We start from the raw sequence: 57,671 nt of genomic DNA on the forward strand, positions 1-57,671 counted from the left end.
ATTCGGCCGACGACGGCTGAAGCGCCGCGATGTGTCCGTTCGCGATTGCCGCCGCATTGTCCGCGTTGAACAGCGCGACATAGGCATTAAACGCCTCGACCAGCTCCTCGTTCGAAATGCTCTCGGGGGGCGTGTAAAGGCCGGTCGCGGCGATGACGGCAGAGCGCAAAGGCGGGCTCCTGTGAGATTGGGGCGCTGGAGCGGCCTTGCCGCCCGTCGACTCCCGGCTGGTCCAGTCTCCACCGTTACAGCGAGCGTGCCTCTGTCGTCCAGAGCGCCTTCCGATCTATGCCGCCGCGCGAAAGGTCGCGGCGGGGTGCGTACCCCCGTTGAGTCTGGCCTAAAATCTGAATAAAAAACAAATGTGGTTGCCAGCGGCTGCTCGGACCCCCTAAAACCGCTCCATGCGATGGCCGACCTCCTTCCTCACCAGGAACCTTCCGATCATCGGCGGGGATAATTCCCTCTCCCGCTTTCCCTCAGGGCGCAATCCGACGGTACGGATGTTTGCGCGGTATGCCGGGTCGGCGCTGGTTGCTACCGTTCTCATCGTGCTTGCGCTCGCTCCCTACGCCAGCTCGCTCGTCGAGCAATGGTCGCGCCACGATGTGGAACTTCGCTCGCGCCTTATCTTCAACTCGGTCCGCCATAGCCTCACGGAGCTGCTCGCAGCGAACGACAAGGCGGGTATCGAAGATCTGTTCGCTCGCGTCGAGAACGACGACCGCGTGCTGGGCCTCGGCTTCTGCGTGGATCCGGGCGTGCTGCGCTTTCAGACCAAACTCCTGCCGTCGACCTTCTCGTGCAAAAAGGCTGCAAGATCGGAAACAGCGAGCTTCTCGTCGCTCACGGACGAAGGAGCCCATCTGATCGCGGCGACCTTTCCTATCGCGGTGAGAAACACAAAAGGCCATCTCGTCATCCTGCACGACCTGAGCTTCGCAACGAAGCGCAGTGCCGAAGCACGCACTTTCCTGACCGCCGCGCTTGTCGGCATCGTCCTCGTGGCCACGCTGCTTGCGACCCTTGGCGCGCTCGCTGTTGTGCGGCGCTGGATGATTGGCCTGCGAGAGTCGCTTTCCAGCGCCGCGCTGGGCCATAACCTCGAAGAAATGACAAGCAGGCTGGGACCGATCGGCGAGGAACTGCGCCTCGCGCTTCGCAAGATGGATCTCAATCGCGTCGCGCCGGTCGATACCGAGCGCACCGACTGGACTGCCGAAACGATCCGCGAGGTGATGAACGGCGAACTCGCCAACGCGCAGGTCATCGTCGTTTCGAACCGCGAGCCCTACATCCATAATCGCGAAGCCGACGGCATCAAGCTGCAAATCCCCGCTTCGGGCCTCGTCTCGGCACTTGAACCGGTAACGCGCGCTTGCGGCGGGACGTGGATCGCACACGGCAGCGGCAGCGCCGATCACGAAACCGCCGACGCCCGAGGCCGCATCCGCGTGCCGCCGGATAATCCGGGTTACACGCTTCGGCGCGTCTGGATCAGCGAGCAAGAGCAGGAAGGCTACTATTACAGCCTCGCGAATGAAGGGCTTTGGCCGCTCTGCCATATCGCCTTTGTTCGCCCGACATTCCGCGCGGCCGATTGGGACACCTACCGCGCCATCAACGAGCGCTTCGCGAAGGCCGTTGTCGACGAAGCGACGACGGACTCACCCATCGTGCTCGTGCAGGACTATCATTTTGCGCTCCTTCCACGGATGGTCAGGGAGCGGCTGCCGAAAGCCACGATCATCACCTTCTGGCATATCCCGTGGCCGAATTCGGAGACCTTCAGCATCTTTCCGTGGAAGGAAGAAATCGTTCAGGGGCTCCTGGGAAGTTCCATCGTCGGGTTCCATACGCAGTTTCACTGCAACAATTTCATCGAAACGGCGGACCGGTTCATCGAAAGCCGCATCGACCGCGAGCACGCGTCGATTACGTTGTCCGGGCGGGAAACCTTCATCAGACCCTACCCCATTTCGATCGAATGGCCGCCGGCTGCGCTCGGTGGGCAGAAGCCGGTGGCGGAATGCCGGTCGGCGGTCAGGGAACGGCTCGGCATCCCGGCCGAGACTCATCTCGCCGTTGGCATCGAGCGTTTCGATTACACGAAAGGCATTCTCGACCGGATGCTGGCCATCGACGCCCTTCTGACGGCCCATCCTGAATGGAAAGGGCGGTTCGTCTTCGTGCAGGCCGCCGCTCCGACGCGGAGCAAGCTGCCCGCATATGCCGCGCTTCAGGCTGAGGCGCAGCGGCTCGCCGCGGAGATCAACGACCGCCACGGCGTCAATGGTGTCGCCCCGGTGCGCCTCGTCATTCGCCACCACGATCCCACGGAGGTGTTCGAGCTTTTCCGCGCGGCCGATGTCTGCATCGTTTCAAGCCTCCATGACGGCATGAATCTCGTTGCCAAGGAATTCGTCGCGTCGCGTGACGACGAGCAGGGCGTGCTTGCGCTTTCGACCTTTGCGGGGGCTTCGCGAGAGCTGTCAGAAGCGCTCATGGTCAATCCCTACGATCCGCACTCCATGGCTGTTGCCATCGAACGGGCGCTCACGATGCCCCGCGCCGAGCAGCGCGAGCGCATGCGGCTTATGCGGGATCTCATCCGCAGTCGGAACGTTTATCGCTGGGCCGGACAGATGCTTCTCGATGCGAGCCGACTGCGCAAGAAACAGTACGTTCTCGAAATCGCGGCCCTGCATCAGAAGGGCGGCAAGGGCAGGTCTTAGCAGCGGAGCTTTTATCTCGCCTGCCAGCCGCTTTACCGACGCAAATGGGAAAAGCTGGAGCGGGTAGCGGGAATCGAACCCGCGCTAGAAGCTTGGGAAGCTCCTGTGATACCATTTCACCATACCCGCGACGGGGAACCGCAGCGTTCGGCTCTCCGGTGGCCGATATCCGGCCAGCCGACAGATTAGCATCGGCGGCGCGCTTTGCAACAGCTTCGGCGGCTTATCCCGCCTTGCCTGCGTCGAAAATGCCCCGTCAGGCGACGCCGACGCGCAACAGGTCGTGGATGTGAACGATGCCGACCGGCACGCCGTCCTCCACAACGAAAAGCGCGGTGATCTTCTTCTCGTTCACGATCTGAAGCGCGGCGCTGGCAAGCATCGTCGGCGTGATCGTCTTCGGGTTGCGCGTCATGATGTCGGCGGCGCGGCGGCCCAGGAGATCGCCCGCCATGTGGCGGCGCAAATCGCCATCGGTGACGATGCCCGCGAGCTTCCCCTCCGCGTCCACCACGCCGAGGCAGCCGAACGCCTTCTCGGTCATGGTGACGAGCGCGGCGCTCATCGGCGCGTCGGCACCGGCAAGCGGCATCCGCTCGCCCTTGTGCATGATGTCGGCCACGTGCTTGAGGTTCGCGCCGAGCTGCCCGCCGGGGTGAAACACCTTGAAATCGGATGCCGTGAAGCCCCGCCCTTCCAGCAGCGCGATGGCGAGGCAATCGCCGAGCGCGAGTTGCGTCAGCGTCGAAGTGGTCGGCGCGAGACCGTGCGGACAAGCCTCCTTCACGGGCGGAAGCTGAAGCACGATATCGGCAGCCTTGCCGAGCGCGCTCTCGCGCCGCGAGGTCAGCGCGATGAGCGGCACGCCGAAGCGGCGCGAGTAAGTGAGGATGCTCGCCAGCTCCACTGTTTCGCCCGACCACGACAGCGCGAGGATGATATCGGCCGCCGTGATCATGCCCAGATCGCCGTGGCTTGCCTCCGCAGGATGAACGAACTGGGCGGGCGTGCCGGTTGAGGCGAGCGTGGCCGCGATCTTCTGGCCGACATGGCCGCTCTTGCCCATCCCGGTGACGATCACGCGTCCCCGGCAGGCGTGGATCAGCGCGACGGCGCTCTCGAAATCGGAGGCCAGGCCGTTGGCGAGCGAGGCCCGAAGCGCGAGAAGACCGTCGAGGCCGCATTCGAGCGAGCGACGCGCCACCGCGGCAGCCGAGCCCGGCTCCGGCAACGCCTCGTCCGCGTTCATATTTCTGTCGGCGCCAATGCCGATCCGTGCCGCCGATTGAACCATCGCCGCCCCCTTTTTCCTGTCGCCGTTCAGGCTTTGTTAAGCAGCAAATGCGGTCGCATCAAGAAAAGCCGAGCCTCGCGACATTGTTTGAACCCGGCACGTCGGCGGGAGACCGCATAAAAAGTCAGGATGCAGCCGAACGCCGGAACAGGACGCCTTCATTGACGAGGTTCTAGAGAAGGGCGAATACCGGAACGCCAGCGAAGCGATGCGTGATGCCATTCGCGCGTGCAGCAGCGCCGCACGCTGGAATCTCTCAGGCTCGACAAGCTTCGACTAAGCATTCAAGCAGCGTCGCGGCCCGCGAACGCGGCGAGTATGATGAGGTCGACGACGCAGACCTCGACACCTATCTCGATGACCTTGCCGCGCCGGCGTCTCGTTGATCCCGCATGGCGCGCTATCGGCTTTCCGAACCCGCTAAGGCCGACATCGCTTCGATCCTTAGGACCAGCGAGGAGCGCCACGGTCGACAGACCCGCATCCGTTATAGCGCGCTGCTCACCGCCGCGATGCGGCGCGTCGCCACCGAACCCGACGGCGTTTCGACAGCCAATCGAGACGAGTTGCCCGCGAGGGAGTTTACTGCGGCCTTTCTACGCTGGGCTTTCTTCCGCATCATGTTGCGAAAGCTTTGCAGGAAACATGATGATTCCGGATGGATTCTTACAAGGAGGACCAATCCGGCTTTTCCGCAATAACGAGCCTGCCTCTCGGAAGCGTAGGCATAACCCTCTCGAAGCTGCAATCGGATTATGGCCAGGACTCTAAAACCCAGTTGCTGAATTTCGCCGCAGCAAACCGCACAGTCGCGAGTTATTCTTCCCCGGCTTTTGGCTCACCGCTCAGTGCGACATCCACTTTCGAGACACGAGAACGTGAACGCGGGGGTGCGAACAATCAGCGACGTGTTGAACTTGCGCACTCGGTGCCGCTCATGCGCTGGCACGGAAATGAAACTTGGAGGCCGAAATCTCCATGGGCATCGTTCGCTTCGCGCTCCGCTTTCCCCATACTTTCTATGTCCTCGCAATTCTTATCGTCTTCCTCGGCGCAAACGCCATCCTGACGACACCCAAAGACATCTTCCCACAGGTCAACATTCCGGTGGTGTCCGTCATCTGGCAATATACCGGTCTAAGCCCGGAAGAGATGGAAGCGCGTGTCGCGACCTATAGCGAGTTTTCGATAAGCTCGAACGTGACGGGTATCAAGAACATCGAGTCGCAGACGCTCGAAGGCATCGTGGTCGAGCGCATTTACTTCCAGCCGAACGTCAACATAGAGCTGGCAATCGCGCAGATCGTATCCGCCTCAAACTCGATCCGCGCCCTGATGCCACCCGGAATCCAGCCGCCGATCGTCGTCCAATACAATGCTTCGAGCGTGCCGGTGCTTCAGCTCGTCCTGTCATCCGACACGCTCAACGAGCAACAGCTCTACGATTACGCCCTCTACCGCGTTCGTCAGGCGCTTGCCCCCATTCCGGGACTTACATTGCCCACTCCGTACGGCGGCAAGTTTCGTCAAATCATGGTGGACATTGATCCGGTTGCCCTGCTTGCGCACGGCCTGCGTCCGACAGACATTGTAAATGCCGTCAATGCCCAGAACCTCACTGTTCCGGCCGGCGACGCCAAGATCGGCGACCGGCAGTATATCGTCAGCGTCAATTCCCAGCCGCCCAACATGGAGGCGCTGAACAACATTCCGATCCGGCAGGTGAACGGCGCGACCATCTATCTGCGCGATGTCGGCAATGTCCGAGACGCATGGGCCGTGCAGCAGAACATCGTGCGCGCCGAAGGCAAGCGCAGTGTACTCCTGACCGTCATCAAGAATGGCGATGCTTCCACGCTTGACGTTGTGAACGGCGTCAAGGCGGCGCTTCCCGCGATCCGGGCAGCCGCGCCACCCGGAATGGAAATCAAGGAACTGTTCGATCAGTCGGTTTTCGTCTCGAACTCCATCGACGGAGTCTTGCGCGAGGCAGCGATCGCGGCGGGGCTCACGGCGCTGATGATCCTTGTTTTTCTTGGAAGCTGGCGGTCGACGCTGATCGTGCTGATCTCGATCCCGCTGTCCATTCTGACATCCATTGCGATCCTCTCCGCGCTCGGCGAAACGATCAACACCATGACGCTCGGCGGACTGGCGCTCGCTGTCGGCATCCTCGTGGACGACTCGACCGTTACCATCGAAAACACGCATCGCGTGCTCGAAGAAGGCATGGAATACGACAGGGGGATCGAGGAAGGCGCGGCGGGCATAGCGCTGCCGACGCTTGTCTCGACGCTGGCGATCTCCTGCGTGTTTGTGTCGGTGGTCTTCCTGCAGGGCGCGCCGCGCTACCTGTTTTCGCCGCAGGGCTTCGCGGTCGTTTTCGCCATGCTTGCATCATACGGCATCTCGCGAACGCTTGTGCCGATCGTCAACCGCTTCCTTCTGCGAAAGGAATACGAGCCGGGCTATCGTGAGAGCCTCGGCGTCTTCGGCCGGTTTTCGGATTTGTTCAATCGCGGTTTCGAAAATTTCCGCAATTTTTACGCCTGGCTGCTCGAAGGCATTATTCGGGCCCGTTTCGTGATACCCGTGATCGCACTGGCGGCCCTGACGGGGGCCGGTTATCTCGCGACCTTTGTCGGGCGCGACTTTTTCCCGACCGTCGATGCGGGGCTGATCCAGCTACACGTGCGCGCCCCGGCGCGCATGCGCATCGAGGATACGGAGAAGTATTTCCAGCGCATCGAGGATCGCATCCGGGATTTGATCCCGGAATCCGAGCGCGATCTCATCCTCGACAACATCGGCCTCCCCGCGCGTGCCTATAATCTTGCCTTCACCGACGGCAGCACCATCGGGGTGAACGACGGCCTCATCCAGATCTCGTTGAAGGAAGGCCACCGGCCGACCAGCGAACACATCGCCCGGCTGCGGCGCGAATTGCCCGAAGCTTTTCCGGACGTATTGTTTTACTTCCAGGCCGCCGACATGGTGACGCAGATCCTGAATTTCGGCGTGGCGACGCAGATCGATTTGCAAATCCAGGGCCGCGATCCGCAAAACGTCGAGCTTATCAAGGAAGCGCTCAAGCGGATGTCCAGCATTCCCGGCGTCGTGGACTCGCACATTCATCAGGAGCTTGACGCGCCCAACCTCTACTTCGACATCGACAGGAGCCGCGCACAGGGGCTGACACTTCAGGCGTCCCAGATCGTCAGCGACATGACCATCAGCCTCAGTTCATCGCAGCAGGTCTCTCCAAACTTCTGGACCGACCCGGCCCAACAGAACCCTTACTACCTCGCGGTGCAGACTCCGGAGCGCCTCGTCTCCACCGTGAACGATTTGCAGAACACGTCAATCGCCGCTGCGGGAGGGAGCGCGCAATCTCCCATTCCGAACACGCTCGGCAACGTGGCGACGATGTCCCGGCGCTATATCCCGTCGGTCATCAACCACAACAACGTGAACCCGGTGTTCGACGTTTATGCGAGTGTCGCAAGCCGCGATCTCGGCAGCGTCTCGTCCGCAATTAACAAGATCATCGAGGACATCAAACCGCAGCTGAAGCCTGGCAACACGATTTCGTTGCAGGGGCAGGCGGCGAGCATGGATTCGGCGTTCAGCCGCTTCACCATCGGGCTCCTCTTTGCCGCCGTGTTTGTTTACCTCCTCATGGTGGTAAACTTTCAGGACTTCCTCGATCCCCTTGCTGTCATCCTCGGCCTTCCGGGCGTGGCTTGCGGAATTGTGCTGATGCTGTTCGTCACGGGAACCACGCTCAGCGTTCCCTCGCTCATGGGGGCGATCATGGCGATTGGCGTCGCATCGGCGAATTCGATCCTGCTCGTCACTTTCGCGCGCGAGCGCCTTCTGGAAGGCATGCACCCGATGGAGGCAGCCGTGGCGGCTGGCCGAACACGCCTTCGACCGGTGCTGATGACGGCGAGCGCGATGATCGTCGGCATGCTGCCGATGGCCCTCGGCGGACCGGGCGAGGAGCAGAATGCCGTGCTGGCTCGAGCCGTCATCGGCGGTCTTCTCGTGGGGACGGTTACAACGCTTCTCGTCGTCCCCTACATCTACACCACCATCCACGCCTTGAAGGAGCGCGTCCAAGGCCCGCAACAAGGCGGCAAACGCCTGAGCCGAGACGACACCCCGATGGCGCAGCACGGAGGTACCGCATGAACGAATACCGAAGCGGCGAATTTGGCACGGCGAACCGCGATGGCGAGCGCCATGACGAGAACCGCGAGGTGGGTAGCCCCGACGAAGCAAACTCCGTGCGCCTCGAAGCGGACGGAGCAAAACAAACAGGCCAAGGCGCCCCCAAAAGATATTGGGGGCGCCGCATCGTCCTGGCGATTGTCGTTCTTGTCGTGGCTGGAGCCCTCGGCGTCGTTGTGAACGCCGGGTTCGACCGTCACGCGGCGAGCGAAGCAGCCGCACGGCAGGAACTCGTCGGGCGGCAAAATCGAGTACCCGCGCTTCGCATCGAAAAAGTGAAGGCGGTTGACACACCGAAGGAGGTGCGCCTCCCAGCGACCACGCAAGCTTTCGAATCCGCGACGCTTTTCGCGCGCCAGAGCGGCTATATCGAGAAGCGTTTCGTGGATATCGGCTCAAGGGTGAAGGCGGGCGAGTTGCTTGCCCTGATTTCAGCGCCCGAGGTCGACGACCAGCTCAATCAGGCGCGCGCTCAGCTGAAGCAGATGGTGGCCACGCTCGAACAGGTGACAGCGCAGCGCGACCTCGCGAACGTTACCAATCAGCGTAATGCGCCGCTCGTCCGCGAAGGCTGGCAGACAAAGCAGAGCGGCGACCAGACGCGCCTCACCCTTGCGGCGCAGAACGCGGCCGTGAACGTCGCCAACGCGAACATTGAAGCGCAGAAAGCGCAGATTTCGCGGCTCGAACGCATGCAATCCTATGAGCGCGTGACTGCTCCGTTCGACGGCGTGATAACCCAGCGCAGCATCGATACCGGGAGCCTTGTCACGGCTGACACCTCTTCCGGCTCGCCGCTTTTCTCCATCGCGCGCGACAACGTGTTGCGCGTGCAGGTGCACGTCCCGCAGGACGTCGCCTTGCAATTGAAGCCGGGAATGGAGGCGGCGCTGGACGTGCCCGAATTGCCGGGCCGGAGGTTCGTGGGCGAAGTGGCGCGAACGGCGACCGCGCTTGACGCAAACAGCCGCACGCTGCTGGTCGAGGTGGACATCAAGAATGCTGACTACAAGCTATCGCCCGGGCTTTACGGAACAGTCCGGTTCGATGTGCCGAGACCCGTGCCCATCATGATGATTCCGTCTTCCGCGCTCATCTTCGATCAGCACGGCACAAGGGTGGCCACGAACGTGGACGGGGTGGCGCGCCTCCATAAGGTTACCCTCGGTGACGATGAAGGCGCGAAGGTCCAAATCATTGGCGGTCTTGCGCCGGGGCAAAATCTGATCGTGAACCCGCCAGCCGGCATCGAGAATGGAGCGAAGATAGCGGTTGCCGCGCCGGCTCATCCGGTACCGGAAGCAGCGGCTTCCGCTTCCCATGTCACGCAGGCGGCACAACCTTCAGAGAGAAGCGATAATGCTTCGCTGCGCGATACTGGTCTGGTGCCCCTGCCTGCGCCGAAAGGCGCGGAAGCGAATAATGTCGGCGCTGAATCTGCCGCTAGGACCGAAGTTGAGCGAGTGAAGCCGGGTGTGGCGGCCAGCACGCCCAGTTTTCGGCGAGGCGGCGACGAAGCCCACCAGTCACGTTGAGACGCGGATCCCAGCACCAAGCCCGATCGTGCACAGAAGTGCCATGGCAAAGACCGCCATCAGCCAGCTCGCCGGGGCCGACGGCAAGAAGGGTCTGAGCCGCAGCGCAAGCGGCGCGTAGAGGAGCAGCCCATCCTCAAGCTTGACAAGGGGTATATAATCGTATTCTTGTACCATAATACCATTTATAGGAGATCCGCCCATGTCCGTCGGCAAGAACGCTTTTCACTGGGATGATCCGCTCTTGCTCGAAGACGCCCTGACGGAAGAGGAAACGATGGTTCGCGATTCCGCGCGATCCTACTGTCAGGAACAGTTGCTCCCGCGCATCCGCGAGGCGAACCGGCATGAAGTCTTCGATTGCGCGGTCATGGCGGAGATGGGCAGTCTCGGCTTTCTCGGTTCGACGCTGCCCGAGACTTACGGCGGCGCAGCCGTGAACTACGTCTGTTACGGTCTCATTGCACGAGAGGTCGAGCGCGTGGACTCCGGCTACCGCTCGGCTATGAGCGTGCAGTCGTCGCTCGTGATGTACCCCATCTACGCCTATGGCTCCGAGGACCAGCGCCGCAAATACCTGCCAAAACTCGCTCGTGGTGAGTGGATCGGGTGTTTCGGCCTGACAGAGCCGGATGCTGGCTCGGACCCCGGCAGCATGAAAACCCGCGCGCGCAAGACGGATGGCGGGTGGATCCTCTCAGGCTCCAAGATCTGGATCACCAATTCGCCCGTTGCCGATGTGTTCATCGTGTGGGCAAAGGATGACGGCGGTATCATCAGAGGCTTCATTCTCGAAAAAGGGATGAAGGGGCTTTCCGCTCCCAAGATCGAAGGCAAGTTCTCGCTGCGTGCCTCCGTCACCGGCGAAATTGTCATGGAGAGCGTTTTCGTTCCCGACGAGAACAGACTTCCGAATGTGGAAGGACTGAAAGGCCCGTTCGGCTGCCTCAACCGTGCGCGCTACGGCATCGCCTGGGGCGTGCTGGGCGCGGCCGAGTTCTGCTTCCATGCGTCGCGGCAATACACGCTCGACCGCAAGCAGTTCGGGCGGCCGCTGGCCAACACCCAGCTCGTTCAACTGAAACTCGCCAACATGGAAACCGAGATTGCGCTCGGGCTTCATGCGTGTCTCAGGCTCGGACGCCTCTTCGATGAACAGAAGATGGCGCCTGAGATGATCTCCATGCTGAAGCGCAACAATTGCGGCAAGGCGCTCGACATCGCGCGCGTCGCGCGGGATATGCACGGCGGCAACGGCATTTCCGACGAGTTTCACGTCATTCGCCATGCGATGAACCTTGAGGCCGTCAACACCTATGAAGGAACGCACGACGTTCACGCGCTGATCCTCGGGCGTGCGATCACCGGCCTCAGCGCGTTCGGCGGTTGATCCATGGAAACATGCTCGACATCCCCGCTCGAAGCGCGCCCGCGCCTCGAGACGACTGGTGAGACGTCGCCGCGCGCGCCAGCGAGCACTCAGCTTCAGAAGCCTCCCGAGGGTTCGCTCGTCGAGGTAGCGGACGGCGTTTTCTGGGCACGGATGCCTCTGCCCTTTACGCTCGATCACGTGAATGTCTGGCTGCTGCGCGACGGCGAGGGCTTCACCCTGATCGATACGGGGATGGCCGATGCAAGAACGCGAGGCCTGTGGCAGCGGATCTTCAAAGATCAGCTTGGCGAGATGCCCATCACCCGGCTGATCTGCACCCATCACCACCCGGACCACATGGGCCTTTCGACCTGGCTTCATGCGCGGTTCGGCGTGAGAATGACTGCCACCGTCGGGGAATGGACCTATGGGCGCCTTGGCTGGCTTGAAAGCGGCGAAGACTTCCTTTCACTGGCAAGCGATCACTACATCCGTTTCGGACTTCGTGACGAGCCGCTTCGTCTGGCGATAGCCGAAGGCAACAATTACCGCAGATATGTGGATCCGATCCCGCTCGATTTCTTGAGGATCGAGGATGGCGACCGCCTTTCGGTCGGGGGCCGCGAATGGCACGTAATGACCTTCAGCGGACACTCTCCGGAGCACGCCTGCCTGTGGTGTCCGGAAGCCGACGTGCTGATTTCCGGCGATCAGGTTCTTCCGAAGATCAGCCCGACGATCGGGGTCTGGAGCAACGAACCCGAGGCCAATCCGCTCGCGGGATTCTTCGCCTCGCTGGACCACCTGATGACGCTATCGGACAGCGCGCTGGTCTTGCCGTCGCACGGGCTTCCGTTCACCGGGTTGCGGCAGCGTTGCAGGGCGTTGAAGGCGCATCACGACGAACGGCTGAAGCATACACTGGACAGCTGCAGCGATCCGTCATCGGGCGCGGATGTCATGGAGGAGCTTTTCCCGCGCATGCTTAGCGGCCACGATCTCCTTTTTGCCGTCGCGGAGACGCTGTCGCATCTCAATTATCTCGTCGCGGAGGGATACATAGAATGTAGCGTTGAGAAACAAAATATCAAATATAAAACGAAATAATTGCATTTATTACCCTGAATGATATCAGGGACGATGCAAACCGGCTCGATCGGCTGTCGAACCGGTAAATAAAGGGCACTTAGGGGTGGGGAAATGACGAAGAGAAATGCGCGCCTTCGCGGCGCGAGCGGGCTGTTTGCGTGCGCAGCGACGGCGTTGGTGATGCTGTCGCCGGCCAGTGCGGCGGATTACTGGATCGATACGATCAAGGATCCGCTGCCCGAGAAACTCAGTTGGAAGGGTATCACCGTGTACGGCGTCATCGACGTCAACTACACGTGGCAGTCCAAGGGCCAGCCATTCGACGACGATCTCTATCCCGGCACCATTTACGGTCTGCTTGGAGCACCCGGCGCTCACAAGGCCTATTGGGGTTTTGCCCAAAGCGGGCTTTCCCAATCCTCCGTCGGCGTCAAGATCGAAGAGCCGCTGGCCGAGGGGTGGTCTGTCGTCGGAAAATTCGACACCGGTTTCAATCCGCTTTCGCTTGAGCTTTCCGATGCCTGCGCGAGCGTCTCGAACAATTCCGGGAAATCGCTGCGCCAGCAAAGCGCGAACGTGGACGGCTCACGCTGCGGGCAAGCCCTCAACGGCTCTGCCTTTGCCGGTATCAGCAACGCGAATTACGGCACGCTGACTTTCGGCCGGCAGAACGCGTTCAATCTCGACTCCGTCATCGCGTACGATCCGATGGGAGCCTCGTACGCGTTCTCCTTCATCGGCATGGTTGGCATCACGGCGGGCATGGGGTCTACCGAAGCCGCACGCTGGGACAACTCCATCCGCTACACCTACAATTTCGGCCCCTTCCACGCAGGCGCGATGTACGCCTTCGGTGCTGAAGACAGCGCCATCCACGCCGATGCCTACGGCCTCAATATCGGCGGCAAATGGCAGGGGCTTTCCGTCGACGCCGTGTTTGCGCAGGAGAACAGCGTCGTCAATGCAGGCAGACTTCCCAACTTCGAGAAGAATGCGCTGGCCGCGACCATCACCGACAATACGTCGGCCTCCATCATGGGCAAGTATACCTTCAATCTTGGTGGCGGTTTGAAGGATGCTCCCGGCGACAAGCTGACCGTATATGGCGGATATCAGTACACGGTGCTTTCAAACCCCGACAATCCGTTGACCGGTTATCACACGACCATTGGCGGCTACAGGCTGGCGACGATCAACAATCAGGCTTACCAGACCGACCGCATCCTCAATCTCGTCTTCGCCGGCGCGAAATACGAGATGCCTTCCGGCTGGAGTTTCGCCGCCGGTTGGTATCACTTCAGCCAGGACTCGTGGGTGGCGCGGTCGCTCACGAATGTTGACAGCGCCAAATGTTCGACCAGCGTTCGGGCAAACTGTAGCGGCGATTACGATCAGGTGTCGTTCATGGTGGACTACGCCATCAACAAGCATCTCGATGTCTATTCGGGCATTGGCTACACGGCAGGAAGCGACGGCCTCGTGTCCGGCTACCTCGCGGATAGCGACACCTATGTCGTGACGGGCATGCGCCTGAAGTTCTGACGGCGGGTACCGAACGAGCCAAACCGGCTCGTTCGGTTGGATGCTGGCTCACATAAGGTGAGCTGATCCGTTCAGCTATGAAGTTCGAAAGCCGTTCGGCGATCCAGCGATCACCGAGCAGAGCTGGCCTGCGCCTTGTCGCAGGGACGATCACGCCGAAGAGGCGCGCCCCTATAGGCAAATTGTTCGGGGGCTTCTTCGGTCCGCACCAGAAGAGGTGAGCACCAAAGCATTAGCGCAAAGGCCCGCAGAGGTCCTGCCTGACGAACGAAAAAACGAAGCGAAAGCTCAAAAGGGGAGAGGAACATGATCAACAGACGCCGCCTACTGATACTCGCAGGGGCCGCTGGCGCATCCACCATCGCAGCACCGTTCGTTCGGCCTTCCTGGGCACAGTCGAACACCCTGAAGATCGGGCTGCTTCTCCCATCCTCGGGTACGTATGCTCCGCTCGGCGAAGCGATCACCCGCGCGGTGGAGCTTTACGCCAAGCAACAAGAGGGCAAGCTTGCGGGCCGCGACATCGTATTCGTCAAGGTTGACGACGCGTCAGAACCGGCCAAGGCGACCGAGAATACGACGAAGCTGATTTCCGGCGAGAAAGTCGACGTGCTCGTGGGCACGGTCCACTCGGGCGTTGCCATGGCAATGGCCAAGATTGCGCGCGAAGACGGGCTGCCGACCCTCGTTCCGAATGCCGGAGTGGATGCGCTGACGCGAGGCGCCTGCGCTCCAAACATTTTCCGGACTTCGTTCGGTAACGGACAGATCGGCGATGCGACCGGGCAAGCTATGCTGAAAGCTGGCATAAAGAGGGCCGTCACCGTCACCTGGAAATATGCGGCAGGAGAGGAAATGGTGGGTGGCTTCAAGAAAGCGTTCATCGCTGGCGGCGGCGAAATCATCAAGGACATCACCCTGCCCTTCCCGGACGTAGAGTTTCAGTCGATCCTCGCAGAGGTCGGCTCGCTGAAGCCGGACGCGGTCTATTCGTTCTTCGCTGGCGGCGGTGCCTTGAAGTTCATCAAGGACTATGCGGGCGCCAGGCTCAACGAGCGGATTCCGCTCTGGGGTCCGGGGTTCCTTACGGACGGCATCGAGAAGGCGGCCGGATCTGCGGGCGACGGCGTCAAGACCGCGCTTCACTACGTCGAGAGCCTCGACAATCCGGAAAACAAGAAGTTTTCCGAGGAATTCATGGCGGCATACAAGGTGACGCCGGACGTCTATGCCGTACAGGGCTGGGACGCCATGCAGTTGCTTCGCATCGGCCTGGAAGCGGTCGGCGGCGATACGAAGAAGCGGCCTGAGATGTTGGTCGCGATGCGCAACGCCTCGTTCGACAGCCCGCGTGGACCTTTCAAACTCGGTCCGTCGCACAACCCCATTCAGAATTTCTACCTGCGCGAATTGCGCGGCGGCGAAAACAAGCTGATCGGGATCGCGGCGGAGAAGCTCGCTGGCGACACGACCGGCTGCAAGATGACCTGAACGACGGTCTCGAATTTCTCATTCATCGCGGGGGCGTGTCGATATCGACCGCTCCCGAAGCCCCCGGATTGTGTTCATGAGCCTCGTCCTCGTCCAGATATTGAACGGGCTGCAATACGGCCTGTTGCTATTCCTCGCGGCCAGCGGCCTGACGTTGGTCTTCGGCATTCTCGGCGTCATCAATCTCGCTCACGGCTCGTTCTACATGCTCGGAGCCTATCTGGCGGTGACGCTGACGGCGCAGTTCGGTGACATTTTCGTCGCGCTTGCGGTGGGCATCCCGCTGGCCTTCCTGTTCGGCGCGGCGATCGAATGGCTGTTCATCCGCCACCTCTACAAGCGCGATCACCTCCAGCAGGTTCTGTTGACATTCGCGCTCATTCTCGTGTTCAGGGAGGTGCAGCAGACGCTGTGGGGCAATCACCCGCTGTCCATTCCGACGCCGTCCTACCTCTCGTCGAGCATCGCCCTCACACCCGATCTCGGCTACCCGGTTTATCGCTTTGCGCTGATGGCGATCTGCGTCGCTCTGGCGCTCGCGATGATGTTCGTTATCCAGCGAACCCGCGTCGGCCGTCTGATCCGTGCAGCCGAATCCAATCCTGAAATGGTCGAGGCCCTCGGCTACGATTCGCGCATCCTGTACCGGATGGTCTTTGCGGCGGGCGTGACGCTGGCGGCGGCTGCGGGCATCCTCGCCGCGCCAATCGAGAGCGCCTATCCGGGGATAGGCGATCGCGTCTTGATCATCTCCTTCGTCATCGTCGTTGTCGGCGGCATTGGTTCCATCCGAGGCGCGTTTCTCGGCTCGCTGCTGATCGGCCTCGCCGACGCTTTCGGCAAGGTGTTCGTACCGGAATTTTCCAGCGTGCTGATCTATGCGGTGATGGCGCTGATCCTGGTCGTGCGGCCGTCTGGCCTGTTCGGGAGGGCGTGAAATGTTGAAAACACCGTCTGCGCGTGCGTTGGTTCTGCTCGCCTGTCTCGCGCTGCTGTTCGTCGCGCTGCCGTTTTTCGTCGGGCCGTATGGCATCAAGTTCGCGACGCGGCTTGTCATCCTGTCGATTTTCGTCGTCAGCCTTGATTTCGCGCTCGGCCTCGCCGGGCTCATCTCCTTCGGACACGCGGCTTTTTTCGGCGTGGGCGCCTATGCCGTCTATTTCGTGTCATCGGATGAGGGCGCGGCCAATGTTTTCGTCGCGCTCGGCGCTGGCGTCGCGGTGGCGGCGGCCTGCGCCTTGGTCATCGGCACCTTCGCCTGTCTGACGCGCGGCTTCTATTTCATCATGGTCACACTGGCGGCGGGCCAGATGATGTTCTCGCTGTTTCACGACACGGGGATCGCCAAGGGCGCCGATGGTGCATACATCAACATCAAGCCGGACCTGACGATATTGGGTCATACGCTGATCGATTTCGACGACCGCCGGGCGTTCTTCTATGTGTGCCTGGGGCTGCTCGCGGTCACGGTCGTTGCCCTGTACATGCTCGCCAGAACACCATTCGGGCGCGTCGTTCAGGGATTGAAATCGAACGAAACGCGGCTGTCGGCGCTCGGCTTCGACGTCTACCGCTTCAAGCTCGCGGCCTTTGTCGTCTCCGGAGCGTTTGCCGGTCTCGCCGGAGCGCTGTTCGCCTGCATCGACGGCTTCGTAACGCCCGATCTCTTCTCGTGGCATCAGTCCGGTCTCGCGATCATGATGGTCGTTCTGGGCGGCGCGGGGACTTTGTTCGGGCCGATCCTTGGCGCCTTGTTCTATGTCTCGCTCGAAGAGGCGCTGAAGACCGCCAGCCTCGTCGGCGATGTCGTTTCTTCTCACTGGCTTCTGGGCACCGGCGCTGTGCTCGTCGTCGCCGTTCTGTTGTCGCCCGATGGGCTCGCCGGGTTCTTGCAGAGCGCCCCTCGCACCGTGAAGAGGCGAGCGCTGAGGCCCTCCGGCGATGGGCCCGCCGAGCCGCGCAGGGCGTCGGTCCTGGCGACAAGGGATCTTGCAAGAACCTTCGGCGGCCTGCGCGCGGTCGACGGTGTCACCATCTCCTTCGAGCCCGATCTCGTGCACGCGATAATCGGGCCCAATGGAGCCGGGAAAACGACCTTCACGAATCTCCTGTCCGGCGCGCTGAAGCCTTCGGCGGGTGAAGTGACCGTCGACGGCGTCGATGTGGCGGGGGCGCCGTCATACAAGATTGCGCGACGTGGCGTCGGCCGCTCGTTCCAGCGGACGAATATCTTCGCAACCTTCACGGTCGAGGAAAATTGCCGCCTCGCGGCACAGGCGCGCCATCCATCGGTGTTGCGTCTGACCGAGCGCCTGAGCGAGGCCGAACAGGCCAAAGTCGATCACGCGCTCGTCGTCGCGGGACTTGCCGACAAGGCGGACACCATTGCCGGTGCGATGTCCAACGGCGAGCAGCGCCAGCTCGAAATCGCCATGCTGATCGCAAGCGGCGGGAGCATCCTCATTCTCGACGAACCGCTCGCCGGGATGGGACCGGAGGAGACGCGGCGCGTGATCGACCTGCTGCGCGACCTCAAGAAGAACCACACGATCGTGCTGATCGAGCATGACATGGACGCCGTCTTCGCTGTGGCTGACACGCTGACCGTGCTGGCGCTGGGTCGTCTTATTGCACACGGCACCCCCGACGAAGTTCGACGCAACGAAGAAGTGATTACCGCCTATCTCGGCGGTCACGCGCCGGAGCATCAGACCGAGGGAGCGAAGTCATGAGCGCAACACCGCTGCTAGAGGCGCGCGGCCTCAACACCTACTACGGCGCAAGCCACGTGCTTCGGGGCGTCGATTTCCATGTCGGGCGCGGTGAGACGGTCAGTCTGCTCGGCCGCAACGGGATGGGGAAAACGACGCTGATGCGGTCGCTCATGGGCCTCGTCGTGCCGAAGAGCGGCGAGATTTGCTTCGCCGGTGCCGAGGTGAGGGGCTGGCGTCCGAGCGCAATCGCACGCGCCGGAGTCGGTTTCGTGCCGGAGGGGCGCGGCATCTTCCCGAACCTGACGGTCGAGGAAAACCTCCTTTTCGCCGAGCGCGCAGGCGCGGACGGGCAGCGCGACTGGACACGCGAGGCGATCTACGAGTTGTTTCCGAGGCTCGCGGAGCGACGCACCAACTGGGGCAATCAATTGTCCGGCGGCGAACAGCAGATGCTTACAATCGGCCGCGCGCTGATGAGCAATCCTTCGCTGCTGCTGGTCGATGAAGCGACGGAAGGGCTTGCGCCGCTCGTGCGCGGCGATATCTGGCGCACGTTGAGACTTATTGCGGACCGGGGCGTTGCCATAGTCGTGGTCGACAAGAACCTCGACGACATCATGAAGCTTTGCCGCCGCCATGTCATTCTGGTGAAGGGCCAGGTCGTTTTCGAAGGCGATACGCATGCCTTGGCGGCAAACGACGACTTCGTGCGGAGCCAGTTGGGCCTTTGAGCAAGGCTTTCTCAAGCGGGGCGCGGGATCGCCGCGTCTTAGATCGTTCTTCCTTTCCCGGATCGTCCTGAAATCCTATATCTAAACCCGCAGAGATATTCGACATTTGATGCCCGGTTGCAGAGTCCGAAAGGCGACTGCATGTCCATTCAGAATTTGCAGTATTTCTTCGCTCCGAAATCGATAGCGGTGATCGGTGCGAGCGAGCGTCCGCGTTCGGTCGGCAATATTGTCATGCGCAACCTTCTGGATGGGCGTTTCGCCGGGCCGATACTTCCAGTCAATCCGCGAAGAGAGGCGGTGGCCGGCGTTCTCACCTACAAAAGCGTTGCCGATCTGCCGCTTTGCCCGGAATTGGCGGTGATTTGTACGCCCGGCCCGGCAGTCCCCGGCGTCATCGACGATCTCGGCAAAAGGGGAACTCGCGCCGCCATCGTTGCGGCCGACATGAGCGACCCCGATGCTCTGCTCGACGCCGCCCGTCGATACGACCTGCGTCTTCTCGGCGGCGCGAGCCTCGGCGTTTGCGTGCCGAAAGCTAACCTCTACGCGAACTTCGCCCACATGCAGGCGCACCCGGGTCGTGTGGCTTTTGTCTCCCAGTCTGGCGCCTTGTGCGCGGCCGCTCTCGATTGGGCGAAGCCCCGCGGTATCGGCTTTTCCTGCGTCGTGTCGCTCGGTGACGCGGTCGAGATCGATTTCGCCGACTTGATGGACTATCTGTCCAAGGACGAAGAGACGAAAGCGATCCTGCTCCACATCGAGACAATTCGCGAACGGCGCGGGTTTGTTTCCGCCGCGAGAGCCGCCGCGCGAAACAAGCCGGTTCTTATCCTCAAGGGCGGCAATCGCGCCTCCAGCCATTCCATCGGTCACTTTCTGTCCGAGACGCTTGCTTCGCCGGATGGCGCTTTCGATGCGACCGTCAGGCGCGCTGGAGCACTGAGAGTGTACTCCATCGATGAGTTGTTTGCGGCGGTGGAAACCTTGTCTCGGACGAAGCAGGTACGCGGCGAGCGTCTCGCGATCCTGTCGAACGCCGGCGGTGCGGCCCTCATGGCAATCGACGAGATCAACACGGCGGAGCGCGGCTCTATTGCCGACCTTTCGGAGAAGACGCTTTCGCAGCTGGCGAAGGTGCTCCCGCGTGGCCGACTCATTGCAAATCCCGTCGATCTTGGCGCAGGCGCGTCGGCGGACGACTACGCGGCCGCGCTGAAGGTACTGTCCGAGGCGCTTGAGGTTGACGGCATCCTCATCATTCACGCACCGAACGCGATGACGGACAGTTCCGAAATCGCGCGCTCTGTCATCGAGGCGCAGAAGCGCTACCGAAGCGGCGTGCTGGCCTGCTGGCTCGGCGGCGAAACGGCGAGCGCCGCGCTCGCCCTTTTCGCTGAAGCGGGCCTTTGCAGCTATAATTCCATCGGCGCGGCGGTTGGCGGTTTCGGCCATATCGTACAGCACCGCCGCAATCTTGCGATGCTGATGGAAACGCCTCCGGCGGATCTCGCGAACTTCGCGCCCGACCGTGCGACGGCGCGATCCATCGTGGAGAGCGGGCTTTCGCGTCCCGATGGCGTGCTGAGCGAGCCAGATAGCCGCCGCCTGCTTGCTTCCTACGGCATTCCGACGCTCGAAAGCATTCTCGTCGAGACCGCCGACGAAGCAGCGGTGGTGGCCGAGCGCATCGGCTATCCCGTGGCCGTGACGCTCTCCTCTCCCGATCTGCCTCGCAAATGGGATGCAGGCGCGGTCGCGCTGAACCTCGAAAACGCCGAGGCCGTGCGCTCCGCCGCCGACGGCATCATGCGGCGCGTCCGGAATATCGCCCCCGAAGTCCGGATCGAGGGCTTTGCGCTCCAGCGCATGGTGGTGTGGCCGCATTCGCGCCAGTTGATGATGGGCATTTCCTGCGATCCGCTGTTCGGACCGGTTCTCGTCTTCGGGGAGGGGGGGCGCGCCGTAGAGCTCGTGCGGGATCACACGGTTGCGCTGCCGCCGCTGAACCTTCCGCTTGCACGCCAGATGATCGACCGCACGCGCATTTCAAAGCGGCTTGAAGCGCACGGCCTGCGACCGAAAGCTAATCGGGACGCCATCGCTCAAGCGCTCGTGCGTCTTTCGGCCTTGCTCGTCGACAACCCGGAGATAACGGCCTGCGATATTAACCCGTTATTCGCGAACCATCAGGGTGTCGTCGCGGTCGACGCTCGCATTCAGCTCGCGGCTTCTGACGACACGGACTCGCGCCGTTTCTCGATCCTGCCATATCCCTCCGGGATGGAAGAAGCAGCAACGCTTCATGACGGCTCCCCGATCGTTCTGCGACCAATCCGACCGGAGGACGAGCCCGCTCACGCCGATCTCATCGGCCGAACGAGCCCGCAAGATCTGCGCTATCGCTTTTTTGGCTCCACGCAGAAATTGCAGCATCACCAACTCGCCCGCATGACGCAGATCGACTACGACCGGGAAATGGCGTTCATCGCCACCGCCACGGGAACGGATGGTCACGCGTCCACGCTTGGCGTGGTGCGCACGGTTACCGATCCCGACAACAAGCGGGCGGAACTTGCCATCCTCGTACGGTCGGATCTCAAGGGAACCGGCCTCGGCAGCATCCTGATGGACAGGATCATTCGCTATCATCGCACGAGGAAGACTGACGAGATCGGAGCGCAGGTGATTTCCGGCAACGAGCCGATGCTGAGGCTTGCCGCCAAATTCGGCTTCGCGGCCGTGACCGGAGACGATCCGGAACTTGTGGAATGCACGCTGCGCCTTATCGACTGAAGGAGTCGTAGGCGGGCGCTTCGCTGTCGCCGCGCCGAGCGTCAGGCCCGTTCGAGGACGGCGGCGATGCCTTGTCCGACTCCAATGCACATCGTAACGAGCGCATAGCGGCCGCCGGAACGCTGCAACTGCCGGGCCGCCGTCAGCACGAGCCGAGCGCCGGATGCGCCGAGCGGGTGGCCAAGCGCGATTGCTCCGCCGTTCGGGTTGAGGCGACTGTCGGACGGATCGATCCCCATCAGGCGGCAGCAGCCGATGACCTGTGTGGCGAAGGCCTCGTTGATTTCGATCAGGTCCATATCGCCAAGCTTGAGCCCCGCGCGTTCGAGGACCTTTGCGGAAGCTGGCACCGGGCCGACACCCATGATGCGGGGTGCAACGCCAGCGACCGCCGCCGCGCGCAGGACCGCGAGAGGTGCCGCGCCCGCCCTTTCGCCCGCGCTGCGGCTTCCGAGGATAACCGCCGCCGCGCCGTCATTGATGCCCGAAGAATTTCCCGCCGTGACGAGGCCGCCTTCAGCAAGCGGCTTCAGCCGGGCGAGAGTTTCGCGGGTGGTTTCGGGGCGCGGATGCTCGTCAGCTGAGACCCTGATAGCCTCTCCGCGCCTGCCGGGGATCTCCACGGCGACGATCTCGCCCTCGTAAAAGCCTTCCTTGATGGCGCGCGCGGTCTTCTCCTGCGAGGCGAGCGCGAAAGCGTCAGCTTCTGTGCGCGAAATACCGAGGTCGTGCGCGATGTTGTCCGCTGTCTCGGGCATCGTGTCATTGCCGTAAGTCCCGACGAGCCGGGGATTGACGAACCGCGCACCGATGGTCGTGTCGTAAATCGCGGTATCGCGCCCGTATGCGGCCTGCGGCTTTGCGATGACGAAAGGCGCGCGCGTCATCGACTCGACGCCACCCGCCACAATCAGGTCCGCCTCTGCGAGCGTAACCGCACGCGCAGCGTCGATTACCGCGTTCATGCCGCTGCCGCAGAGCCGGTTCACCGTCGCGCCGCCAACCTCTTGCGGTAGCCCCGCGAGAAGCGCCGCATGTCGACCGACGTTGCGCGCATCTTCGCCAGCCTGGCAGGCACAGCCAAGGATGACGTCTTCCACGTCCGCCGGGTCAAAAGGAGAGGCTGCGAGCGCGGCGCGGATGACGTGCGCCGCCATATCGTCGGGCCGGACGGCGGCAAGCGCCCCCGCGTGTCGGCCTATAGGCGTGCGCAACCCGCCATAGATGCATGCTTCGCGCATCCGCTATTCCTCCGCGCGCAAACGGTAGCGCTGGATCTTCCCGGTCGCGGTCTTGGGCAGGCTGTCCACGAAATGGAAACGGCGGGGAAATTTGTAGGGCGCGAGTTTCGTCTTGCAGAAGGTGCGCAATTCGTCTTCGAGCGCTTCGGTCGGTCGTGCCTCGTCGTGCAGCACGATCCAGGCTTCGGGCTTCACGAGCCCTTCCGTGTCCGCGCGACCGACCACGGCCACCTCGAAAACGGTCGGGTGTTCGATGAGGGTCGATTCGATCTCGAAGGGCGAACACCAGATGCCACCGACCTTCAGCATGTCGTCCGAGCGGCCGCAGTAGAAGAAATAGCCGTCTTCGTCGCGATAATAGGTGTCGCCGGTATTGATCCATTCGCCGAGCATCGTCTCGGCGGTCTTCTCGGGGTTTCGCCAATAGTATTTGGCCATCGAAAGCCCCTTGATGAAGAGGCGCCCCGTTTCGCCGGTCGGCACGGTGCGGCCCGCCTCGTCGACGACCTTGGCGTCGTAGCCTTCCACGACGAGGCCGCTCGATCCGGGTTTGAACTGGCCGACGCGGTTCGAGATGAAGATGTGAAGCGCTTCCGTCGAGCCGACCCCGTCGAGGATGAGGGTGCCCGTGTGCTCGCGCCACCGGCGGAAGATATCGGCGGGAAGCGCCTCGCCCGCAGAGACGCACATGCGTAGCGACGACAAATCAGGCGTCACATTTTCAAGCGCCTGCAGCTGGGCTGCATAAAGCGTGGGAACGCCGAAAAACAGGGTCGGGCGGTAGGTCTCGATCATGGCAAACGTGTTCGACGGCGTCGGCTTCTCGTCGAGCAGCACCGCAGTGCCGCCGACCCAGAGCGGAAATGTCATCCCGTTGCCGAGGCCATAGGCGAAGAACAGCTTTGCAGCTGAAAAGAACACATCGTCTTCGACCGCGCCGAGCGTTCGGACGCCGTAGAATTCGCTCGAAACGACCATGTCGCGTTGAAGATGAACAGCGCCCTTCGGATTGCCCGTCGAGCCCGACGAATAAAGCCAGAAGCATTCATCGGTGGGCGAAGCCTCGACGGCGGTGAACTCGGCGGAATAGGGCGCGATCCGGCTCGCAAGCGTATCGCCATCGTCGGCAATCTTCAGGACGAGCCCCGGCTGGTGCGGAATACTTGCGAGCGCCGCCTCGACTTCGCCCGCATATTCCGGCGAATAGATGAGCCCGGCACACGCCGAATTTTCGATGATGAAGGCGTAATCCTTCGCGCGCAGAAGCGTATTGACCGGCACGGGAACGACGCCCGCCTTGATCGCTCCCCAGAACACGAAGAAGAACTCGACGCTGTCCTTCACGATCATCAGGACGCGCTCGCCACGGCCGACTGGCGCGGCGTCAAGGAAGTTGGCCGTGCGGTTCACGCCTTCGTAAAGCTCGCGGTAGGTGGTGTCTCCTTTTCGGGTTCGCACGGCGACCTTCGCCGCCCTACCCTCGCGAAGGTGGCGGTCGATGAACTCCGAGGCGACATTAAAAACCTGCGGGAAACGAATTTCCGCCCCAGCCCCGACCAGCAGTCCCATCCACCCACCTCTTGCTAAGGCGCGCTCTGCGCGTTTCGTCCCTTGGTCTTTTCTTGCCGGTTTCTTCGTTTGCGGTAAACCGGTACTGTTTTACCATTTTAAGTAACGCCATTATCAACTTCTTGTCAAGGCTTCGTTTAAGGCGCAAATCGGTACGAGAATGATGGATTGTGCGATTCGGTGAAGGTGGCGAGGAGACCGAACTATCGATGACGAAAGAACAGGCCTTCATTATCCGCCCTGCCAGCGCCGCCGATATCGAGCATATCGTTCGCCTCGATGCCGCCGTTACGTCGATGCCGAAGTCGACATACTGGGAGGCGCTCTTCAAGGATTGCCAGTCGCGGCGGAACCAGCATTTCCTGCTCGTCGCCGTCAAAGGCGATGTCCTTGTCGGGTTCATCGCTGGAGAAATCCGTGCGTGGGAATTCGGCTCGCCGCCGTGTGGCTGGGTTTTCGCAATCGCGGTCGATCCGAATACCCGGCTGTCGGGCATGGGCGCCGACCTTTTCCAGGCAATCTGCGACGCCTTTCGCCGCGCCGGTATAACAAAGGTTCGCACCATGGTCGCTCGCGATGCGCAACTCGTCATGTCTTTCTTCCGCGCCCAGGGAATGATGGCCGGGCCGTTTGTAGAACTAGAGAAGGATCTCGACGAATGAGGCTTCAGGTCGCGACACGGCACGCCATTTTTTCGGTTCTGGAACTGGCCTCTCAGCCTGACCGGCAGATGTCGGCAGTCGATATCGCGGAGAAATACTCTATCTCGCCGAACCATTTGGCCAAGGTTTTGCGCACGCTTGGCCGGGAGGGGATCGTCGATGCCGCGCGCGGCGTTGGCGGCGGCTATCGCTTTGTCGGCAATCCAAAGCGCCTGACCTTGTTCGATATCATCGCTATCTTCGAGCCCATCGGACCGACAACGGGCGGCATCGAGGCGGGCGACGACACGAGCGAGGGGCAAGCCCTGCGCCTTGTGATGAACGAGATCGAGGATACGGCCCGCGCGACGCTGTCCTCGATCACCATCGATACCATGCTCAAGATCGCCCGACGCAGCAGCGCGCCAAAGCCGTCAGAGCGTCGAAGCGTCAGCCGATAAGCGCTCAGATATACTGGCCCGCGTCGACCTTCAGCACCTGTCCGGTGATGAAGCTGGCGCGATCGGACAGGAGGAACAGCACCGCATCCGCGATATCGCCGACGCCCGGCAGCTTTTTCAACGCGCTTTCATCGAGCGCCTTGCGACGGACGTCTTCGGCGAGGGCGAGCGTCATTTCGGTCAGCACCATGCCGGGCGCGACGGCGTTCACGGTCACGCCCTTTGGCCCAAGCTCGCGGGCGGCGGTTTTCGTCAGCCCGACGAGCCCCGCCTTGGATGCGGCATAGTTCGCCTGCCCGAACTTTCCGCGCAGGCCATTGATCGATACGATGTTCACGATGCGCCCGAAACCTTGCGCGCACATCGCCGGAGCAACCGCGCGAAGCATCATGAACGCGCCCGTGAGGTTCACGTCCAGCACCCCTTGCCATTCCTCGTCGCTCATCTTCGTCAGCGAGCGGTCACGGGTGATGCCGGCATTGTTGACGAGGAGGTCAGCCGGGCGATCGAGCGCGCCGACCGCCGCCGCAACCGCAGCGCTGTTTGCGATGTCGACCGCGCGGAACTCCATTCCCGTCGCGTCACCTTCGGTGCGGTCGAAGATGACGACGCGCGCGCCGCCCGCCTTCAACCCTTCGGCAATGGCGCGCCCGATGCCGCGCGATCCGCCCGTCACGATGGCGGTGCGCTCCGCGAAGGCGTCGTTTTCTCTCTGCGTCATGAGCAATCAGGCCGCGACCGCTTCGAGGCGCGACAGCTTCTGATGCCGGAATGCTCCCCAGAGCGCACCGCCGACAGCCCCGGCATAGATCGAGTCCGGGTGGCTCTCCGCCACGAGTGCGACCTTCTCCTTGACGAGCGCCTCATTCAGCGCCGCGACGAGCCCCGTGTCGAGCGCGAGACCGCCCGTCATCTGCACCACGCCGTCGGTCGCACCGATGGATTTCAAGAGCTTGGCGAGCCTCACCGCCATCGACAGATGGATACCCTTGAGAATATTCGCCGCTGAAATTCCCCTCGACACCATGTTGATGACGTCCGTTTCCGCAAGCACCGCGCAAATCGAGGACACGCGCTCGGGGTTGTCGGCCTTCTGGGAAAGCATGCCGATTTCGTCGTGGGCGATGCCGAGATAGCGCGCGATGTTCTCCAGAAACTGGCCCGAGCCCGACGCACACTGGCTCGTCATCTTGTAGGTCAGCACCTTGCCGCCGCCGTCGATGCGGATCGCGCGGCCGTTGAGAGCGCCGATATCGAGCACCGCGCGGGCGTCCGGATTGAGGTAAACTGCCCCGCGCCCATGCGTCGTCATCGAATAGAAATGACCCGTCGCAAAGCGCAGGTTTTCCGCATCGCCGGTGGAGGCGACATACGCGACGTCGCCTCGGGAAACGCCAGCCTTGGAGAGCATCGCGTCGTAGATTTCATCGGCGAGCAGAAACGGATCGCGACTGCGGATTCGCGACAGCTCTTTTCCGAGCCAGCGCGTCTTGTCACCATCGATCTCAAACAGAACCGTCTTGACGCAGCCAGAACCGATGTCCACGCCCGCTGTAATGATAGCACTCATGATTTCGTCCTCTCCGCAGGCTCAGTTCAGGACCGCGCGCACGGCAAACGCCGCGCCGCCAAGCGCCCCGGTGTAGATGGAGTCCGGATTGATGTTGATCTGCACGTCGCCGTAGTTTTCCTTGATGAGCTTCCGCAGTTCGCGCACCGCAGCCTCATTCTTCGCGACGCCGCCGGTAAACGTGAACTGGTCCTTCACGCCACCGGCGCGCGACAGGATCGACATGGCGCGCAGGATGATCGCCCGATGCAGCCCCGCCAGGATGTCCTCGCGCTTCTCGCCGAGCGCGAGGCGGTCGCGAAGTTCGGCGCCCGCGAACACGGTGCAGGTGGAGTTGATGCGCACCTGCTTCGTCGACTGCATGGCGAGCGGCCCAAGCTCCTGAAGGCCCATGTTCATCTCGTCCGCGATGTAGCCGAGATAGCGCCCGCAACCCGCCGCGCAGCGGTCGTTCATCTGAAAGTTTTCGACGATGCCCGCCGGATCGACCTGAATACCCTTCGTGTCCTGTCCGCCGATGTCGAGCACGGTGCGGGTTCCCGGATACATGATGTGCGCGCCGAGCCCGTGGCAAAGGATTTCCGAGCGGATGTGCTCCTTCGGGAAGGGAAGTCGCACGCGGCCGTAGCCCGTGCCGACGACGTAGGTTTCTTCGAGCGGGATAGAGAGAGCGCTTTTCACCGGCGCGGCGATCAGCGACTGATCAAGCGATTCCATTTCCAGCGCGCGAACGAACTTGCCTTCGATGTCCCCCGCAGGCGGACGGTTCTCAACCTTGATGATCGACTTGTCGTAGATGTTGAGAATGAGGTCGAAGGCGAGCCCCGCCTCGCGGCAGACGGCCTCGCCATTGTGCATGAAGTCGCCGCCCGCGAGGTCGCGGAAAAAGTCGGACTTGCGGCGAAAACCGGGGGCGAACTGGGTCGCCGAGTGCTCGCGAAGCCGCCGGAACGTCTCCGCCAGCGCTTCGATGACCGGCTTTTCGCGCCCCGCGAAGCGCGGGCCTTTCACGTTGCCGATGCAGGTGCGCTCCAGATCTTCAAGTTGTTCGACGAACTGGATGTGTCGGAAATTCCGTTCAAGGTCGGCCAGAACCGCTTCTGCGACGTCTGCTGTTCCGGGAACGGCTTCGAGCGAGCGGCGAAATAACGTGAGCCGCGTATCGACGAGCGCTTCCTGCTTCGAGACCGCTGCGGCGGTGTCGTAATTGGAGCGCGAGTTGGTGATGCCGCGACCGAGCACAGTCTGGTTTTCGTCCATCACCACGGCTTTCGTGGTCGTGGAACCGAGGTCGATGCCGATGAAGCAACGCATGATGGTGTCCTTTCTTACGCTGCCTTGGCCGTGCCGAGACGCTTCTGTTCGATCATCTGGAAGTAGCTTTCCAGACGGTTCTTCACGTTCGCCGCCGAGAAATAGCGGGGGTCGACAAGATCGGTTTCGATGAACGCTCCGGGTTTGCCGGTTCGCCGCTCGACCTCGTTCATGATCATGAGCTGGCCGGCTGAGAAGCTGTTGCAGCTCTTGATCGAGTTGATGAGCAGTCCATCCGCCTCGTATTCTTCGATATACTTCGCGAGGATGTCGACGCGTGTCGGGAGATTGCGGTTCGTGTAGCAGCCGAGGCAGTAATCCGCGAGTGTTTCGAGCGGGTTATCGGCGTCGTGGCGGAAGCCCAAGTCGTACATGCCGCCGACCTTGGTATAGCTCGACGCGACGACGACCGCGCCTTCGTCCGAAAACATCTTCCAGAATTCGCGGAAGTTGGTCCAGTTCGGCGGCCCTTCGACAATGAGCCGATAGCGCTGATCGTTGAAGTTCGACCCGTCGGGTGTGATCGGCCCCTGACGCGTCTCGATGCGGGCCTGCACTTCCTTGCGTAGCGCGTCGTAATAGGCGATGGCGTCGCGCGTGCCGCGAAAGGCGGTGAAGATCGGGCCGATATAGTAGACGCCGCCGAAATAGGCGTCTATTGGCGACGGCTTGTGCTTGCCGGATTCGAGCACCCAGACGAGGTTGTCTTCGGCCTTCGCCGAGTTGCGCAGCGCTTCGCGCAGGCGGTCGATGTCGAACTTGATGCCCGACACCTCTTCAAGCCCCGGAATGATGACTTCCTTCAACTGCTTGACGATGTAGTCGCGCATGTTTTTCGTCGAGTGCCCGTCGCCCTCATACGGCACATGCAGCATCAGCGTGGGGCACTTGTATTCCTCACGCAGAAGCTCGAACCACTTCATGAAGGTGTAGCAGCCCGTATAGGAGAGCAGCAGCACGTCCGGTTTCGGAAAAGGCTTGCCGTTCGGTGCAATGTTGCCCGCACCCATCATCCCGATGTCCGCCTTCACGTATGTGCAGACGTCTTCGGAATGGCCCGCCTTCTCGGCATCCATGATGTAGTTGCCCGACAGCTTCCTCATGCCGTTCTGGATCGCATTGATCTCGGGTAGATTGTTCACGATGTCGAAGCAGAGCAGCAACTCGTTGAGGTTGCCGGGTACGAAGGTGGATGACACCTTGCGGCCCGTCTCATGCTTCGAGGTAATGGCCTCGTAGTTGCGCGCGATCATCTCCTTCTGGAGGAGCATCGACGGTTCCTTGACGATTTCGCTCATGTCTCAGCTCCAAAGCTTGATGGAATCGGCGAATGTGCCGGCTTGCTCGCGAACCGGCTGCATCTGGCCTGAGTTCTCGGCGTATTTGAACGAGATGTGCGGGATGCCCTCCTCGGTGAGCTTCTTGCAGATCATCGGGCGGTCGAGCAGGGCGGGGTCGCAGAAGCTCGGCGTCGCGTAGATCACGCCCTCCGCGCCCGCTTTGCGGATCTGATCGACGTGGAACTTGCCCTTTTCGCCTTCGCGCGGGACGTATTTGCAGGAGGTCTCGACCGAATGGCCGATGTAGGCGGCGGCGAGCGCCTGAAGCGGATCGATATCGAGCGCTACGTCTTCAGTCAGGAAGCGGTTGACGAGGATATAGTCGTCCTCGACCACGTAACAGCCCGCCATCTCGATCGACTTGATGAGGTTTAGCGGCGGCTGCTCGCAGAAGGAGCCGTAGATCGCGACACGGACATTATCGCGCTTCGGCCGATCTTCCTTCTCTGCCGCGGCCATGTAGCCGACGAGAAGCGCATTATGTTCCGCAACGTCCATCATCAGACCGGCCCGCATCAGCAGATAGACCTCCGACGTCGGCGCTTTCCACGGTTGGCGCGCACGGAACGCATAGAGCTGGCGCACGAGACGGCGGTTCTCGTTGTAGAGCGCAATGGAACGCCTGAGATCGTCGTCGCTGATTTTCCGGCCCGTGAGCGCTTCGAGCCCCTCGCGCATCTCCTGAAGTTCGGCCACGTAATAGCTACCGCCGATTTCAGGATCGAAGTTCTGCGGCGTATCGAAGAACTTGGTCCAGACGTTCGGGAACATGATCTTCCACATGCCCGACAGATTGCGGATCACGTCGCACACAAACGGGAAGATCATGCCGTCGACGAAGTCGAGACGCCTCGTCATGCCGAGTTCGACGGTCGAGCGCGGGATGCGGCAGATGTAGCTCTGGTAGAAGGCATCGCCGTGGATGACTTCCAGCTTGTCGCCGCCGCCGAACAGACCGAGCGGCAGGCAACCCGCTGCGTGGATCAGTTCCAGCGGCGCGTAGAGCGGCAGGAAGCCGACCACTTTACGACCGGGGACCGCGTCTTTCCAGGCGCGAGCGGCAGTAAAGTCCAGATCTTCGAAGATGGCTTCGCAGCGCGAAACGATTTCGGCCGTGCTTGTCATGGTCAGCGCGCCTCCCATTGGGCCGGGCGCTTCTCGATGAACGCCGTCAAGCCTTCCAATGCGTCCTTTGTGGACATCAGCTTTTCCAGATAGAGATGTTCGAGGTTGCAGAGCTTCGTCCGAACGCGCTCGACCATGTCGAGGCGGGCTGCCTTTACGGCGATACGCAGCGACGACGGGCTAAGCCCTGCAAGCGCGTGGTCGAAGTAGGAGAGCGCTGCCGCCTCCGGTTCGGGCGTAATCTCGGAAACAAGGCCAAGCGCGAATGCCTGCTCGCCGGAAATCGAGCGCCCCGACAGGAGAATGTCTTCCGCCGCCGCACGCGCGATCTTCTCCGGCAGGATGCACGACGCCGGCGGCGCGAACACGCCGAGGATGATCTCGGGCTGACCGAATTTCGCATCCGGCGTGGCGAAGATCCGGCTACCCGCGATGGCGACTTCCATGCCGCCGCCGAGGCACTGGCCGCGCACCGCTACCAGGACGGGAACCGGAGCCGCGACTAGCCGCATGACGAGTGCGTTGAACGATTTCAGCATCGCATCGCATTGGTCCGGCAGATGCTCCTGCACACTGGCGCCAAAGCTGAAGTGCGGCCCCTCGTGATCGATAAGCACGGCAAGGATCGCCGGATCGTTCATATGTGCGTCGAGCGCTGCCGTCAGCGCGGCGATCATCTGCGCGTCGACAATATTCGCCTTGGGCCGCGCGAGCCGCAATCGCAGAAGCTTGCCATCGCGGTCATGCCATACTTTCAAGGGCTCGATGGTCATTTAGTCCCCCGCGCGGCCGGGAGAAGCGATTCTGTCAGTTCCGGCGTCCACGGGGCGCCCGCCGCGAGTGCCTGCCGCAGCGCGATGAAATCGATTTCGCGGTCGTCCTTGGTGCCTTCGTTGAAGGCGCGAAAGCCGGCGCGCGCCTCTGTCATCATGTTGAGCGCGAGCCAGGAGCGGCTGTTCTCCTTGTTGGCGTTCCAAGCGTCGATCTTGGGCTTCCGCAGTTCCTCGATGGTCTTCGTGAAGCAATCCGGGAACGTCAGCAGGATCTTGCCGCAGAGCTCCTCGACCTTGGCGTCGAGCAGCGAGAGGTCGACCGTGCCCTTCTTCAGCACGTCCTTGCCCGCTGCCAGTTCGGCGCCCGTCTTCGGTTCGCCGTGCACGATGCGGCCATATTCATCGACATAGCGGTCGGTGATGACGAGCGGGTTCGCGACGAACCGTCCATCGACCTTGAGCGCGGGCACGATGTCCGTGATCATGCCGAGCCGGTAGGCCTTGTGCGCCGTCCACGGCTCGCAAAGGGAGCCGGACACCATCGCCATTTCCGCGCCGACCATGACGGGAAGGAAATCGGTCGCTCCGCCAATCGGGGCCGATCCATGCTTCGGCCCCGCCTGACCGAAGCGCGCCAGATCCTGCGCAATGGTGAAATCGCAGGCCATGCCGATTTCCTGGCCGCCGCCGATGCGCATGCCGTTGACGCGACAGACGACAGGCTTGTCGCATCCGAGGATCGCGGACACCATGTCGTTGAAAAGGCGCATATATTGCCGGTATTCCTGCGGATTTCCCGCGTAATATTCGGCGTATTCCTTGGTATTGCCGCCCGTGCAGAAGGCCTTGTCGCCCTCCCCCGTGAACACAGTCGCCACCACGTCGCGTGCATTCGATGCAGCGCGGAAGGCAAGGATCACGCCCTTGACCATCTCGGTCGTGTAGGAATTGTACTGCGCGGGGTTATCGAGCGTGATCCACGCATTGAAAAGACCGGGCACGATTTCGCCGTCCGGTGTGCGTGCTGGCCGCTTCTCATAGCGAACGCCGGGAACCACGATTTCCGCGAGGTTGTGGTCGTGCAGGGCTTCGGGTGCCGTGGCTCTCGCAATCGACGCTGTATTCAGGGTCATTTCCTCTGTCTCTTCTTTTTTCGTTTCTTGATGCTCAGGGAACGAGAATGGCGCGACGCGTAAGCTTGTGCTCATGCGCAAGGGCGAAGATCTCGTTGATGCTGTCGAGCGGATGCTTTTCGATAAAGGCGGCGAGTTCGATCTTGCGGTCGAGAACGAGGTCCAGCGCGCCCGGATAAAGCTCCGTGGCGCAGCCCCAATTGCCGAGCGCGCGCGCATGAAACGCCATCAAGTTCGAGAGGCGGACCTCGACCTTGTCCATGGTGAAGCCGACGACGGCGAGCGTTGCGCCATGGACGAGGAGGCTCCACGCGGTCGACTGACCGGCAGCCGTTCCCGAGCACTCGAAGATCACCCATTCACGCGTCGGAAGGCCGTGGCCTTTTGCAAAGGCCGCGATCTCCTTCTTGAGCGTCTTCGGATCCACGCTGCGCGCATTGAAGGTCTTGGCGACGCCGTGAGCAGCGACGGCTGCGAGCTTTGCATCGTCGACGTCGATGGCGACGACCGTGCCGCCGAACGCCGCCGCAACCTGCGCGCAATGACCGCCGACCCCGCCAACCCCGATCACGATGCAGAGCGTGCCGGGACCGACTCCCGCCTGAATGACAGCCTGATAGGGTGTCGTAACCGCGTCCGCGACAACGGATACATCCGCGAGTTTGAGCCCAGCGGCTTCAAGGCGGTTCTCATCGACAGCGCAGAGCCCGAATGCGGGCACGGTGATGTGGGAAGCGAAGCCACCCTCGATATCGTTGCCCGGCATGACCTGTTTCGCGCAGATCGTGCCCTTGCCGCGCGTGCATGCATCGCAGCTGCCACAGGGAATGACGGCAGGGATGATGACGGCCCGCCCTACCCAATGTTCGGCGCCGGCTCCGGCTGCGATGACGCGTCCGCTTACCTCATGACCAAGCGTCAACGGCAGGGGCTGGTTCGTGCGGACACCATCGTAATAGTACCCGAGATCGGTATGGCAAACGCCACAGCCGGCGACTTCAACCGTAACCTCGCCCGCAGCAGGTGCGCCAAGTTCGAACGACTGCCGGATCAACGGTTTCCCGACACTCGTCATCACCCATCGGTAGGCTGCTATCGGCATCTGTCCCTCTTAGTACATTAGTTAATTTCGTATTATGGTACCTTAATACCGAATTTGGTCAAGCAAATTCCACTCATCATCAGGGTCGTTCAAGGCCGGGCTTACCCCGGTCTTTTCAAGGCGGCCTTTCTTGCCAAGCTTGCCGCCGATGTGCGCCGCGCCGCTGCTTCAGGCGGGTCGTTATTGCGCCCGTCGAGGACCGATCTGACGAGGTCGGGCTGATCGGCGGGCGCGCAGATGCAGCTGGGCGAAGTTGTGAGTGAATTCCCCGTTGGCGAAGTAGCGCTCCCGAAAATAGGCCAGCTTCCCATCATACTTCTCGGCGTCGAGCGTGCCCGCATCGCGCGTCGCGCCTTCGCGCAAATCAGGTCGGCGCGGGCAAAATTGCCCATGACCTTGCCTCGCTCGCGAGCTTCGACGTGACAGATATCGAAAGCGGGCGCCGCGTCGGGGCGCACGACGAAGATTCTCGATTGCACGACAAGCAGGCGGCCCTGACGACGCTTTTGAAGCATTTGGGAGGCTTGCCCACGCAGGTGGATCATCGCGTGGCCGATGTCACGACGACCTTTCCGGAATGTTCGGTTCGGGTCGTCACACGCGGTAGAAGAACAAGCGCTGCCGTAACGCCGACCGCGAGCCCCCAGAAAGCAGAACCGATCCCAAGGAACGACATGCCGGAAGCCGTCACTAAAAAGGTAAGAACAGCGGGTTCGCGCTCCCGCTCGACGTCCATCGCGCCAGCAAGGCCGTTCATGATCGCGCCAAGCAGAGCTAGGCCTGCCACGGCCGCCACCAGTTCTTTCGGTAACGACGCGAAAAGAGAGGCGAGCGTCGCTCCAAATAGGCCAACGATGATATAAATGACGCCGAGGGCGACGCCAGCGATGTAACGCTTGCCGGCATCGTGATTGGCTTCCGTGCCGGAGCAGATCGCCGCCGTGATCGCCGCGAGATTGACGCCATGCGAACCGAACGGCGCCATCACGACCGAGAGCGCCGATGTGTTCCAGACGAGCGGCCCTGATGGTGTGCCGTATCCGAAGGCGCGCAACACGGCGACGCCTGTCAGGAACTGCCCTGTCAGCGTCACCAGGGCCAGCGGCACGCCGAGCCCGATGATGGCAGCCAGCGAGAATTCCGGTGTGGTCCAGACGGGGCGCGCCAGTTCAATATGGAAGGCGTCGAAATGAAGTTCGCCACCGATCGCGGATAGCCCGACGCCCAGAACCAGCACCAGCGCGATGGCATAGCGGGGCAGAAGACGTTTCAGCACGACGTAAGCGGCGAAGAGCGTGCCGACCAGGACGGGCGAAGCAGGGAAATTCGTGAAGACCTCCGCGCCGAACCGGAACAGGATGCCAGCGAGCATGGCAGACGCGATGGATTTCGGAATGCGCGCCATCACGGCATCGAACAGTCCCGAAATGCCGATCACCATGATGAGCGCGGCGGCGAAGACGAAGGCGCCGATGGCTTCCGGATAGGAATAGGCCGGCAATGAGGTAACGAGCAGCGCGGCCCCCGGCGTCGACCATGCCGTGATGACCGGTGCGCGAAAGAAGAGCGACAGCGCGATAGCCGAAATGCCCGCCCCGATGGAGATCGCCCATATCCAGGAAGATAGTTCCGCGTGGCTGAGATGGGCCGCGCTCGCCGCCTGAAAGATGATGAGCGACGGCCCCGCGTACGAGACGACAACCGCGATGAACCCGGCAACTGTCGCCGAAAACGAGAAATCCTTCCACATTGCGACTTTGCTCCGCTTATGATGAGGCCGGTTTAGCGTTCGACCGGGGCTTGCGGCAGGGGCAGTTTCATGAAAAGTGAGCGGCACAGTTTGTGATGGCCGCTTTCATGAGCAGTGACTTCAAACTCCTCTATCGCGCAATTGCCGGGCAGATCGCAAACCAGATCGAGGCCGGTCTCTATCGCGAAGGCGAGCGGCTTCCCTCTGTCAGGGCGCTGGCGAAAACGCACGAGGTCAGCGCCACCACGGCGGCGCGCGTGCTCATCGAACTTGAACAGAACGGCTTCGTTGAAGCGCGCGCCCGTTCGGGGTTTTATGTCACAAGCAGGACGCAGGCCGGAAATACACCTTCCGCGACGCGAACCGCGCCAATACCCGCTTCGGCCAAGGTTAACGAGCTGATCGGGCGGATTTTCAGGGCCACGATCAGCACAGGCGCGGCTCGCCCCGTCATGCCTCTCGGCGCGGCTGAGTTGGACGAAGCCCTGCTGCCTCACAAGGAACTCGCCGTCGCCGTTGCAAGAGCGGTTAGAGAAGGCGGTGCATCGCTTCTCGCCTACGGCCATCGAAACGGCGATCCAGCCCTGCGCCGCCGCATCGCCCATATTCTTGGATTGCGTGGGGTGTCGCTCATCCCGGACGACATCGTTGTGACCACGGGAGAGAGCGAGGCGCTCGGACTGGCGTTGATGGCGCTGACCTCTCCCGGCGCTGCGGTCGCGGTCGAGTCCCCGTGCTTTTTCGGCATCCTGCAATGGATCGAGACGCTGGGCCTCCGCGCTGTCGAGATCGCAACCGATCCGCATCGCGGCATAGACATCGACGAGTTGGAGCGTATCGCAGAAGCCACGCCACTGGCGGCGCTTGCACTTAACCCGACATTTCATAACCCTTTCGGCTTTGCCATGCCGCCAGAAGCGATGCGCCGTCTCATGTCAGTTGTTGAGCGCCACCGACTGCCGGTGATCGAAGACGACGTGTATGGCGAGCTTCATCATGCCGGGCGGGTCAGGCTGCCGCTCAAGAGCTTCGACCGGGACGGGTGGGTTATTTATTGCTCTTCATTCTCGAAGACGCTCGCGCCTGGTTTCCGCATCGGATGGTGTGTGCCCGGCCGCTTTGGCGATAATTTCGAGCGTGTGCGCGCCCCCTGCAACGCAGGCGTCACGACGCTCACGCAGAGAGCCCTTTCCGTTTATCTCGACGGGCGCGCTTATCGTCGGCACCTTGACGGACTGCGCCGATTATTCGGGTCGCAGGCATCTGCAATCCGTAAGCTCGTGCTGGAGAGCTTCCCTATCGGAACCCTCATAAGTGAGCCGGGAGGTGGATTTGTCTTCTGGGTGGAAATTCCCGCACCATTCGACGTGATGCGCTTCAGCGAACTCGCGCTTGCCGAAGGTATTTCAATCGCACCCGGCCCTATCTTTTCGGCGTCAGGTGGGTTCGACAGCGCCTTTCGTCTCAGCGTTGGGCGGCGTCTTACGCCAGATGTTGAAGCCGCGATCCGCAGCCTGGGACGAATTGCAGTCGAGATGAAAACTGTCCGGTAGTCATCTATCGATAGCGCAGATGATCTGCCAAGGCGCCGTCTGTATCCACAGCGAGCGGCGCGGCGTGTCACCGCGCGAGCGCTCATCGCCGCACTTGCGGCCGAGCGCCAGCGGCTCTTTGGAACGAAAATCGGCTTGAAAAGCGGCTTTCCGAACTTGAGATAATGAGGATTTACGCAAGTCGGCGGCGCTGTCGCCTTCACCCGAGCGTCGAAACAGAGCTTCGGATTTTAAAGCGATGACAACCCTTTTTCAGATACTGCCGGACCCTCAAGACCTTTTGAGCCTGCCGCCTGAAGTGCTTGCGGGTACCATCATCGAATGCATCCCCGACTATCGGCGTAACGAGGGGCGTTTCCAGTTGGCGGACTTGATTCACGGCTGTTTCCGATCGCATGGAAATGAGAATGCCTATTCTCAAGCTTACGAAAGGCCGATCACCCTTGCCATCGCCGAAGCCTTGAACTGGCTTACGGCTCAGGGACTGGTCATGCTCGATCCTACGCAGCCAGTGCAAGCGCAATGGTTGACGTTAACCCGTCGAGGACAATCTCTGAAAACAGGCGCGGACGTCGAAGCATCCCTATCGCTTGTTGACCGCGAGTTTTTCTTGGGGCCAAGGCTTGATGTAAAGAACGCAGCCCTGATGGACATCTCAAGGGAAGGAATTTCGTCGTAGGCGAGTTTCGCGCGCTTTGCCCAAGCAGCATGAACGGCTTCATGGTTGAGACCGTCGACCCATCTGGCTTTCGGATCGCCTGCCGCTTCACTGGCCCGACTGGGTAGTACTTCTCCTGCGGCCCCCATCGCCGCAAAATTGGACCGGCAAAAGCTTCAGCTTACCAAAAAGCGCGAGAACGCCTCATCGTCAGAGCGTTAAGACCGGCACCAACGTCTCAGCTTGCTTGCCGTCATGCACGAACGGTAACCGCCTAATCGGCACACCATAAAGCCGCTCCAACTCCGGCTCAGCAAGGACGGTCGCCGCCGGTCCCAAAACATAGTCTTCGCCTCCGAGCATCAAGGCGGCGAGATCGGCCACGGCAAGCGCGTGATGGGGATGGTGCGTTGTAAAGATAACCGTAATCCCTTCCTGCGCGGCAAGTCGGCGAATCCATTGCAGCACGATGCCCTGATTTTTCAAGTCGAGAGCAGAGGCAGGTTCATCCAGAATCAGAATGCGCGCCTCCGCGACGAGGGCCCGCGCGAAGATGACGAGTTGTCGCTGTCCGCCCGACAATTCGTGAAACGGACGGTTCGCAAGATGCTCAAGAGAAAAGCGGGCGAGCGCCGCGAGTGCTGCTTCCTCGTCTTTACGCGAAGGCTGCGAGAAAAGCCCGACCTTCTTTGCACGTCCCATCAAAACCATATCGAGCGTTGTGTAGTCGAAAGCTGTCTGAAAGAGTTGGGGAACAAACGCCATCTCATCGAAAGTCTGCGTATTGCCTTCAGTAGGCTGAAGAACTCCCAATAGGATTTTTAGAAGCGTTGTTTTTCCACAGCCGTTCGGCCCCAGCAATGAAAAGACGCTGCCGCGCGGAATATCGTAACTATACTTTCGGAAAAGCCATCTTTCGCCCTGATAGGCGTGTCCTACTTCTGAAAGACGTAAGGCCGGATCATTCCGCGCCCCTACCGCTGGCTCGGCGCAGATCGCACGTTCAGTCATGATTCCATCCCTTCGCTTGCGCCCGCCAGAACAGCACGGCGAAAACAGGGGTGCCGACCGCCGCCGTGATCAGGCCGATTGGTAGTTCCTGCATGGTGATGGAGCGGGCAAGATCGTCCATCAGCAAAAGGAAAAGACCGCCGATAAGCGCCGCGGACGGCAAAAGTCTCGTATGGTTGGGCCCGGTCAGCATTCGGGCGAAATGCGGCACCACCATGCCGACCCATCCGACGATGCCGCTCACTGAAACCTGCGCGGCGACGATGAAAGAGACGAGAGCGATGATCGCCCAGCGCAGGCGCGTGACATTCACGCCGAGAGCTGCCGCGTCGATTTCCCCGAGCGACAACAGATTGATGCGCCATCGCAACGCCATGAGTAAGCCGCCACCGACAAGAACAGGCACCGCAAGAATCGCAAGCCGCGTCTGATCGGCGGAGGCGAAGCTTCCCATCAGCCAGTAGACCATGCTCGGAAGCTTGGTTTCCGGGTCAGCGGTGTATTGAACGATACCCTGTATCGCATGAAAGAAGGCGCTGACGATCACGCCCGCGAGAACAAAAGCCAGCACGCCGCCTCCCTTTGCCGCGCGTGCGAGCGTGGAGGCGCACAAGAGGGCGAGCATGCCTCCCGCGAATGCCGTTGCTACGATGGCAATGGACGGGAAGCCGAACAGAATTGCGAGAACGGCGCCCGTCGCGGCACCCGCAGAGATGCCGACGAGATCGGGCCCGACGAGCGGATTGCGCATCATCCCCTGCAACGCAGCACCCGAAATCCCAAGCCCCATGCCCGCGAGCGTGACAAGGAGCACTCTCGGCAACCGGATAACCTGAACGGCGACCTGCTCGGCATCGGTCCAGTTCACATCGACCTGCCAGGGAACGATCAACGACCAGAGAATCTGAGCGGTGCGGTCCAACGGAACCGGATAAACACCGATGCAAAGCGAGGCCAGAACTGCCGCGATCAGCGCAAGGACGAGAAGAAACTCGATTGCAAGACCGGGAGGCGAGACGAGGGGTTGTGTTTGCTCGCACGTCGTTGTCATGGTGTCGTTGTCTCGGAATGAGGGAGAGATACCGCCGAAAACCGCCCGGAATCGGCCATCCCGACATTGGCGGCGACAGAGAGGATGCGGTCGAGTTCGGCTTCTGAAGGATGGAAGTTAACGGCCGACGCATAAGTCTTTGCGGCCATGACGCGCAGCTTGGGAGCCAGGTCACGCGGATGGAAAAGTTCTGCCATCCAGCGCAGCCGGATCGGAGTTTCCACGATGCCCGAAAGCCCGAGAACCAACCCTTCCGGCTCGCGATAGACACGACGCAACCGCGATGCTCGAAAGATGCGCCAGCGCGGGTCTTCCACGAAAGCGGCGGCGCTTGCCACCGAAGACGATGCGGAAATCAGAATGACGTCTGGATCGAGTGAGAGCACCTGTTCGGCCGAAAGCATCGGCTGCTTGACGATCCCGCCGAAGCTGCCGCCGACGATATTGGTCCCGCCAGCGCGTTCGATGAGCCGTCCGGTCAACGTCGAAGGGCCCTGAGCGCGAACAGACCCATCGGCCAGCACCGTAACAGCAAGCACCCGTGGCCGGTCGGAAAATTTCGACGTGATCGCAGTTGTTTCGTCGAACGAAGCTTGCCAAGATGCTTGCAACGTCTTGCAACGCTCCGAACGCCCCGCGACGGCGGCAAAAACGCAGGCCGTCATCACGACGCCCTGTTCGTTCCCTGGCAACATCACCGGCAAGGCCGGGAGGCCGATGCGTTCCAGAGGTTCGGCGAGGAAGCTCATGACCATGATCGTGCCCGGATCTAGCTTCATCACGGCTTCGAGGTTGATTGCGTGCGGCGTCGGAAAACTCCGGCTTTGTCGCGACAGTTCGGCGATGCGCGGATAGAGCTTCGATATCAGGCCCCCATCGAGACTGGCACTGCTGAGATGCGTTAGCCCCGACGCGGTTTCAGGCGCGTCTGTCGCGAGGAAATACTCCGCAGCCAAAGGTGGTAGCATCAGGAGCGTGCCGCGAAACGGCATCTCAATGGAAAGATCGCGTCTTGGCAAATGAACCAAACGCGTCGCGCCCGTCGGTTCATGCAGGCTGACGGGCGCGCGCATCGCGGCTGTCGCGAAACACGCAAACGCCATCAGAGCCAGAATGCGCAGCGGCCATGCCGAACGCCGATTCATTCGTAAACGCCTTTGGATTGGTCGGAGAGAGGGCGACCGGAATTTGGCCGGCCGCCCTTTGTTATCAGAACGTCGTCTTGAGCCGCAAAACCGCATTGAAGGGCGCGCCGGGATACAGCCACGTGTAACTGGTCGCGCTTTCATAGTAGCGGTGGTCGAAGATGTTGTTCAGGTTCAGGCTGATCTTCCACTTGGGATCGATCTTGTAGGAAGCCATGAGATCGAATTCCGCATAGCCCGGAAGTGTGGCGACCAGATTGGGCGACGATTGCGAGACAAGGTTCGTTGTCGACGAGGAGACCGCCCGCATACCGCCGCCGACCGTCAGACCTTCGAGCTTGCCGCTGTCAAATTCGTAGGTCGTCCACAGCTTGAAGGAATGCTCCGGCACATGGGGAACGACCGATCCGACAAGGTAGCTTTCGCTGTCGATGATCTTGGCGTTTGTGTAGGCGTAGGACGTGAGCAGGTTCCAGCCCGGAAGCACATTATAGGTGCCATCGAGTTCAACGCCGCGGCTTCTGGTCTTGCCGCTTTCCACCTCATATCCGAGAGTTGCTTTTGTCGGGTCTGGGTCCGACTGCAATTGGTTTTCAAGCGTCAACTGGTAGAGCGCCGCCGTCACAACAGCGCGCCTTCCAATATCGGTCTTGACGCCGATTTCGTACTGATCGCCCTGAAGCGGCGAAAACTGCTGGATGGTCCCGTCCGTTGTAACGTTGTTGCCTTGCGGCTTGAAGGTCGTTGCGTAATCGGCGAACAGCGCTGTACCGGGGATCATCTCGTAAATCAGACCGATGCGCTTCGCCGTTCCGTCTCCGTCGACGCCACTGCCGGATTGAGAACGTGCGCTCATTCCAGACTGCGACCATGAGCTGTAATCAGTGTAATTGAATCCAGCCGAAAGCTTCAGCTTCGATGTTATTGAAAGGAGTTCGTTTACATAACCGTTGATCTGGGACATTTCGGAATATCCCCAGATTGAGCGATGAAGCCCGACAATCGGCTTGTACCACGCCGGATTGTTTATATCGGTGAAGGTGTAGGTGGAAAAGCTGGTGGTCGGCGCGCTCATGTTCATATCGAACCAGTCCTTGGTGTATCGCACACCGGCGGTCAGGTCGTTGTTAAATCCGAATAACGCGAATTTGCCGTTAATGAGGTTATCCGTATCGATATCCTCAACCGGACCCATATGGATTTCGCTGTAGCTCTCCCTATAGTTGATCGCTCCACCTGAATAGATTGGCGAAGCTGTGATCGAAACCATGCTCCGAGCGGTCGTCGTGTATTGCGCTGCTGAGCGGAATGTCCAATTCGAGTTGAAAGCGTGCGTGTATTCCGCTCGAACCGTATCGCTCTCGAAGGACCAGTAAGAGCGCGGATCGTAAAAGTTGAAGCTCAGACCCTGTTTGGGCAGCCGTAGCAGTGTGGCGGTGCTTCCGCTGCCTACCGAAACGTAACCGGGCGTGCCGCTGTAGGGTTGGGCTTCCTGCCATCGTTTTTCGTAGGACAAAAGCACCGTATCGTCGGGTGTTATCTTGCCCTGGAGGGCAACGCTTCCGGCCCGTTTTTCATACTCGGAGCGGTTCGGGAAATTCTCGTAAACGCCTTCCTCAAGATTGACCCTCATTGCCCAGTTTTGCGAAATGGGCTGATTGATGTCGACCTTGACAGTTCGCGTCCCGAAGGAATCGACGGTTTCCTCGAATGTATAGGCGCGTTCTTCCGTCGGCTTCTTTGTAACGATATTGATGATGCCGCCAATGTCGCCCGTATAGACGCCGTTCAAGAGTCCCGCAGGGCCCTTGACCACTTCGATGCGCTGGACATTCCCGAGCCAGGAGTTGCCTTGCGGTGTCGGATCCCACATCCCGTCGCGCAGCGTAGCGCTGACCTGAAAGCCGCGAACATAGAGGCTGTTCATGTAATCGAGCGGATAATATGAAGGATAGGCGCTGGACACACCCGCCACATTTTGAGCGGCTGCTGTCACGCTGCGCGGATCCTGCTCCTCGATGATCTTCTTTGGCACAACCGCCACGCTTTGCGGAATATCCAGGATGCTCGTCGGAACTTTTGCGCCCGTTATGCTCTGGGTGACGACGTAATCCGCAACGCCTTCAGAGGCGGGATCTTTCGGCGTTTTGTCTGCGAGCGCGCTCGGTGCCGGACCGTTGTTGTCGCGCTCGGTGACGGATTTTTTTGGCTGCTGCGACGTGTTTTTCTTCTTTTTCTCGGGAGTCGTCACCCGGACAGGCGGAAGCTCCGAGGTATTTCTGGCCTCTGGCATCGCGGACTGTGCGATCGCGGCCTCGGGGAAGTCTCCCGCTACAAGGAGGAATGCCGAAACGAGCGCCAAATTTCTACGCATGGGCGCCTCGACAGAAAAGTGTGGTGACGAAAGTCGGTAGTTCTCGCCGCACAAGCCTCACGGCCTGCGGTCGGCAGGTTGATCGTGTTGTCATTGCCCAAATGCCCCAAACTCGGTTCTACGCGAGTGGCCCTCTCGCGTTCTGGACAAGATAGAGCGCTCCTTCTCGCTCATCCTATGATCGTAATCATACAGCTCGCCGCGCCAGGGAGATTCGAGGTCATTCCCGCAAAGCTGTTGCGTTCGTGATACAGGATCGGGTTGGATGGCGTGGGGTTTCGATGCGTCTTGGATTAAATTAATTATTTAATATCAATGCATTATTGATGGCATGATCGTCGATATTAAATCCGGTCCGGTTGCGGCTTACGTGATGACCGGAGACAGAAGCATTATGGTCCGTCCCGAACGAGCGATCTCGCCGTCTTCCACCATTCGCACGAGCGTCCGATAAAGCACTTCGTGCGTTAATCCGAGTTCGGCGGACAGGTCTTTTAACGTGCCGGGCAACTCTACCGTAAGCGCGTCTTTGCATGTGTTCAGGACGAGAAAGTGTCGGATGCGATCCCGTGCGGAATGCATGGAAAGACACTGCACCCGAGTTCGCGCATCCATGAGCTGTCGCGCTAACATCAAAGTGTACGCTTTTGCGAAAGTCGGATTCCCCTCGAAGTGGGACAGCAGCAGCCCCTTGGGATAAAGGCGGACCACCGACTTTGTCATCGCGGTAGCATCGCAATGATAGACCGGCATAAAAATCGACGCTTCGGCCAATGGATCTCCGGCCCTTGCCACGTGAAGAACGGCTTCTTTCCCGTTTGGATCGACTCGTGTCAGACGAACGCTGCCTGAAACGACCTCGAACAGCCCTTCGGTCGGATTACCTCGATAGAAAAGAGTTTCGCCCGATTGCAGCGTTCGGAGTGTGCACGCATTCCCGACGATGTCTCCAAGGTCTTCCTCGATCGTCATCGAACAAATCTCCCGTAAATACTCTATACAAGCCGGCGGAACGAAGCTCTTAGGTTGTGGCGTCCTATTTTGCAACGCAGCATCGAATCGCGCTCGATAAGAAACATAGCTATGCTTTTCATAGCCCCTTGTGTCTCGCGTCAGCACAGCCGACCAGGATCTCACGATTCAGCAAGCCGCCCTCGAAGGGGTGGGCTGCCTGAAAATCTTCGCTGAGAAGAAGAGCGGGACGCGGCGCGATGATCGCAGGGAGCTTCAGATTCTACTCGAATGCGTTCGCGAGGGCGACGTTGTTGTGTCACCCGGATCGACCGGCTCGCGCGCTCGGTGAAAGACCTCCAAGATCTTGTCCTTGAGCTTCGCGAGAAGGTGTGTCGCTTCAAGCGGCGGGGACCGCAGGCGTTCCGCCCATAGCCGGCCGATGATTATTGTCACTTGCGATAGACTGGCGTGATCCCACCTTCTGCAAGCCGTTCACCTGAAAACCGTCTGAATTACAATTCAGGCGCATGTCTTCGCTTGCGACGCCCCGATCGAGGATTCGCAGCCGAAGTTGACCGATTTGGCGCAGTTGTTGGCCGATAGCGCCGCGAGCGCACGCGAAGCTTGTGAGACGGATCCACCTCCATCATCCAGAGGAGGCGTCATGCGCACCGACATTGAATTTCTATCCGAGGGGCGAAAGTTGCGGGGGTGGCTTTACCGCCCATCAACCGAGCTGACATCAATCCCCGCCATCGTCATGGCCCATGGCCTGACGTGCGTTAAGGAGCAGTATCTAGATCGTTATGCCGAGGTGTTCGTGAGAGCCGGGTTTGGCGTCGTGCTTTACGATCACGCCAATTTCGGCGCGAGCGAAGGGTCGCCCCGGCAAGAGGTTGATCCCGTGCTGCAACGGCGTGGCTATCGAGATGCGATCAGCTTCGCGCAGACGGTGCCGTGGATCGATGCGGCGCGCATCGGTATCTGGGGGACCAGCTACAGCGGCGGGCATGTGCTTGAGATTGCGGCGCTCGACCGGCGCGTGAAATGCGTCGTCTCTCAGGTGCCGACCGTAAGCGGCTATCAGTCGGCGCTCCGGCGCACCCGCGCCGACCATGTGCCCGCGCTTCTCGCTCGCTTTGCGGCGGATCGCGCAGCGCGGTTCCTGGGCGAGGCTCCGGCGACGATCCCGGCCGTTTCAGACGATCCTGCGGTCGGTTGCGCGATGGGCGGTCGCGATGCCTACGATTTTTTCATGGGCACGAAGAGTTTCGCGCCTACCTGGCGCAACGAAATGACATTGCGGAGCGCCGAGATGGCGCGGGAAAATGAGCCGGGCATCCATATCGCCCGTATCAGCCTGACCCCGCTTTTGATGATCGTTGCGGAAAACGATATGCTGACGGCGACCGATCTCTGCCTTGAAGCGTTTCAGCGGGCGCTCCCGCCAAAACGTCTTGTGACCGTGCCCGGAGGGCACTTCGAACCTTATGTCCGTCATTTCGAAAAGACGAGCGGGGCCGCTCGCGACTGGTTCCTCGAACATCTCGGCCGGGAATGATCTGAAGCCGCCGGCTGAGACTGCATTCATAAAACGAGTGACGGTGCTCGCACGCGAATATCCGAACGGCTGGTTTATAGGGCCGCATTGCCATAAGGAAGGCCAGTTCGTCCACGCGACGTCCGGCGTCATGGAAGTCCGGGCCGAACGCGGCCTTTGGCTCGTGCCGCCGGGGCGTGCCGTGTGGATGCCGCCCCGCATCGTTCATGAACTCAGGGCGCGCGGGGCAGTTCGGTTGCGCACGCTGTACATCGAACCAGACGCGATCGACGTCGACTTGGGGAATACGCCCCGGGGCTACGCCGTCACCCCGCTTCTGCGCGAACTCATCGTCCGCGTCGTCGGTTCCGCCTCGGACGAAAGAGACCCGAGCCGACTCGCGCGCCTCGTAGCCGTTCTGATTGATGAACTCGCCGAAGCACCACCCGACGAATTCTCAATCAGGATACCTGTCGATGCGCGTCTCGAACGCGCCTGCAAGGTCATTTTCGAGGAACAGGGAAGGCCCCGCCCGATCCGTGAACTTGCGGCAGAATGCGGGGCCTCGCCACGGACACTCGCGCGCCTCGCCAATGACGAACTCGGTTGCCCCCTTTCGGTATGGAGGCAGCAGGCGCGCATTCTTGAAGCCGTGCCGATGCTTGTTGCGGGCGAATCCGTGATGCGGACGGCGCTTGCCCTCGGCTACGAAACGCCGAGCGCGTTCGCGGCCCTGTTCCGGCGTTTACTCGGCATCAATCCAAGTGCCTTCGCGGCGCAGCGGCGAAAGAAAACTTCGTCTTGATCGTCCCCTCCCTGGACCGGAAAACACACGAACGCAAAGCACTCGCATCGCCGTTTTTCACCCGCTGTTTCAATCTCGCTATAATACACCGCGATGCGCTCAAGAAGCGCGCCTGAACACGGCTGCCACCCGCGCTGTGACCGTGACCATGCCGGCGATGCGTCAATCTTGTCGCGCCAGGCCATGGTGACACCGCCGGAACCGCCGGCCATTCTCTCGAAATCGCGGAGTATGCAATGCGCCGCTCGAAGATGGACTCTTCGAGCTTCCATACGAATGCAGCTTCGCCAGAAACGTGTCGCGCGCAAACGCATATTGTTCGTCTTGGCATCCCCTGAACGGCGCTGCTCTCAATTCCAAGGTGACCCGCCCCCATTTTCAGACGTGCGCCCCATCCGCGCCGAAGCTTCAGCGCGATGCCCCACAGGCAGGCTGCACCGCGCACCAGATCGCGGCGATTACCGGCCATCAGACTCTCAAAGAGGTGGAGCGATACACCCAGAGGCGAACCAGCTTCGCCTTGCCAAGGCGGCTTATGCAACCCTCGGTAAGAACGGTTGAAGAACAAGGTGTTTGAAACCAAGGCTCGATGGTTTCAAAAATGGAGAAGCAAGTCTTTGATAACACGTATCTTTTTGGGATAGTTGGCGGAGACGGAGGGATTCGAACCCTCGAGACCCTTTTAGGGGTCTGCTCATTTAGCAAACGAGTGCCTTCAGCCTCTCGGCCACGTCTCCACGCACGTCGAAAGCCCGGACGGTGGAACCGCCGGGCCCCGAGTTCGCCGTTTCTATCATCGGAGTCGGGCAGACGCAATCCATGCCGCGCCGATTTTTGCAGGAAGATGCGGCGGCAAAAGCGCGGCGAATTTCGGGCCGTCAGCAGCAGGATCTATTGGCCGCCCGATGCGGACGCGGTCGGGCGCGTTCACGATTTCTGCGTCATGCGAAAAATCACGGTTAACCATTTGCGGTAGCGGCTTTCGGATGTTACCACGCTTGAGCATGCGTCCTGTCCCAGCTACACAACCTTGCCTCGCCCTCGCTGCGTCCGTCAGGGCCATCGGTCGCGCGAGCAAGACGGCTTTCGGGAACGGGAGCCGCACCATATGTTTATGAAGACGACGTGAGCTGATCCATGGCCAGCCTTCACCCCCTCCAGCTCGCCTTAGACATGACCGTGAAAATCCTTGAAACCAATCTGCGCCTCGCAGAAAGTTTCGCCACGATCATGGATGGACGACTGCACCCGGGAGAAGCGGCTGCGGCGGGATCATGCGAAGGAAAATCTGGCGACGGCTCGGGGGCAGCCGCCTGCGAAAATCGGAGCAATGAAATGTCGGGCGCGCAAAAATTCGTTTACCGCTTCGGGGCTGGCAAGGCCGATGGTTCGGCCGAGATGCGCGAGCTTCTGGGCGGCAAAGGTGCCAATCTCGCCGAGATGTCGAATCTCGGCTTGCCGGTGCCGCCCGGCTTCACGATCACGACCGAGGTCTGCAACGCCTATTACGCCAACGGCAAGAAGATGCCGGAAGGTCTCGCGGCCCAGGTCGACGAGTCGGTGCGCTATATCGGCGAGACAGTCGGTGCAACGCTCGGCGATGCCGCCAACCCGCTCCTCGTTTCGGTGCGCTCCGGCAGCCGCGCGTCGATGCCCGGCATGATGGATACGATCCTCAATCTGGGCCTCAACGACGAGACGGTGGAAGGGCTCGCCGCCCGCTCCGGCGACCGCCGCTTCGCCTATGACAGCTACCGCCGCTTCATACAGATGTATTCGAACGTCGTTCTCGACGTGAAGCACGAGAACTTCGAGGAGATCCTCGAACACTACAAGCATCAGAACGGCTATGACCTCGACACCGATATCACCGCCGACGACTGGCGCACGCTGATCGAACAATACAAGGCCGTGGTGCAGAAAAAGCTCGGCAAGCCGTTCCCGCAGGATATCAAGGAACAGCTCTGGGGCGCTATCTCGGCCGTGTTCGACAGCTGGAACAACGCGCGCGCCATCAAGTACCGCGAGCTGAACCATATTCCGGAAAGCTGGGGCACGGCGGTGAACGTGCAGGCGATGGTGTTCGGCAATCGTGGCGACACGAGCGCGACCGGCGTCGCCTTCACGCGCAACCCGTCCACGGGCGACGGGCGGCTCTACGGCGAATTCCTCGTCAACGCGCAGGGCGAGGACGTGGTGGCGGGCATCCGCACGCCGCAGAACATCACCGAAGTCGCGCGCATCGAAGCTGGCAGCGACAAGCCCTCGCTCGAAACCGTCATGCCCGAAGCGTTCAAGGAATTCGTGGCGATCTGCCATACGCTCGAAAATCACTATCGCGACATGCAGGACATCGAGTTCACCATCCAGGAAGGCAAGCTCTGGATGCTGCAATGTCGTAACGGCAAGCGCACGACACCCGCCGCGCTCAGGATCGCCGTCGACATGGCGAACGAAGGCCTCATCAGCCGCGAGGACGCCATCGGCCGCATCGAGGCGGCGCAGCTCGATCAGCTCCTGCACCCGACCATCGACCCCAAGGCGAAGCGCAACATCCTGACCATCGGCCTGCCCGCCTCGCCGGGCGCAGCCTCGGGCGAAATCGTGTTCTCGCCGGACGACGCCGAAAAGCTGAAGGCGCTCGGCAAGAGCGTCATCCTCGTCCGCAACGAGACGAGCCCCGAAGACATCCACGGCATGCACGCGGCGGCGGGCATTCTCACCGCGCGCGGCGGCATGACGAGCCACGCGGCCGTCGTTGCACGCGGCATGGGCCGGCCTTGCGTGTCGGGCGCTTCGGCGCTTCGCATCAACGCCGAACTGAAGACGGTGACAGCCTCGGGCGTCACGCTGAAGGAAGGCGACATCATCACCATCGACGGCTCGACGGGTCAGGTGATCCAGGGCGAGGTTGCGATGCGTCAGCCGGAACTCACGGGCGATTTCGCGAAGCTCATGGAATGGGCGGACGGCGTGCGCCGCATGAAGGTCCGCACCAACGCCGACACCCCGCGCGACGCCGAGCAGGCGCGCAAGTTCGGGGCGGAAGGCATCGGGCTCTGCCGCACCGAGCACATGTTCTTCGACACCGACCGCATCATGGCGATGCGCGAGATGATCGTGGCAAACGATACCGAAGGCCGTCGCACCGCGCTCGCGAAGATCCTGCCGATGCAGCGCCAGGACTTCATCGACCTGTTCGAGATCATGCAGGGCCTGCCCGTGACGATCCGGCTTCTCGACCCGCCGCTGCATGAGTTCCTGCCGCACGGGCACACGGAAATCGTGGAGCTTGCGCAATCGCTCGGCATTGATCCGACGGCGCTCCGCGCGCGCGTCAACCAGCTGACCGAGCAGAACCCGATGCTGGGCCATCGCGGCTGCCGCCTCGCGATCACCTATCCCGAAATCGCCGAGATGCAGGCGGCCGCCATCTTCGAGGCCGCCGTGGAAGCCGCAAAGCGCACCGGCAAGCCTGTGGTGCCCGAAATCATGGTGCCGCTGATCGCCACGAAGAAGGAACTCGACATCATCAAGGACATCATCGTCCGCGTTGCGAGCGACGTGCAACTCGCGACGGGCACGAAGATCGACTATCAGGTCGGCACCATGATCGAACTGCCGCGCGCGGCGCTCCGCGCGGGCGAGATCGCGGAGTCGGCGGAGTTCTTCTCCTTCGGCACGAACGACCTCACGCAGACGACCTACGGCATCAGCCGCGACGATTCGGGCGCGTTCCTCGGCGACTACTTGAAAGCGGGCATCTATACGGCCGATCCGTTCGTCTCCATCGATACGGTGGGCGTGGGCGAACTGGTGAAGCTCGCATCGGAACGCGGCCGCGCCACACGTGAGAAGCTCAAGCTCGGCATCTGCGGCGAACATGGCGGCGATCCGGCCTCAATCGCGTTCTGCGAGACCGTCGGCCTCGACTATGTGTCGTGCTCGCCGTTTCGCGTGCCTGTAGCCCGTCTTGCGGCGGCGCAGGCCGCCATCGCAAGCAAGAAAGCCGCGAACAAGAAGCTCGAAGACCGCTGAGTGAAAAAATCCCACGCTTGCCCTTTCGGCCAATGGACGAAGGGGCGGCGCGGGCGTTAACAGCGTGCGGGGGGCATGAAACAGCACCCTTATCGCAATTCACTTCTGCCGGATGAGCGCATGACAGCGACCGCGCCTATACTCTTTCCGACGCTCGACGCCATCCGCGAAGGCGGCAAGGGAAAGGTAGCCGCCGCGCTGTCGGCGATCGAAGCCAGTCCCGGACCCGCGGCGGACCTGCTCGACAGGGCGTATGAGGAGCCGAAGGGCACCGCCATCGGCATCACCGGTCCGCCCGGCGCGGGCAAATCGACCATGATCAACGCGCTGATCGCGGGCTGGCGCAAAGCCGGGCAAACGGTCGCGGTGCTTGCCGTCGATCCGTCCTCGCGCGCGAGCGGTGGCGCGCTTCTCGGCGACCGTGTGCGCATGCGAAGCGATCCCGAGGACAACGGCGTGTTCATCCGTTCGGTCGCCGCGCGCAATCGCCTCGGCGGCCTCGCCGATATCGCCTACCCCGCCGCGATCCTGCTCCGTGCCGTCTACGACCGCGTTATCATCGAAAGCGTTGGCGTGGGCCAGTCCGAGACGGACATCACATCTGTGTCCGATACCGTGGTGCTGTGCATTCAGCCCGCTTCGGGCGATTCGCTCCAGTTCATGAAGGCGGGCATCGCCGAAATTCCGGATATAGCCGTCGTAACGAAGGCCGACATCGGCGCCGCTGCCACCCGCGCGCTTTCGGACCTCAAGGGCGCGTTGTCGCTCTCCCATCGCGACGCGGATGTATGGGAGCCGGAATGCCTTTCCGTATCGGTCACGAGCGGAGCGGGCCTTTCGCCGCTGTTCGACGCTTTCGCACGGCACGAGACATGGCTTCACCAGGAAGACCGTCTCGCTCGCCTTCGCGCGGTTAAAGCGCGCAACTGGGTCGAGACCGAAATCGCATCCGAATTCGGCCGCAAAGGTCTGGCGCTCGCCGAACGCGAATTTTTTAACGACTGGAATAACCGGCCGTTTACCACGATCCGGCGCGCCGCCGCCGAGTTTCGCGTTTCGCGCTCGGCCTCCTGAAGCGCGCAAAAGCCCACCGCGCAGTACTTCCGTAATTTTGACACCAAAGAAGCTATAGCTGGAACGCTCGATTTGTACGGCGTCCCCTAACGGGCTGTTAACCGTTCGGACGTTATGTTCTGCGTTGCGTAGGAGTGTCGATGAGAAGTAGCCGTCCGATGACCGGATATCAGGGGCAAAGCAGGGCGCTCGTTTCGCGGCCCCAGCAGAAATTCGAGGTCATCCGGAAACCCGTGTACGCTGTGGAAGCGCCGCGCGCCGTTCCGCTTACTCTGAAAGCACGCAGATCTGTCGCGAAACTTGCGGGGTACACGATACTCGCGGGCATTTTCGCCGTCGGCGGATACGCCTGGCGCGATCCGGACATCCGCCGCGCTATCGATTACCGCGTGACGATGCTGACGACGACCGGCGTTTCGCAGGTCGCGCCTACCCTGGTCGAAACAGCCGAAGTGACCGAACCGCTTCCGCCGCAGGCCGCGCATCTCTTTTACGACAGCCAGAAAGGCCCGCGGGCCGACAAGTTCGCCTATGCGCTGAAGGCCGCCGGCAGCGACACGATCGCGCGCCGCATGAAGGCCGATCCGCTGCGTCTCGATCTTGCGAAGGCGGGCCCCGATCCCGAAGAAAACGCCGCCCTCGCAAGCGCCTCGCTGTTCATGACGGCATTCGCCCCTCGCGACGAAGCGCCAGCCGCGATGGATATGCCTCCCCCGACGGTCGAATCGCGCGACACGCAGTGGGCGGGGCTTCTCAAGAATGCGAGCCTCTCGCCCGAGCAGCCGAAAACGCTGTTCGGCGGTCTGACCGAAGACGAATTCCGCGCGCGTGAACTGCGCTGCATGGCCACCGCGATCTATTTCGAGGCGCGCGACGAGCCGGTGAAGGGACAGATCGCGGTCGCGCAGGTGGTCATGAACCGTATCAGGAGCCCGTTCTATCCGAAAACCATCTGCGGCGTCGTTTATCAGGGCGAAAGGCTGCGCACCGGCTGCCAGTTCTCGTTCACCTGCACCGGCAAGCGCAACGCGGTGAAGGAACGCGAGGAGTGGGCGACGGCCGTGAAGCTTGCGAAGCAGGTCATCGCGGGCGAGGTGTGGCTTGACGATGTGGGCTACGCCACGCATTACCACGCGACCTATGTGCACCCGTCCTGGCGGCATGAACTGATCAAGATCACGCAGATCGGCGGCCATATCTTCTACAAGATGAAGCCGGGGACGGTGCAATTGGCGCTATTGAGCGAAGGGCTCTGACGCGGGGCCGCGAGGCTTTCCGCCCGTCCGCGCCAGATGAACAGCACTCAGCGCGCCAAACGAACGGGCTCAAATTGCCATGTGAACGTGTCGCTGGAACCGGTTCTGCAACGCATGCAGTGCCCCATAAAAAGCCGTTTCGGTTTTTGTTTCTTTGATTCCAGCCATCCGAGAGCCATCTGCTTTTCGGCAATATCCGCACGGCATGCAGCTCGTTTCAGCCGCTTCTCGATATTTGTCAGCCCACGGTGCTTTCGCGTACGACGGCCGTATAGGTGCGTTCGAGAAGCTGGAGCGCTCCTCGATAGCCGACATAGCTGCGCGAAAGGACAACCTCGTCGGTCGCCGGATGCGCGATCTCGATGAGCGGTGCGCCGATGCGTTTGGCGAGTTCACCTTCCCACGTCGAGCCGAAAACAACCGGGTAGTGGCCCGTAAAGTCGCTTTCGATCACCCGTCGATGCGCCTCAAATCCATCTTCGATGAAGGCAATGTCCGCATGCACGCCCTCGGCAAGGTTGGCGAATTGCGCACGGATCGAATCGCGTTCCGTGTCGGGCGGATTTTCGGTCGCGATCTGAACGCCGGGGAGGAGCCCGAGCTGATCGGCGAGAAAGCGAGCGACAGCCAGCGTGTAAGCGCTCTCGCCGATGATGACGAACTGCGACGGGAGCCGGTACTGGCTGGTGCAGCCAGCGTAGAAAGCTGAAAAATCGCGCAGGTAAAGGTAATAATCTCGCTCCTCGCGTGCAATGAAGGCTTCGACCGGCTCCGGCGGCAGCCCGGCGAAGGACGCCACATCGCGCAGGAAACGGCCCGTCAACCGCGCCCCGATGGGGATGGCGGGCACGTGCAGAAACGGTTGCCCATATTTCGTTTCGAGGTGGCGTGCAGTTTCAAGCCCGAGCCACGGCGACAGCACGAGGTTGAACTTCGCGCGTGGTATGGCTTTCCATTCCGAAACCCCATCTGACGCGGGGCCGAACAGGATGTTCACCTCAAGGCCGATGCCTTCGAGGATGCGGCGGATTTCCGCAAGATCGCCGCGCCAGAACGGGTTCTGATAAGGCAGCAGCGACCAGACATTCACCAGTCGCTCGTGTTTCGGGCCATCGTAATCGCGCGCGTGCTGGTCGATGATGGCGCGCGCAATCGTCTCGTGGCCAGTGAAGTTGTTGCCGCGATAGCCGGCCGTATCAGCAAACACGATGGGCGCCCCGCGCCTGCGGTAGCGGTTCACCACGCTTTCCACATCGTCGCCGATGAGGCCGGGGATGCAGCCTGTCTGCACCACGAAAAGATCGGCTTCCATCACGCGCAGCGTCGCCGCAATCAGCTCGTCCAGCCGATCCGCGCCGCCGAAGATGACTTCGCGGTTTCCCATGTTCGTGCTTGGCACGTAGCACTCGCCGCCCTGGTAGGCGTTGATGCCGGACAGCGCGTGAAACTGCTTCGTCGCGCAGCCCGGGCCGCAATGTGTGATGGGAACCGCGCCCGGGATGGCGATGACGCTGGCGAGCGCTCCGAGCGTGCAGCCGTAGCGGACCTGCTCGATTGGACCGGAGTGGGGACAGTCCCCGGTAAGCGACGTGTTTTTCAGAGGGGGCATGCGGGGTGGATCCGATCAGGCGGGCTCGATGATGGGGGCGAAAGGATCAGTCTCTTCGAGCCACCATTTCTGATAAGGGAAGCGCGAATGTGCGCTGACGTCCTCGTAGAAGCGCCGTCGCGGCAACACGCGAAGGATCGCGCGACCGATGGTGATAAGCCCCTGATAGCCGATGCCGTCGTTCGAGTAGAAAATCGGCAGCACCGGAATGCCCATGCGAGCGGCCAGTGAGGCGAACGTGCCGGAGTGACGGCAGACCACAAAGTCGGGTTTGGAGCGCTGCAAGGCCGCATGCGCCTGAAAATGCTGGTCGGGACTGACGGTGTAGTTCGGAATATCGCCCCAACCGTCGACGAGATTGCTGAGCGTGTCCTGGGTCGGGTCGCCGCTGTCGGACGCCGGGTCGTGATGGTAGGAAAAGGCGCTGTCGACCTCGACGCCGAGTTCGCGCAGAACGACCAGCAGGCCGTGCGCGAAGGCGGCACCGGCAGCGACGAAGCCCTTTTTGCCGGCAAGCGCCTTGCGGATGCGTTCCAGCTCGGGCGCGATGCGTTCGCGCTCCGCCGCGATGACGGCCTCGACATTGCCCTGCCGCCCCGTGACGCTCGCGATTTCGCGTAACCACCTGTCGGTGTCGGCGAGCCCGTAGGGAAGCGGCGCTTTCACTTCAGGCACGCCGTAGTCTTGCTCCAGCCCCGTTGCGAGATAAGACAGTACGAAGCACATGGTGACGGTTGCCTGCGCCTCGGACATCTGCGCGAGCGTATCGAGGGTGCTACCGCCCATCACGAGATTGGTCTTGAGTCCGAGAGGCGCGAGCAACGGGCTGAACACATCCGGCCCACCGAGATGGATCACATTGATAAGGTCGGGCTGCTTTTTTCCCTCGCGGCTGACAAGGCGGCGTAGGATGCCATGCTCGATCACGTCCCATCCGCTCGACCAATGTTTCGAGCGGAAACCTTCGCAATAGAGCGGCACGATCACCACGCCAAGTTCAGCCTCAAGGCTGCGCGCCGCGCTTTCTATATCGTCGCCGATGATGCCGCTCGCGCAGGATGCGGCAATGAAGATCACCTTCGGATGATGCCGCTCCCACGCCTCGCGAATGGTCTCCTCAAGCTTGCGGATGCCGCCGAAGACCATATCCTGTTCGATGAGGTTGGTGCAGATAGCTTTCGGATCTTCCAGCTTCCATCCACGGCGCTCGGCGAGGTCGCGGTAATAGCGGCAGGTGAAGGTCTGGCTCGCCGCGCAGCCGATGGGCGAATGCTGGATAACGACCGATTCCTGGATGATGGTCGCATTCGTCACCGCGATCTGTTCGGCGCACATCGAGGCTTGCGAGAAGGGCGTGGACGCCTCGCAAAGACGTCTGCCGCCGTTATCGCAGCCCTTCTGGCACCCATGGGTGAAGGCGGAATCGCGCGCCAGTTGCGAGGCAGCGCCATCCCATTGAATGATGGTGCCGAGCCGCTGCTCGCGCGTTTCCGCCTGCGGTACTTTGAGATTGAGAGCCATGCCTTGGGGCTTGCCTTATGCCTTGTCGAGTGCCTGCGAGAGATCGGCGAGGATGTCTTCGATATTCTCGATGCCGACCGAAAGGCGCACATAGCCGGGCGTGACGCCGGATGCGAGTTGCGATTCGGGTGCGAGTTGCGCGTGTGTGGTGGAGGCCGGATGGATCGCGAGGCTGTGCGCGTCGCCGATGTTGGCGAGGTGCAGGAACAGTTGCAGCGCGTCGATGAAGCGGCGGCCCGCCTCGGCACCGCCCGCCAGTTCGAACCCGACCAGCCCCCCGTAGCCTCCCTTCAGCACATCGTCTACCCGCTGACGCGCTTCGCCGTTATGCAGGCCGGGATAGATGACGGCTTCGACCTTCGGGTGCCTGGAAAGAAAGTCCGCTGCGCGCGCGGCGTTTTCCGAGTGGCGCGCGATGCGAAGCGGCAGCGTTTCGAGCCCCTGGATGAGCTGGAAGGCGTTGTGCGGCGAGATCGCCGGACCGAGGTCGCGCAACAGGCCGGCGCGGACCGCGAAAATATAGGCGATCGGCCCGAATGGCCGCGCGATATCGACCCAGGTGCGGCCGTTATAGGATGGATCGGGCGCCGTCAGCAGCTTGTGGCGATCCGCGAAGTCCTCCCACGGGAAATTGCCACCGTCGACGATCACGCCGCCGATCGTCGTGCCGTGGCCGCCGATATACTTGGTCGCCGAATGGACGACGATGGCCGCGCCGAGATCGAGAGGCCGGGCGATCAGCGGCGCGACCGTATTGTCGACGATCAGCGGAATGCCGAGCCTGCGGCCTGCTTCTGCCACCTCGCGGATCGGAAAAGCGTCCAGCTTGGGATTGCCAAGCGTCTCGCCGAAGAACAGCCGCGTGCGGTCGTCCGAAGCGCGAGCGAATGCGTCCGGGTCGGACGAATCGACGAAACGCGCCTCGACGCCAAACTGTTTCAGCCGGTTCGCGAAGAAGTTCCACGTACCGCCATAGAGACCCGTGCTGGTGACGATGTTGTCGCCCGCCTGAACAAGCGTAAGCACCGAGAGCGCGACAGCTGCCTGGCCAGACGCAAGTGCGAGCGCGGCAGCGCCATTTTCGATGGCGGCGACCCGTTGCTCCAGAACGTCCGAGGTCGGATTGCCGATGCGCGAATAGACGAAACCGATCTCGTCGAAATTCACGAGCCTGTCCGCACGGTCGGTGCTCTGAAAGTCGAAGGACGTGCTCTGGTAAATGGGAACAGCCGTGGCGCGCGTGGCCGGGTCGACGCGCCACCCTCCGCCGTGAAGCGCAAGCGTGTCGTTATGCTTTGTAATGATCGTCATCGTAAGCCCCTTGCTGCAATATAGTGCATTTTATTTATATAATAAGTCAACTTTTTGATGTCCTGCCGCCTTGGCGGTTCACGCGAGGTCGCCTGATAACCCCCCCGCCGCCGCAAGCGAAAAGCCGCCGCTCGAATGCGCTGGAGGTTGCCGGGCGGTCGCTGTCGAGATCGCCTAAATGCACCTGCACAGCGCGGATGTGAGCATAAGCCCAAATCGG

Annotated in this window: 42 protein-coding genes, 2 tRNA genes and 1 pseudogene (1 of these 45 only partly in view); 22 read left to right on the top strand and 23 right to left on the bottom strand. The window is 61.4% G+C overall.

Features of this window, described 5'->3' with window-relative positions:
* Nucleotides 1-169, bottom strand: the start of a protein-coding gene (locus EK416_RS09755; RefSeq protein ID WP_127077312.1) for a beta-ketoacyl-ACP synthase III. The gene continues 947 nt to the left of window position 1, outside the view; 169 of the gene's 1,116 nt are visible here — the first part of the coding sequence; it begins with the start codon at nt 167-169; the stop codon falls past the left edge of the window.
* A gap of 334 nt (nt 170-503) precedes the next feature.
* On the opposite strand from EK416_RS09755, the gene EK416_RS09760 reads away from it, so the two are divergent.
* Nucleotides 504-2,735 carry an alpha,alpha-trehalose-phosphate synthase (UDP-forming) gene (locus tag EK416_RS09760; protein WP_245434014.1) on the top strand — a complete coding sequence of 744 codons (2,232 nt, stop codon included), beginning with the start codon at nt 504-506 and terminating at the stop codon, nt 2,733-2,735.
* Nucleotides 2,736-2,790: 55 nt separating this feature from the next.
* Here the strand turns inward: EK416_RS09760 and EK416_RS09765 are convergent.
* Both EK416_RS09765 and EK416_RS09770 read right to left on the bottom strand, forming a co-directional pair.
* Nucleotides 2,791-2,864: transfer RNA gene (locus tag EK416_RS09765), tRNA-Gly, on the bottom strand.
* Nucleotides 2,865-2,991: 127 nt separating this feature from the next.
* Nucleotides 2,992-3,984 carry a KpsF/GutQ family sugar-phosphate isomerase gene (locus EK416_RS09770; RefSeq protein ID WP_425376124.1) on the bottom strand — a complete coding sequence of 331 codons (993 nt, stop codon included), beginning with the start codon at nt 3,982-3,984 and terminating at the stop codon, nt 2,992-2,994.
* A gap of 437 nt (nt 3,985-4,421) precedes the next feature.
* Here EK416_RS09770 and EK416_RS17825 point away from each other — a divergent pair, with 437 nt between their 5' ends.
* From EK416_RS17825 to EK416_RS09835, 11 genes are all read left to right on the top strand, one after another.
* Nucleotides 4,422-4,730 (top strand): hypothetical protein, encoded by a 309-nt coding sequence (locus EK416_RS17825; RefSeq protein ID WP_181952137.1) that lies wholly within the window; start codon nt 4,422-4,424, stop codon nt 4,728-4,730.
* A gap of 259 nt (nt 4,731-4,989) precedes the next feature.
* The gene (locus tag EK416_RS09785; protein ID WP_425376116.1) at nt 4,990-8,223 is read left to right on the top strand and encodes an efflux RND transporter permease subunit; all 3,234 of its coding nucleotides are present in this window, start codon (nt 4,990-4,992) and stop codon (nt 8,221-8,223) included.
* On the top strand, nt 8,220-9,797 hold the full coding sequence (locus tag EK416_RS09790) for an efflux RND transporter periplasmic adaptor subunit (RefSeq protein ID WP_127077315.1): 1,578 nt from the start codon (nt 8,220-8,222) through the stop codon (nt 9,795-9,797). Before EK416_RS09785 ends, EK416_RS09790 begins: the two co-directional genes overlap by 4 nt.
* 202 nt (nt 9,798-9,999) lie before the next feature.
* Nucleotides 10,000-11,187, top strand: coding sequence for an acyl-CoA dehydrogenase (locus tag EK416_RS09800; RefSeq protein ID WP_127077316.1), 1,188 nt, complete (start codon nt 10,000-10,002; stop codon nt 11,185-11,187).
* A 180-nt stretch (nt 11,188-11,367) separates the two neighbouring features.
* Entirely contained in the window at nt 11,368-12,276 is a 909-nt protein-coding gene (locus EK416_RS09805) for an MBL fold metallo-hydrolase (protein WP_164729962.1), read from the top strand.
* A 93-nt stretch (nt 12,277-12,369) separates the two neighbouring features.
* On the top strand, nt 12,370-13,800 hold the full coding sequence (locus EK416_RS09810; RefSeq protein WP_127077318.1) for a porin: 1,431 nt from the start codon (nt 12,370-12,372) through the stop codon (nt 13,798-13,800).
* A 306-nt stretch (nt 13,801-14,106) separates the two neighbouring features.
* Nucleotides 14,107-15,291, top strand: coding sequence for an ABC transporter substrate-binding protein (locus tag EK416_RS09815; RefSeq protein ID WP_127077319.1), 1,185 nt, complete (start codon nt 14,107-14,109; stop codon nt 15,289-15,291).
* Between the two features lie 76 nt (nt 15,292-15,367).
* Nucleotides 15,368-16,228 carry a branched-chain amino acid ABC transporter permease gene (locus EK416_RS09820; RefSeq protein WP_127077320.1) on the top strand — a complete coding sequence of 287 codons (861 nt, stop codon included), beginning with the start codon at nt 15,368-15,370 and terminating at the stop codon, nt 16,226-16,228.
* A 1-nt stretch (nt 16,229) separates the two neighbouring features.
* Complete coding sequence (locus EK416_RS09825; RefSeq protein ID WP_127077321.1) at nt 16,230-18,023, top strand: branched-chain amino acid ABC transporter ATP-binding protein/permease; 1,794 nt, start codon at nt 16,230-16,232, stop codon at nt 18,021-18,023.
* Nucleotides 18,020-18,736 (top strand): ABC transporter ATP-binding protein, encoded by a 717-nt coding sequence (locus tag EK416_RS09830; RefSeq protein ID WP_127077322.1) that lies wholly within the window; start codon nt 18,020-18,022, stop codon nt 18,734-18,736. Before EK416_RS09825 ends, EK416_RS09830 begins: the two co-directional genes overlap by 4 nt.
* Nucleotides 18,737-18,877: 141 nt before the next feature.
* Nucleotides 18,878-21,532, top strand: a complete 2,655-nt coding sequence (locus tag EK416_RS09835) for a bifunctional acetate--CoA ligase family protein/GNAT family N-acetyltransferase (protein WP_127077323.1) — start codon at nt 18,878-18,880, stop codon at nt 21,530-21,532.
* A gap of 41 nt (nt 21,533-21,573) precedes the next feature.
* On the opposite strand, the gene EK416_RS09840 is transcribed toward EK416_RS09835, so the two are convergent.
* Nucleotides 21,574-22,773 (bottom strand): acetyl-CoA C-acyltransferase, encoded by a 1,200-nt coding sequence (locus EK416_RS09840; RefSeq protein ID WP_127077324.1) that lies wholly within the window; start codon nt 22,771-22,773, stop codon nt 21,574-21,576.
* 3 nt (nt 22,774-22,776) lie between these two features.
* On the bottom strand, nt 22,777-24,342 hold the full coding sequence (locus tag EK416_RS09845) for a benzoate-CoA ligase family protein (RefSeq protein ID WP_127077325.1): 1,566 nt from the start codon (nt 24,340-24,342) through the stop codon (nt 22,777-22,779).
* Nucleotides 24,343-24,551: 209 nt separating this feature from the next.
* Here EK416_RS09845 and EK416_RS09850 point away from each other — a divergent pair, with 209 nt between their 5' ends.
* Together EK416_RS09850 and EK416_RS09855 are read left to right on the top strand one after the other, a co-directional pair.
* Nucleotides 24,552-25,004 (top strand): GNAT family N-acetyltransferase, encoded by a 453-nt coding sequence (locus tag EK416_RS09850; RefSeq protein ID WP_127077326.1) that lies wholly within the window; start codon nt 24,552-24,554, stop codon nt 25,002-25,004.
* Nucleotides 25,001-25,444 (top strand): Rrf2 family transcriptional regulator, encoded by a 444-nt coding sequence (locus EK416_RS09855; RefSeq protein WP_127077327.1) that lies wholly within the window; start codon nt 25,001-25,003, stop codon nt 25,442-25,444. Before EK416_RS09850 ends, EK416_RS09855 begins: the two co-directional genes overlap by 4 nt.
* Nucleotides 25,445-25,448: 4 nt before the next feature.
* Here EK416_RS09855 and fabG read toward each other — a convergent pair whose 3' ends face one another.
* The 9 genes from fabG to EK416_RS09905 form a co-directional block, all read right to left on the bottom strand.
* Nucleotides 25,449-26,165: a 3-oxoacyl-ACP reductase FabG gene (gene fabG / locus EK416_RS09860; RefSeq protein ID WP_127077328.1), complete on the bottom strand. Its 717-nt coding sequence runs from the start codon at nt 26,163-26,165 to the stop codon at nt 25,449-25,451.
* Nucleotides 26,166-26,171: 6 nt separating this feature from the next.
* Complete coding sequence (bcrD, locus tag EK416_RS09865; protein WP_127077329.1) at nt 26,172-27,014, bottom strand: benzoyl-CoA reductase subunit D; 843 nt, start codon at nt 27,012-27,014, stop codon at nt 26,172-26,174.
* Between the two features lie 21 nt (nt 27,015-27,035).
* The gene (bcrA, locus tag EK416_RS09870) at nt 27,036-28,328 is read right to left on the bottom strand and encodes a benzoyl-CoA reductase subunit A (protein WP_127077330.1); all 1,293 of its coding nucleotides are present in this window, start codon (nt 28,326-28,328) and stop codon (nt 27,036-27,038) included.
* Between the two features lie 14 nt (nt 28,329-28,342).
* The gene (gene bcrB, locus EK416_RS09875; protein WP_127077331.1) at nt 28,343-29,626 is read right to left on the bottom strand and encodes a benzoyl-CoA reductase subunit B; all 1,284 of its coding nucleotides are present in this window, start codon (nt 29,624-29,626) and stop codon (nt 28,343-28,345) included.
* A gap of 3 nt (nt 29,627-29,629) precedes the next feature.
* Entirely contained in the window at nt 29,630-30,793 is a 1,164-nt protein-coding gene (bcrC, locus tag EK416_RS09880) for a benzoyl-CoA reductase subunit C (protein ID WP_127077332.1), read from the bottom strand.
* 2 nt (nt 30,794-30,795) lie between these two features.
* Nucleotides 30,796-31,566, bottom strand: coding sequence for a cyclohexa-1,5-dienecarbonyl-CoA hydratase (locus EK416_RS09885; RefSeq protein ID WP_127077333.1), 771 nt, complete (start codon nt 31,564-31,566; stop codon nt 30,796-30,798).
* Nucleotides 31,563-32,699 carry a 6-oxocyclohex-1-ene-1-carbonyl-CoA hydratase gene (gene oah / locus EK416_RS09890; RefSeq protein ID WP_127077334.1) on the bottom strand — a complete coding sequence of 379 codons (1,137 nt, stop codon included), beginning with the start codon at nt 32,697-32,699 and terminating at the stop codon, nt 31,563-31,565. The genes EK416_RS09885 and oah overlap by 4 nt, the downstream gene beginning before the upstream one ends.
* A gap of 34 nt (nt 32,700-32,733) precedes the next feature.
* A complete protein-coding gene (gene had / locus EK416_RS09895) occupies nt 32,734-33,801 on the bottom strand; it encodes a 6-hydroxycyclohex-1-ene-1-carbonyl-CoA dehydrogenase (protein ID WP_127077335.1) in 1,068 nt (355 codons plus the stop codon).
* A gap of 541 nt (nt 33,802-34,342) precedes the next feature.
* On the bottom strand, nt 34,343-35,551 hold the full coding sequence (locus tag EK416_RS09905; protein WP_127077336.1) for a benzoate/H(+) symporter BenE family transporter: 1,209 nt from the start codon (nt 35,549-35,551) through the stop codon (nt 34,343-34,345).
* A 107-nt stretch (nt 35,552-35,658) separates the two neighbouring features.
* Here EK416_RS09905 and EK416_RS09910 point away from each other — a divergent pair, with 107 nt between their 5' ends.
* Both EK416_RS09910 and EK416_RS09915 read left to right on the top strand, forming a co-directional pair.
* Nucleotides 35,659-37,104 carry an aminotransferase-like domain-containing protein gene (locus EK416_RS09910; protein ID WP_164729964.1) on the top strand — a complete coding sequence of 482 codons (1,446 nt, stop codon included), beginning with the start codon at nt 35,659-35,661 and terminating at the stop codon, nt 37,102-37,104.
* Nucleotides 37,105-37,342: 238 nt separating this feature from the next.
* Entirely contained in the window at nt 37,343-37,783 is a 441-nt protein-coding gene (locus EK416_RS09915) for a hypothetical protein (RefSeq protein ID WP_127077338.1), read from the top strand.
* Between the two features lie 189 nt (nt 37,784-37,972).
* Here the strand turns inward: EK416_RS09915 and EK416_RS09920 are convergent, their stop codons facing one another.
* The 5 genes from EK416_RS09920 to EK416_RS09940 all read right to left on the bottom strand — a co-directional run bounded on the left by EK416_RS09920 (nt 37,973) and on the right by EK416_RS09940 (nt 44,315).
* Nucleotides 37,973-38,773 carry an ABC transporter ATP-binding protein gene (locus EK416_RS09920; protein ID WP_127077339.1) on the bottom strand — a complete coding sequence of 267 codons (801 nt, stop codon included), beginning with the start codon at nt 38,771-38,773 and terminating at the stop codon, nt 37,973-37,975.
* On the bottom strand, nt 38,766-39,824 hold the full coding sequence (locus EK416_RS09925) for a FecCD family ABC transporter permease (RefSeq protein WP_127077340.1): 1,059 nt from the start codon (nt 39,822-39,824) through the stop codon (nt 38,766-38,768). The genes EK416_RS09920 and EK416_RS09925 overlap by 8 nt, the downstream gene beginning before the upstream one ends.
* Entirely contained in the window at nt 39,821-40,969 is a 1,149-nt protein-coding gene (locus EK416_RS09930; protein WP_164729965.1) for an ABC transporter substrate-binding protein, read from the bottom strand. The genes EK416_RS09925 and EK416_RS09930 overlap by 4 nt, the downstream gene beginning before the upstream one ends.
* Nucleotides 40,970-41,033: 64 nt before the next feature.
* The gene (locus tag EK416_RS09935) at nt 41,034-43,343 is read right to left on the bottom strand and encodes a TonB-dependent siderophore receptor (RefSeq protein ID WP_127077342.1); all 2,310 of its coding nucleotides are present in this window, start codon (nt 43,341-43,343) and stop codon (nt 41,034-41,036) included.
* A 366-nt stretch (nt 43,344-43,709) separates the two neighbouring features.
* Nucleotides 43,710-44,315 carry a Crp/Fnr family transcriptional regulator gene (locus EK416_RS09940; protein ID WP_127077343.1) on the bottom strand — a complete coding sequence of 202 codons (606 nt, stop codon included), beginning with the start codon at nt 44,313-44,315 and terminating at the stop codon, nt 43,710-43,712.
* Between the two features lie 130 nt (nt 44,316-44,445).
* Between EK416_RS09940 and EK416_RS18230 the strand changes: the two are divergent.
* The 3 genes and pseudogenes from EK416_RS18230 to EK416_RS09955 all read left to right on the top strand — a co-directional run bounded on the left by EK416_RS18230 (nt 44,446) and on the right by EK416_RS09955 (nt 46,642).
* Nucleotides 44,446-44,729 (top strand): annotated as a pseudogene (locus EK416_RS18230) (recombinase family protein).
* A 232-nt stretch (nt 44,730-44,961) separates the two neighbouring features.
* Nucleotides 44,962-45,858 (top strand): alpha/beta hydrolase, encoded by an 897-nt coding sequence (locus EK416_RS09950; protein WP_127077344.1) that lies wholly within the window; start codon nt 44,962-44,964, stop codon nt 45,856-45,858.
* Nucleotides 45,859-45,895: 37 nt separating this feature from the next.
* Nucleotides 45,896-46,642 carry an AraC family transcriptional regulator gene (locus EK416_RS09955; RefSeq protein WP_164729966.1) on the top strand — a complete coding sequence of 249 codons (747 nt, stop codon included), beginning with the start codon at nt 45,896-45,898 and terminating at the stop codon, nt 46,640-46,642.
* Nucleotides 46,643-47,287: 645 nt separating this feature from the next.
* On the opposite strand, the gene EK416_RS09965 is transcribed toward EK416_RS09955, so the two are convergent.
* Nucleotides 47,288-47,379: transfer RNA gene (locus EK416_RS09965), tRNA-Ser, on the bottom strand.
* A 598-nt stretch (nt 47,380-47,977) separates the two neighbouring features.
* On the opposite strand from EK416_RS09965, the gene ppdK reads away from it, so the two are divergent.
* From ppdK to EK416_RS09980, 3 genes are all read left to right on the top strand, one after another.
* Nucleotides 47,978-50,680, top strand: coding sequence for a pyruvate, phosphate dikinase (gene ppdK, locus EK416_RS09970; protein WP_127077346.1), 2,703 nt, complete (start codon nt 47,978-47,980; stop codon nt 50,678-50,680).
* A 120-nt stretch (nt 50,681-50,800) separates the two neighbouring features.
* The gene (locus EK416_RS09975) at nt 50,801-51,754 is read left to right on the top strand and encodes an ArgK/MeaB family GTPase (RefSeq protein WP_127077347.1); all 954 of its coding nucleotides are present in this window, start codon (nt 50,801-50,803) and stop codon (nt 51,752-51,754) included.
* A gap of 140 nt (nt 51,755-51,894) precedes the next feature.
* A complete protein-coding gene (locus EK416_RS09980; RefSeq protein WP_127077348.1) occupies nt 51,895-53,010 on the top strand; it encodes a cell wall hydrolase in 1,116 nt (371 codons plus the stop codon).
* A 238-nt stretch (nt 53,011-53,248) separates the two neighbouring features.
* On the opposite strand, the gene EK416_RS09985 is transcribed toward EK416_RS09980, so the two are convergent.
* Genes EK416_RS09985 through EK416_RS09995 form a run of 3 tightly spaced genes read right to left on the bottom strand, consistent with a single transcriptional unit; the run spans nt 53,249 to nt 57,451 of the window.
* Nucleotides 53,249-54,619 (bottom strand): nitrogenase component 1, encoded by a 1,371-nt coding sequence (locus EK416_RS09985; RefSeq protein ID WP_127077349.1) that lies wholly within the window; start codon nt 54,617-54,619, stop codon nt 53,249-53,251.
* A 15-nt stretch (nt 54,620-54,634) separates the two neighbouring features.
* Nucleotides 54,635-56,140 (bottom strand): nitrogenase component 1, encoded by a 1,506-nt coding sequence (locus EK416_RS09990; RefSeq protein ID WP_127077350.1) that lies wholly within the window; start codon nt 56,138-56,140, stop codon nt 54,635-54,637.
* 15 nt (nt 56,141-56,155) lie between these two features.
* Nucleotides 56,156-57,451 (bottom strand): O-acetylhomoserine aminocarboxypropyltransferase/cysteine synthase family protein, encoded by a 1,296-nt coding sequence (locus EK416_RS09995; protein ID WP_127077351.1) that lies wholly within the window; start codon nt 57,449-57,451, stop codon nt 56,156-56,158.
* Between the last annotated feature and the right edge of the window lie 220 nt (nt 57,452-57,671).

Origin of the sequence: Rhodomicrobium lacus, assembly GCF_003992725.1 — a bacterium.
GTDB classification, from domain to species: Bacteria; Pseudomonadota; Alphaproteobacteria; order Rhizobiales; family Rhodomicrobiaceae; genus Rhodomicrobium; species Rhodomicrobium lacus.

What these genes read in the sequence shown, in the direction of transcription:
- EK416_RS09760 (WP_245434014.1), top strand. Translation starts at nt 504, where the DNA reads ATGTTTGCGCGGTATGCCGGGTCGGCGCTGGTTGCTACCGTTCTCATC.
- EK416_RS09770 (WP_425376124.1), bottom strand. Translation starts at nt 3,984, where the DNA reads ATGAACGCGGACGAGGCGTTGCCGGAGCCGGGCTCGGCTGCCGCGGTG.
- EK416_RS17825 (WP_181952137.1), top strand. Translation starts at nt 4,422, where the DNA reads ATGGCGCGCTATCGGCTTTCCGAACCCGCTAAGGCCGACATCGCTTCG.
- EK416_RS09790 (WP_127077315.1), top strand. Translation starts at nt 8,220, where the DNA reads ATGAACGAATACCGAAGCGGCGAATTTGGCACGGCGAACCGCGATGGC.
- EK416_RS09800 (WP_127077316.1), top strand. Translation starts at nt 10,000, where the DNA reads ATGTCCGTCGGCAAGAACGCTTTTCACTGGGATGATCCGCTCTTGCTC.
- EK416_RS09810 (WP_127077318.1), top strand. Translation starts at nt 12,370, where the DNA reads ATGACGAAGAGAAATGCGCGCCTTCGCGGCGCGAGCGGGCTGTTTGCG.
- EK416_RS09815 (WP_127077319.1), top strand. Translation starts at nt 14,107, where the DNA reads ATGATCAACAGACGCCGCCTACTGATACTCGCAGGGGCCGCTGGCGCA.
- EK416_RS09820 (WP_127077320.1), top strand. Translation starts at nt 15,368, where the DNA reads ATGAGCCTCGTCCTCGTCCAGATATTGAACGGGCTGCAATACGGCCTG.
- EK416_RS09825 (WP_127077321.1), top strand. Translation starts at nt 16,230, where the DNA reads ATGTTGAAAACACCGTCTGCGCGTGCGTTGGTTCTGCTCGCCTGTCTC.
- EK416_RS09830 (WP_127077322.1), top strand. Translation starts at nt 18,020, where the DNA reads ATGAGCGCAACACCGCTGCTAGAGGCGCGCGGCCTCAACACCTACTAC.
- EK416_RS09835 (WP_127077323.1), top strand. Translation starts at nt 18,878, where the DNA reads ATGTCCATTCAGAATTTGCAGTATTTCTTCGCTCCGAAATCGATAGCG.
- EK416_RS09840 (WP_127077324.1), bottom strand. Translation starts at nt 22,773, where the DNA reads ATGCGCGAAGCATGCATCTATGGCGGGTTGCGCACGCCTATAGGCCGA.
- EK416_RS09845 (WP_127077325.1), bottom strand. Translation starts at nt 24,342, where the DNA reads ATGGGACTGCTGGTCGGGGCTGGGGCGGAAATTCGTTTCCCGCAGGTT.
- EK416_RS09850 (WP_127077326.1), top strand. Translation starts at nt 24,552, where the DNA reads ATGACGAAAGAACAGGCCTTCATTATCCGCCCTGCCAGCGCCGCCGAT.
- EK416_RS09855 (WP_127077327.1), top strand. Translation starts at nt 25,001, where the DNA reads ATGAGGCTTCAGGTCGCGACACGGCACGCCATTTTTTCGGTTCTGGAA.
- fabG (WP_127077328.1), bottom strand. Translation starts at nt 26,165, where the DNA reads ATGACGCAGAGAGAAAACGACGCCTTCGCGGAGCGCACCGCCATCGTG.
- bcrD (WP_127077329.1), bottom strand. Translation starts at nt 27,014, where the DNA reads ATGAGTGCTATCATTACAGCGGGCGTGGACATCGGTTCTGGCTGCGTC.
- bcrA (WP_127077330.1), bottom strand. Translation starts at nt 28,328, where the DNA reads ATGCGTTGCTTCATCGGCATCGACCTCGGTTCCACGACCACGAAAGCC.
- bcrB (WP_127077331.1), bottom strand. Translation starts at nt 29,626, where the DNA reads ATGAGCGAAATCGTCAAGGAACCGTCGATGCTCCTCCAGAAGGAGATG.
- bcrC (WP_127077332.1), bottom strand. Translation starts at nt 30,793, where the DNA reads ATGACAAGCACGGCCGAAATCGTTTCGCGCTGCGAAGCCATCTTCGAA.
- EK416_RS09885 (WP_127077333.1), bottom strand. Translation starts at nt 31,566, where the DNA reads ATGACCATCGAGCCCTTGAAAGTATGGCATGACCGCGATGGCAAGCTT.
- oah (WP_127077334.1), bottom strand. Translation starts at nt 32,699, where the DNA reads ATGACCCTGAATACAGCGTCGATTGCGAGAGCCACGGCACCCGAAGCC.
- had (WP_127077335.1), bottom strand. Translation starts at nt 33,801, where the DNA reads ATGCCGATAGCAGCCTACCGATGGGTGATGACGAGTGTCGGGAAACCG.
- EK416_RS09905 (WP_127077336.1), bottom strand. Translation starts at nt 35,551, where the DNA reads ATGTGGAAGGATTTCTCGTTTTCGGCGACAGTTGCCGGGTTCATCGCG.
- EK416_RS09910 (WP_164729964.1), top strand. Translation starts at nt 35,659, where the DNA reads ATGAGCAGTGACTTCAAACTCCTCTATCGCGCAATTGCCGGGCAGATC.
- EK416_RS09915 (WP_127077338.1), top strand. Translation starts at nt 37,343, where the DNA reads ATGACAACCCTTTTTCAGATACTGCCGGACCCTCAAGACCTTTTGAGC.
- EK416_RS09920 (WP_127077339.1), bottom strand. Translation starts at nt 38,773, where the DNA reads ATGACTGAACGTGCGATCTGCGCCGAGCCAGCGGTAGGGGCGCGGAAT.
- EK416_RS09925 (WP_127077340.1), bottom strand. Translation starts at nt 39,824, where the DNA reads ATGACAACGACGTGCGAGCAAACACAACCCCTCGTCTCGCCTCCCGGT.
- EK416_RS09930 (WP_164729965.1), bottom strand. Translation starts at nt 40,969, where the DNA reads ATGAATCGGCGTTCGGCATGGCCGCTGCGCATTCTGGCTCTGATGGCG.
- EK416_RS09935 (WP_127077342.1), bottom strand. Translation starts at nt 43,343, where the DNA reads ATGCGTAGAAATTTGGCGCTCGTTTCGGCATTCCTCCTTGTAGCGGGA.
- EK416_RS09940 (WP_127077343.1), bottom strand. Translation starts at nt 44,315, where the DNA reads ATGACGATCGAGGAAGACCTTGGAGACATCGTCGGGAATGCGTGCACA.
- EK416_RS09950 (WP_127077344.1), top strand. Translation starts at nt 44,962, where the DNA reads ATGCGCACCGACATTGAATTTCTATCCGAGGGGCGAAAGTTGCGGGGG.
- ppdK (WP_127077346.1), top strand. Translation starts at nt 47,978, where the DNA reads ATGTCGGGCGCGCAAAAATTCGTTTACCGCTTCGGGGCTGGCAAGGCC.
- EK416_RS09975 (WP_127077347.1), top strand. Translation starts at nt 50,801, where the DNA reads ATGACAGCGACCGCGCCTATACTCTTTCCGACGCTCGACGCCATCCGC.
- EK416_RS09980 (WP_127077348.1), top strand. Translation starts at nt 51,895, where the DNA reads ATGAGAAGTAGCCGTCCGATGACCGGATATCAGGGGCAAAGCAGGGCG.
- EK416_RS09985 (WP_127077349.1), bottom strand. Translation starts at nt 54,619, where the DNA reads ATGCCCCCTCTGAAAAACACGTCGCTTACCGGGGACTGTCCCCACTCC.
- EK416_RS09990 (WP_127077350.1), bottom strand. Translation starts at nt 56,140, where the DNA reads ATGGCTCTCAATCTCAAAGTACCGCAGGCGGAAACGCGCGAGCAGCGG.
- EK416_RS09995 (WP_127077351.1), bottom strand. Translation starts at nt 57,451, where the DNA reads ATGACGATCATTACAAAGCATAACGACACGCTTGCGCTTCACGGCGGA.